Source organism: Limnohabitans sp. Rim8 (assembly GCF_945901735.1).
Taxonomy (GTDB): domain Bacteria; phylum Pseudomonadota; class Gammaproteobacteria; order Burkholderiales; family Burkholderiaceae_C; genus Limnohabitans_A.
In genome coordinates this window covers 1-56,562 of sequence record NZ_CAMDLM010000011.1, presented here as the reverse complement: position 1 = coordinate 56,562, position 56,562 = coordinate 1, and the positions used below count along the sequence as shown (strand labels likewise).

The following is a 56,562-nucleotide window of genomic DNA, read 5'->3' as shown; positions in this document are numbered from 1 at the left end:
TTGGTCAACCCGCCTCGGGGCGGGTGGACAAGCTGGAACACCTGTTTGAAGACCGCGTGGCCAAGGCCTTGCATCGGCTGGGCATGCCCTCGCTGCTGGACATCCAGATGCTCAACGACCGCGTGACCCAACTCGAAACGCAATGGCTCGCCATGAGCCGCAGCAAAGGGCTGCAAGGCCAGGCTGCCGCGAAAAAGGCCAAGCCCTTGTCGAAATCGGCACGCCAAGTCTCGGCCAAACCCTTGGTCAACTCTGTGGGCAAAACAGCCGTAAAAACTGCCACCAAATCCGCCCCCAATACTTCATCGGCCAGCGCCAAAAAGCAGCGCAGCAAATCGGCCTGATCGGCCTGGCCCACGCCGCTGACTTGCCATGGCCAAAAAAGCCCCCCGCCGCACCGCTGAGCGCATCGCCGAGGTGACGCTGGGCCTGTTCAACCGGTTCGGCGAACCGAATGTGTCAACCACGCTGATCTCGGCCGAACTGAGCATCAGCCCCGGCAACCTTTACTACCACTTTGCCTCCAAGGACGCGCTGGTCAACCACCTATTTGACCAGTACGAGCGCGCCATGTTGGCCCTGTTGGATGCTGCGCCGGATGTGCGCGACATTGAGGACGCCTGGTTTTTTCTGCACTCGCTTTTTGAGCGCGTCTGGAACCACCGATTTTTGTACCGCGACCTGAACAACTTGTTGTCGGGCAACCGGCATCTGGAAATGCATTTTCACGCCGTGCTCACGCGCAAGACCCATGCGTTTCGGCAGATGCTGGAGTCACTTGCGGCATCGGGTCTGATGCGCATCGACCCGGACAGCGTCGAAACCCTGTCGGCCAGCATGACGGTGATGGTGACGTATTGGCTGAGCTACGAGTATGTTCGAGACCCACGACACGCTATGGAGCCCGCCAACGCAGGTTTGGCCCTGACCCGGGGGGCTCAGCACGTGCTGGCCTTGCTCACGCCTTATATGGCCAGCGCTGACTTGCAAAATCACCTGCACGGCCTGAGCACAGCCTACAGCGCGACTCAGCGTTGACCCAGCGCCTGACGCACGCTGCGCTGCGGCCTTCAGGCAAAGCGCGATGCGGCTATGGCCAAGAGACCATCGAAAATCAGGTTGTCCACCAGCTCGAACTGCACCGACATGCTCGGGGCCATTTTCCAGCCTGCACCGCCCGTCATGATGCACACCGGCTCCAAGTGGGTGTGGTCTCGCAGGTGCTGCACCATGCGCTCGCACGCCCCGGCAATGGCGTAAGTTCCACCGCTGGTCAGGGCGTCGCTGGTGTTGGTAGGAAAGTGGGTCACCTCGCCCGTGGGCACATGCAACCCGGCTGTACCCGACTCGAGGGCACGCAACATGATGCCGTGGCCCGGCAGGATCAGGCCGCCTAAAAAGCGCCCTTCGGCGTCGATGGCCTCCACCGTGACGGCTGTGCCCACCATGACCACCACCAGCGGGCGCGCAGGTCCTCCCTGCGCCAGCATGCGCTGGCGCGCACCAATCATGGCCACCCAACGGTCTGCACCCAAGCGCGAGGGATGGTCGTAGCCGTTGACGAGCCCGGCTTCTTGCAAGCTGGGCACCACCCACTGGGGCGGGAAGTCCCACAAATCCATTTGCTCTTGCACGCGGCGCTTGATGGCATCACCCGCCACCACGCAGCCGAGCATATGGTGAGGCACTGGCAACTGGGCCCAAGGGCCTTCCGAAAGCCGGTCGATGTTTTCAAGGAATTCGGCGCCATGGGCCACCAATTCAGCACGGGGACTGGGTTGCTCGTACAACGCCCATTTCAGGCGGGTATTGCCTACGTCGATGGCTAAAAATGTCATTCGCCGATGATAATGATTTTTGCCCGTCGCCCAGTTGGACCGAGCATCACTCCATCTGACCTGCCGTTTTGGCTTTGCGGATGACGGCCTGCGCGTCACGGTCCGAACGATTGGGCGCGTTGACAGATTCAACTTGGAGCATCAAGCCCAACAAGCGCGCGCCATGCTCGACCGCCATGGAGGCATATTTGATATCGCCTTGCACCAGCGCACTGGCCATGAGCTCCACCCGCTCAAAGCCATGCAGGTTGCCCGAGACTTTGCCCGCGACGATGATGCGGCTGGCCACCACGTCACCTTGAATCTCGCCATGGGGGCCGATCACCACCGAAATGGCCGCGTCTTTGGACGCTTCGATGTTGCCCACCACCTTGCCGTCGATCCGCACGCTTTCATTGAGCTTGAGGCAGCCATGGATTTCGGCATTTCGCCCAATCAAGGTGTCAAATTTCTCCTGCCCCATGACCAGTGGGGTGATCTTGGTTTTCTTGGTTCCGAACATGGGTTACTCCTCTTTTAATGTATCGGAGCCGCTTCAGGAGCGGCCCCAGGCGGCCAATGCCTTGACAGGATGCAAGGCTCGACCATTGAAAATGACTTCGTAATGCAGGTGAGGCCCGGAAGAGCGCCCCGTGTTACCCAAGGTGCCCACGGTTTGCTGCGGCGCAATGACTTGCCCCGCTTGCACGTGGATGGCCTGCAGGTGAGCATAGCGGGTCACAAAACCATCAACGTGCTCAATGTCCACCACGTTGCCGTAGGCTCCCGCATGCTCTGCCCGCAGCACCATACCTGGCGCCGTAGACAAAACCGGTGTGCCGACCGGCGCCACGAAGTCGATGCCTTCGTGCCTGCTGGGCAAGCGTGTCATCGGGTCGACCCGAAAACCAAAACCACTGGTCACCGCGAAGTCGCCGGAAATGGGCAACAAGGTGGGCAACAAGTCCATGCGCCCCAGGTCTTTTTGCCACCGGTTTTGCATGTCTCGCATGGCTGCGTCGTATCGCTGCGCTTTTTGCAAAGACTGGTCAATCTGAGCTTTGAGCGTCACATCGCCCACGCTCCACATGGACCACAAGTTCATGGGACCACCACGACCCAGCAAGCCATCGACTGGCACCGAGGGCGAAAAAGACAAAAGCTTTTCAAGGCCAAGGCGACCCAAGGCCTGGTTTTTCAGCCGCTCCAATTGCGTCAGTCGATCGGTCACGCTGCTCAGCTGACGGTCCAGTTCATCGAGCTTGCCCCGGTAATCGGCCTCGATCTTTTGCTGCTCGCTGTGGCTGGTGACACCCCCCATGCGATGGGCCCATTTGGGCGCATACTCCACGGCCACCCGCAAGCCGATCAAATTGAACACAAAACCCAACACCACCAGAAAAGCGGATACGGTCGCCACGGCCATCAACACCGTGCGAGTGGTGATCGAAATGGTGACCACTTTGGCGGCAGGTCCTGCTACCCAAATCAATTGCATTGCTGCCCCCTGAAAACGCCACGACTCCCAAACAATGCTCTGAATGGGTCAGCCGATTATTAGACCAAAAGAATGGGTCAAATCAATTGGGGCGACACCGGGGTGGTCCGTCGGTCGACAAGCGGCAGTTTCAAATGCTCGGGCGCACCACCGGTTGAACCGATTCATAAGCCCGTGCGGCGCGCAACACCAGCGCGTCGCCAAACATCGGCCCCACGATCTGCAAGCCCATGGGCAAGCCACTTTGGGTCAGGCCACAAGGCACAGTGATGGCGGGCTGCTGCGTCAAGTTGAAGGGGTAGCTGAAAGGCGTCCAGCCAAGCATGGATACCGGGTCGATGGTGACCGTTCCGGCTGCACGCGCCTCAAAAGCCGGGATGGACACCGCAGGCGTGACCAGCAAGTCAAAGCGCTGCATGAACTGGCGCATGTGCGAGCCCAACACGCCACGGCGTTGGTTGAGTTGTTGGATTTGCAAGGCGCTCAGTTGCTCACCCAGCTCGGCCTCGGTTTGGAAGTCGGGGTCGGCCACTGCCTGCTGCGCGGTGCTCAAGCCCTTCCAGACGGTGTAGGCGCCCAAAAACCAGAGCCCGGTGGTGATGTCCAGCGGGTCCTCGAAGCCGGGGTCGATCTGCTCCACATGCGCGCCCAGGGCCTGCAGTTGCTGCACGGCGGCATCCACCGCAGCGGCGATTTCGGGGTGCACGTTTTTCGCATAGCCCAGGGTGGGCGAATAGGCGATCCGAAGGCCGCGAACACCATCTTCCAGGCCCAAGGTGTAGTCGCTGGCGTCGGGCGGCAGCGATGTCCAGTCGCGGGCATCGGGTTGCTTGAGCACGTTGGTCATCAAGGCGGCGTCGCGCACGCTCATGGTGTGCGGTCCCAAATGCGCCACCGAGCCAAAAGGTGACAGGGGGTAGGCCGGCACGCGGCCAAAGCTGGGTTTGAGGCCCACGTTGCCGCAAAAGGCCGCCGGAATCCGCACACTTCCCGCGCCGTCGGTGCCCACGCCAATGGGACCTAGGCCTGCAGCAACGGCAGCCGCCGTGCCGCCCGAGGAGCCACCGGGGGTGTGGTTCAGGTTCCAGGGGTTGCGCGTGATGCCGGTGGCGGGCGAGTTGGTCTCGCCCTTGCAACCAAATTCGGGCGTGGTGGTTTTGCCCAGCAACACGGCTCCGGCCTCGCGCAGGCGGGCGGTGGCTGGGGCGTCGACATCCCAGGGCTGGTTCGGGTCAACCGTGCGGCTGCCGCGCAGGGTGGGCCAACCTTGGGTCAGGATCAGGTCTTTGATGGAGGTGGGCACACCGTCCAAAGCGCCCACGGGCGTGCCTTGCTGACGGTGTGCTTGCCAACGCGCTTCGCTGGCGCGGGCGCTGGCCAGAGCCGCTTTTTCGTCCACCCAACAGAAGGCGTTGATTTGCGGGTTGACGCGCTCGATGCGCGAAAGCACCGCTTGCGTGACTTCAACCGGTGAGGCCTGGCCACTGCGGTACAGCGCCAGCAGTTCGTGGGCCGGGGCCTGGGTCAGGTCTAGGGGTGTCGCGCTCATGGGTTGTGCCTCTTCAAAAAATGATCAAAAGCCCGGCCGTCAAGCCACTTCAAGGTCGGGTGCGGGTGTTGGGGCTGAGTTTTTTCCAGGACAAGTCGCCCGGATCGGCGGCCATGGGGCCAGCCGCTTTGGCCACCAGCACGCGGCTGGCCATCGGCGTGAAGTCGGCCCGAAAATGGTTAGAGCTTTTGACCACGAGCAGCTTCATTTGCTCGGGGTGGATGCCCACGGCGCGAAACAGTTCGCGGTCAAGCATCTGGCATTTGCCGCTGGACACGGCGATCAGCACGCCATCGATTTCGAGGCAGGCGCAAGGACCGATGTGGGCTTTCATGCCGGTCATCATCGGGCCTTTGAGTTCGCAGTAATCTGGCCCCAAAGCCCGCACCGTGAAGCGCCCCTGTAAGGGCGGGTCACTCGCCAGGCCCGTGAAGGTGGGCACGGCCTTGCCCAAAGCCAGTTGCAGGCTGGCCCCCACCCCTGCGGCGTGGGCCATGCGGGCGGCTTCAGGGTCGTACAACAAACCCAGCGCCACTTGGCCGGGCCAGCACTGACCCGCGCCTTGTTGCAGCAGGGCATGCAGCATGCCGGTGGTGTTGCTGTCGCCGCCAGCGCCGGGGTTGTCTTGCGTGTCGGCCACGACCACGGGGGCTGCAGACACCTCGGCGGTGGCCAGAGCCTGCGCAACGGCCTCGCGGGCAGGCAGCACATCGGGACGCCATTGGCCGGGTTCGGCCACGCGCTCGAACAAGCGCTGCACGGCCGTTTCAGCCTGCGGGCCGTGGCCCCAAACCACGGGACCGCATTCGGCAAAGTCAGACGCCGGAAAACCCATGCAAAAACTGAGCATGCAGCCGGTTTGCGACTCCAGCGCAATCATCTCGTCATACAGGTCGTTGGCCGGGGCCATCCAGGTACTTTGGGCGTTGAGCGGAATCAAGAACGGCAAGCGACGCGCGTGCATCGGGCGCTTGCCACCCGCGCGAAAATGCTCGCGCAGCAGCAGGGCGGCCCGCTCGCCGGTATCTGCCATGTCGATGTGCGGGTAGGTGCGGTAGGCCACCAGGCCATCGGACAGCTGCAGCATGCGCTCGGTCACGTTGGCGTGCAGGTCCAGGCTGGCCACAATGGGCAGTTTGGGGCCCACCACGGCGCGGATGCGTGCGATCAGTTCGCCTTCGCTGTCGTCGGCGTTTTCGGCCACGGCTGCGCCATGCAAATCCAGGTACACACCGTCAAGGCCCTGCACCAAGGCCGCTCGCACGTCTTCCAGGATGGCGCCGCAAATGCGCTCGAACGCATCTTGCGTCACATAAGAAGACGGCGTGGCACCGGCCCAAGCCGAAGGCACCAACTGCCAGCCTTCGCGCCGCGCTGCATCGATGAAGCCGCCTGCCGGAATGTTCACGCCCGTCATCTGGTCCAGCATGGCTTGCCCACGCACATAGGCCGGAAAAGCCTCGCCGCTTTGGAAGGCGGCCCAATCGGCCAGGCTGGGGGCAAAGGTGTTGGTCTCGTGCTGGTAACCAGCGATCAGGATGCGGGTCATGAAGGGCAATGTCCAGGGTTCAGTCAGACGACCTCAAGCGGCGGCAAAGCGGCCGGTGCAGCCTGCAACAGGCGGCGCGTGTAATCTTGCTGAGGGTTGGCGTAGAGCTCGGCGGTCGGGCCTTCTTCGACGATCAGGCCTTGGTGCATCACGATCACGCGGTCGCACAGCTGCGCGGCCACGCGCAGGTCGTGCGTGATGAAGAGCAAACCCAGGCCCAAGCGGCCCTGGATTTCGCGCAGCAAGTTCAAAATTTGCGCCTGCACACTCACATCCAAGGCACTCACCGCCTCGTCGGCCACCAGCACTTGGGGGCGGCATGCCAGCGCCCGGGCGATGGCCAGGCGCTGCCTTTGTCCACCACTGAATTGGCTGGGATAGCGCAGCAGCGCTTCCACCGGCAAACGCACCTGCGTCATCAGCTCGGCCGCCAAGGCTTCGGCCTCGGCGCGCGACTGGCCAAAGTTCATGGCCCCTTCGACCATGGACTGCCCCACTGTGCGGCGCGGGTTCAGGGAGCGGTTGGGGTCTTGGAACACCACCTGCACACGGTTGCGCAAAGGCCTCAAGCGGCCCTCAGGCAAAGTGGCCACCTCGTCGTCGCCCCACAAGATGTGGCCCTCGGTCGGGTCGATCAGGCGGATCAGGCAGCGCGCAAAAGTGGACTTGCCCGAGCCAGACTCGCCCACAATACCCACGGTCTCGCCAGCGTGCACCGCCACATGGGCGTTTTGCAGCGCGGCGGTGGCGCGGTTGCGGCCCATCCAGTCGCGGCTGGCGTAGGTTTTGCCCACGCCCTGGCCCGACAACAAAGCCGGGCCACTGAAGGCGGGTTTGGCCACTGGCGGTGTCATGCCCGGCACGGCCGCCAACAACTGGCGGGTGTATTCGGCCTTGGGTCGACGCAAAACCTGCTCGCAAGGACCGCCCTCGACCGCTTCGCCCTGGTTCATCACCAGCACCTCGTCAGCGATCTCGGCCACCACGCCCATGTCGTGCGTGATGAACAGCACCGCACTGCCCTGCTCGCGCTGCAAGTCGGCAATGAGCTTCAAAATTTCTTTTTGCGTGGTCACGTCGAGCGCCGTGGTCGGCTCGTCGCAAATGATCAAGGCAGGCTTGAGCACCACCGCCATGGCGATCACGATGCGCTGACGTTGCCCACCGCTGAGTTGGTGCGGGTAGCTGCGCAGCATGCGCTCGGGGTCGGGCAAACGAACACGCTCAAAGATGCGCAAAATTTCGGCGCGGCGTTGGTCGCGGGGCCAATCGGTGTGGGTCGAGAGCAACTCGTCGACCTGGTCACCGCAGGTCATGACCGGGTTGAGCGCGGTCATGGGTTCCTGAAACACCATGCCCATGCTGCGCCCACGCAAGGCGCGCAAACGCGAGGCCGAGGCACCGAGCAAGGACTCGCCTTGCAGCACGATCTCACCGCCGCTGGGGCGCAGCTCCTTGGCCAGCAAGCCCATCACAGTGGTGGCCATGACCGATTTGCCCGAGCCTGACTCGCCCACCACACACAAGGTCTGCCCAGGATAGATCGCCAATGACACCTGGTGCACCGCGTGCGCCCGGTCACTGCCCGCAGGCAGAGCTACTGAGAGTTGGCGAATCGACAGGACCGGTTGAGGGGATGCTGTGCTCATCATGCCCCCCTCTTCGCAAACTTGGGATCAAGCACGTCGCGCAAACCATCCCCCAACAAATTCACGGCCAGCACCGTGGGCACCAAAAACAAAGCGGGGTACAGCACGTTGCCAGGGTACTGGCTAAATTGCACACGCCCCTCGGCCATGATGTTGCCCCATGTGGGGATGTCGGGCGGCAGGCCCAAGCCCAGAAAACTCAGGATCGCCTCGGTCAAAACGGCCGATGCCGCCACAAAGGTGCCCTGCACGATCAAGGGGGCCAAAGCATTGGGCAGGATGTGACGCCATAGGATTACAGATGTGGGTGTGGCCAGCGCTCGGGCGGCCTCCACAAAAGGCTCTTCACGCAGGCTCAGCACCAAAGAGCGTACCAAGCGCGTCACACGCGGCACCTCGGGGATGGCGATGGCCACCACCACCGTCCACACTTGCGCGCCCAATGCCGCCACCAGCGCAATGGCCAACAAAATGGCGGGGATGGCCATCAGACCGTCCATGAATCGCATGAGCACCGCATCGACTTGCCGAAAATAGCCGGCCATCATGCCCAAGAAGCCGCCCAAAGCCAGGGCCAGCGCCGCCGTGAAGCCGCCCACCAACAAAGACACTTGCGCCCCGTAGACCACGCGGCTGTAGAGGTCGCGGCCAAAGCTGTCGGTGCCCAGCCAGAAGGTGTGGGCCACCGTGCTGCCGTCGACCAAGGTGAAGTCACCCTTGAGGCCCGCAGGCTTGTTGATGAAGTTGGAGTCCATGGCAGCCGGGTCCAAGGTGCCCAGCCAAGGTGCCAGCAAGGACACCAAGACCATGAACCCGAGCACCACGGCACCAAACCGGATCGAACCGTTGGCCCATAAACGATGAGAGACTGACATCAGTAACGGATCCTCGGATCAAGAAAGAGATAGCTCAAATCCACCATAAGGTTGATGAACACGTAGGCGCAGGAAAACAGCAGGACCAAGCCCTGAATCACCGGGAAATCGCGGTTGAGCACCGCGTCTACCGTCAACTGGCCCAACCCCGGGATGGCGTAGACCGTCTCGGTCACCACCACACCACCAATCAAAAGGGCCACGCCAATGCCGATCACAGTGACGATGGGCACGGCCGCATTGGCCAGCGCGTGGCGCAACAGCACCACCTGCTCGGTCAGACCTTTGGCCCGTGCGGTGCGGATGTAGTCTTCGGTCAGGGCCTCGGACACGCTGGCCCGGGTGACCCGCGCAATCAGCGCCACATAAATCATGGCCAGCGTCATCCAGGGCAAGATCAACTGCCGCATCCAATCCCACACGCCGACACTGCGCGGCCCGAACAAGGTTTTGTAACCCTGCACCGGCAGCCAGTCCAGGCGAATGGCAAACAAGTAAATGAGCAAGTAGCCGATCACAAACACCGGCACCGAAAACCCAGCGACCGAAAAACCGGACAGGATTTTGTCAAGCCAGCCCCCCATGCGCCAGGCGGCGATGGTGCCCAACGGAATGGCCACAGCAATGGCCAGCACCAAGGTGCCGGCCGCCAGGGACAAAGTGGGCTCGATGCGCTGCCCGATCAGCTCGGTGACGGGTTTGTTCAGGTAATACGAAAACCCCAGATCGCCCTGAAACACCCGCCCGATCCAGATGAAGTATTGGGAAACGATGGAGCGATCCAGGCCCAACTGTTCGCGGATGCGGTTGATGTCGTCGTTGGTGGCGCTGTTGCCGGCAATGACCGCCGCCGGATCACCGGGGGCCAACCTCAAGATGAGGAAGACCACCAGCGAGACGACGAGCAGGACCGGCAGCACCGCCAGCAGGCGGCGCAGGACGAATTGAAACATCGCTCAGAACCTGATCAGTTTTTCTTGAGGTTCCACATGGCTGGGATGCCGGGTGTTTCCAAAAGGCCGCTCACATTGCTGCGAAGCACCGTGGGCGAGCGGTACTGACCCAAAGGGGCGTGGGTGGCCGTTTCAAAGGCCAAGGCCTGAATCTGGCTGGCCAGTTTCTTTTTCTCTTCGGTGGAAGCTGCACGAGCAAAACTGGCCTTCAATGTCTCCAAGCGCGGCTCGTTTTGCCAACCGAACCAACCGGTGTCACCCTTGGCGTTCAGCATGGCCATGGCCAGGGGGTTGGAGATGTCACCGGCCGTCCAAGCGGTCAGGAAGGCATTCCAGCCACCCGCTGCAGGCGCGTCTTTCTTGGCGCGGCGGGCCAACAACGAAGCCCAGTCCATTTGCTGGAAGTCCACCTTAAAACCTGCGGCTTCGAGTTGCTGCTTGGCCACCAAGGGGATCTTGGCGATCGAGGCCAAGTCGGTCGGGCGCATCAAGAGCACAGGGGTGTTGTCGTAACCCGCTTCTTTCAGCATTTCGCGGGCTTTGGCCGGGTTGGCGATGCCGGTGAAATAACCGGTGTTTTCATCCGCATAAACCGTACCGCACGGGAAGATGCTGCGGCACAGCTTGCCCAACTCGGGCACGCCGATCTGGGTGTTGATGTAGGCCTGCTGACCCATCGCCACCATGGCGGCTTGGCGGATCTTGGGGTTGTCAAAAGGCTTGTGCAAGTGGTTGAAGCGCATGATGAACTGCAGACCCGCTGGCGAGAAGTCATCGATCTTCAGACCTTCGGTCTTCTTCAGGGTTTCGTACTGCTCAAAGCTGGGCTGCTCGACCATGTCCACTTCACCCGCCTTGATGGCGTTGAACTGGGTTTGCGGATCGCGGATGATAACCCACTCCACACGGTCAAAGTTGACCGGACGCCCACCGGCCATGCCGCTGGGCGCTTCGGCGCGCGACTTGTATTTGGTGTTGCGTGTGTACACCGCCAACGCGCCGGGCTTGAATTCATCGGCCTTGAAGATGAAGGGGCCCGAACCAATGTGCTCCTTGATTTGCTCAGCACCTGGCGTGGCCGCAATGCGCGCGGGCATGATGAACGGCACGTTGGACGAGGCCTTACCCAAGGCGTCGATCACGATGCCGCTGGGCTCCTTGAGGACCATTCGGAAGGTGTTGGCATCTGGCGCTTCGTAGCGGTCGATGAAGGTGTTCAGGATGCCGCCCATGGCGTCGCGGCTGGCCCAACGCTTGAGCGAGGCCACCACGTCTTCGCTGGTGACGGGCTTGCCGTCATGGAACTCCAAGCCAGCGCGAAGTTTGAAAGTCCAGGTCTTGCGGTCGGTCGAGGTGGTGTAGGTGTCCACCATCTGGGGCTTGATGTTGCCCTGCGCGTCTTCAGAGAACAGCGTGTCGTAAATCATGTACGCATGGTTGCGCGTCACGTAGGCGGTGGTCCAGATCGGGTCGAGCACCGCCAGGTTGGCGTGGGGCACAAAACGGAACACCTTGTTGTCTTGCGCTTGGGCTTGCGCCACAACGGGGGCCAGCAAGCTCAAACCCAACAAGCTGGTGGCGGCAAACAGTACACGTCTCTTCATGATCAGATCTCCAAAATAGGAACAGTTGAAAAATCATGATGACAGCTTTCAAAACAAACAAGCGTCACCTTTGCGCAAATCGGAGTCGGGGTTTTCACCAGTGGCTGATCGCCCTTCGACCGCTTTCATAATACAAATAAACCTGAGAGCATCACCACATGGTCAACCCTGATACTTCCGCACTGAATTTGTCCCGCGCCATCCACCTCAAGCAGGTGTCGTGCCAGGAAGTCATGCAGTCCACGCTCGAGCGCATCGCGCGCCTGAATCCGCAGTCCAATGCCATCGTCAGCCTGCAAGAACCCGAACTTTTGATGGCACAAGCGCGTGAACGCGATGCGCAACTGGCACGCGGCGAATCGATGGGCTGGATGCACGGCATGCCCCAAGCCATCAAAGATTTGGCCCATGCCCAAGGCCTGCGCACCACGTTGGGCAGCCCGCTGATGAAAGATTTTGTGTCCAGCGAAGATGGCCTCATGGTCCAGCGCATCAAGGCGGCCGGGGCCATCGTGATCGGCAAGACCAACACCCCTGAATTTGGCCTGGGCTCGCACACCTTCAACGAAGTGTTTGGCCCCACCCGCAACGCCTGGGACCCGAGCAAAACGGCCGGTGGCAGCAGCGGCGGCGCGGCCGTGGCACTGGCGCAACGCCTGCTGCCGGTGGCCGATGGCTCGGACTTCATGGGCAGTTTGCGCAACCCCGCGGGCTGGAACCATGTGTTCGGCCTGCGCCCCTCGCAAGGCCGCGTGCCCATGTCGCCCGCACAAGACGTGTTCATCGCCCAGTTGGCGACCGAAGGCCCCATGGCCCGGCATGTGGCTGACTTGGCCCTGCTGCTGTCAACCCAAGCGGGGACTCACCCTTCAAGCCCCTTGAGCCTGACCGGTGACCCGGCCGTGTTTGCGGGATCCTTGGACAGCGACCCTAAGGGCAAGCGCGTCGGCTGGCTGGGCAACCTGCAGGGCTATTTGCCTATGGAAGAAGGCGTTCTGGATGTGTGCGAATCGGCGCTGAACAGCTTTTCGGGCATGGGCTGTGCGGTGGACGAAGCCGTGTTGGGCATGCCACCTGAGCAAATTTGGCAAGCCTGGCTGGTGTGGCGGCAGGCTTTGGTGGGGCCGCGCATCGCGCCTTTCCTGATCAACCCGGCCAACCGCGCCCACATCAAGGCCGAAGCCCTGTGGGAGCACGACCAGTCACTCCACCTGACAGGGGCCCAACTCATGGCCGCCAGTGCCAGCCGCACACGTTTTTACCTGAGCATGCTGGCGATGTTCGAAAAATTCGACGTGTTGGCCATTCCGGTGGCCCAGGTCTGGCCCTTTGATGCGTCGCTGCGCTGGCCACAAAGCATTGCAGGCCAAAGCATGGACACCTACCACCGCTGGATGGAGGTGGTGATTTACGCCACCTTTGCGGGGCTGCCCTCGATCAGCGTGCCCGCAGGCTTCGGGGCGAACGGCTTGCCCATGGGGCTGGCGCTGATCGGCAAACCCCAAGGGGATCTGGCTCTGCTGAAACTGGCCCACGCCTACGAAATGGCAAGCCAAGAGATGATCGCCCGGCGTCCGCCAGGCATTTGAACCGTGCGGTTCAGTTTTGCTGCCAGGGCAGGCCGCGATAGCGCCACCCACCCTTGAGGCCCCTGTGCGCCTGCGCATCCGGGTCGCCTTCAAAGCCTTCGAGGATGTTGAAAGCCTGCACCCCCAGTTCGGTCGCTCGTTGGGCAGCGGCAATCGAGCGCACACCGCTGCGGCACAGCAGCAGCAGCTTTTTGCCCCCAGCGCCCAAGGCTTGCACACCCGCGTCAAAGTCGGGATTCATGGCCATGCCGGGCCACTGCTTCCAGGCCAGCGCATGCGCGCCAGGCACAAAACCCACCCAGTCGCGTTCGGCGTCGCTGCGCACGTCGACCAACTCGGCCTCTCCCGCCTGCACCCAGGCCCAAGCCTGCTCGGGTAACACATCGCCGGCATAACCATTGGCAGCGACGGGATGGGGGGTGGCGGATGAGGTCATGGCATGTGGTCCTGTTTGGGGGCATCAATCGGGCCTGAATCATAGCTTTTTGTACCCCAGCCGTGCACCGCACGGCTGTCAGTGACAAGGCGGGCCGCAGCGGCTAAGATGCGGGTTTTGGTTGACGTTTACGTCAACGTCAAAGCTCGAATCAAAAACCGCTTGTTACCGGAGACGCCCCATGACCGATCTGTCCGCTGAATTCAAAGCCCTGGCCGAATACCGCCCCACGAACAAGGTGCGTTTTGTCACCGCCGCCTCCCTTTTTGATGGCCACGACGCGGCCATCAACATCATGCGCCGCATCTTGCAAAGCATGGGCGCCGAAGTCATCCACCTGGGCCACAACCGCTCGGTGGACGAGGTGGTGACCGCCGCCCTGCAAGAAGACGCCCAGGGCATCGCCATCAGCTCGTATCAGGGCGGGCACAACGAATACTTCACCTACATGACCGAGCTGCTCAAGGCGCGTGGCGGCGAGCACATCCAGGTGTTTGGCGGTGGTGGCGGCGTGATCGTGCCGTCCGAGATCCGCATGCTGGCCGAGCATGGCGTGCGCATTTTCAGCCCCGAAGACGGCCAGAAGATGGGCCTGGCCGGGATGATTGGCGAGATGGTCATGCGCTGCGACAAGGACGTGAGCCCGCTGGCACCCAAAAATGTGGCCGCGATTCAGGGCCACAGCGAGATGAACTGGCGGGCTTTGGCTCAGCTGATCACGGCGCTGGAGAACGACAAAGCCGATGCCGGCGTGGTCAAAGCCGTGCGTGAGCAATCCGCGCAAAAGAAAGTGCCCGTGCTGGGCATCACCGGCACCGGCGGTGCGGGCAAGTCGTCACTCACCGACGAATTGATCCGCCGCCTGCGCCTGGACCAAGGTGACGCGCTGCGTGTGGCCGTGATCTCGATCGACCCCTCCCGCCGCAAGAGCGGTGGCGCTTTGCTGGGCGACCGCATCCGCATGAATGCGATTTCGCCCTGGTCACAAGGCCCGCGCGTGTTCATGCGTTCGCTGGCCACGCGTGACTTTGGCAGTGAAATTTCGGCCGCCCTGCCCGACGTGGTGGCAGCTTGCAAGGTGGCAGGCTTTGACTTGATCGTGGTCGAGACCTCGGGCATTGGCCAGGGCGACGCCGCCATCGTGCCGCATGTGGACGTGCCCATGTATGTGATGACGCCCGAGTTCGGTGCGGCCAGCCAGCTTGAAAAGATTGACATGCTCGACTTTGCCGAGTTTGTGGCCATCAACAAGTTCGACCGCAAGGGTGCCAGCGACGCCCTGCGGGATGTGGCCAAGCAGGTGCAACGCAACCAAGAAGCCTGGACCGTGCCGGCCGAGCAGATGCCGGTGTTTGGCACCATGGCGGCGCGCTTCAACGACGACGGCGTGACAGCCCTGTACCAAGCCCTCAAGGCCCGACTGGCCGAGCTGGGCATGCCCGCCACCGAAGGCTGTTTGCCTGTGGTCAAGGTGCGTTACAGCACCCACCAGAACCCTGTGGTGCCGTCTTCCCGCACCCGTTATCTGGCCGAAATCAGCGACACGGTTCGCGGCTACAAAAAACGCGCCATCGACCAGTCGCGCCTGGCCCGCGAGATTCAGCAACTGCGCGCCGCCGCCCGCATGCTCGAAGTGGGTAAATCCGGTCGCGCCAAGGCCGCCGAAGCCGCCATTGACTTGGCGATTTCGAGAGAAGAATCTCAAGACCCATACGCCAAGAAACTGCTGACCCAGTGGCCCGACATGCAAAAAGCCTATGCGGGTGATGAGTACGTGGTGAAAATCCGCGACAAAGAAATCCGCACCGCGCTGACGACCCAATCGCTGTCCGGCACCACCATCCGCAAAGTCGCGCTGCCCCAATACGAAGACGACGGCGAAGTGCTCAAGTGGCTGATGCTGGACAACGTGCCCGGCAGCTACCCCTTTACCGCAGGCACATTCGCTTTCAAGCGCGAAGGCGAAGACCCGACCCGCATGTTTGCCGGAGAAGGCGACCCCTTTCGCACCAACCGCCGCTTCAAACTGGTGAGCGAAGGCCTGCCCGCCAAGCGCCTGTCCACCGCGTTTGACTCGGTCACGCTGTACGGCAACGACCCCGCCCTGCGCCCAGACATCTACGGAAAGATCGGCAACTCGGGCGTGAACGTGGCCACGCTCGACGACATGAAGGTGTTGTATTCGGGCTTTGACCTGTGCAACCCGACCACCAGCGTATCGATGACCATCAACGGCCCTGCGCCGTCGATCCTGGCCATGTTCATGAACACGGCCATCGACCAAAACCTCGACAAATTCAAGCTGGAGAACTGCCGCGAACCGACCGAGACCGAAGCCGCCAAAATCCGCGAATGGGTGCTGGCCAATGTGCGCGGCACAGTGCAGGCCGACATCCTGAAAGAAGACCAGGGCCAAAACACCTGCATTTTCAGCACCGAGTTTTCGCTCAAGGTCATGGGTGACGTTGCGCAATACTTTGTGCACCACGACGTGCGCAATTTTTACTCGGTGTCCATCTCGGGTTACCACATCGCCGAAGCCGGGGCCAACCCGATCAGTCAGCTGGCCTTCACGCTGTCCAACGGCTTCACGTTTGTGGAAGCTTACTTGGCACGCGGCATGCACATTGACGACTTCGCGCCCAACTTGTCTTTCTTCTTCAGCAACGGCATGGACCCCGAGTACACCGTCATGGGCCGTGTGGCGCGCCGCATCTGGGCTGTGGCGATGAAAGAGAAATACGGCGCGAATGAGCGTTCACAAAAACTGAAATACCACATCCAGACTTCGGGCCGTTCGCTGCACGCGCAAGAGATCCAGTTCAACGACATCCGCACCACGCTGCAAGCGCTGATCGCGATCTATGACAACTGCAACAGCCTGCACACCAACGCGTTTGACGAAGCCATCACCACGCCCACCGCAGACTCGGTGCGCCGCGCCATGGCGATCCAGCTGATCATCAACCGCGAGTGGGGCCTGGCCAAAAACGAGAACCCCAGCCAAGGCGCCTTCATCATAGAAGAATTGACCGAGTTGCTGGAAGAAGCCGTGCTGGCCGAGTTTGAAAAGATCGCCGAGCGCGGCGGTGTGCTGGGCGCGATGGAAACCGGCTACCAGCGCGGCAAGATCCAAGACGAATCCATGCATTACGAGATGCTCAAGCACACCGGCGAGCTGCCCATCATCGGCGTCAACACCTTCCGTAACCCCAAGGGCGACGAAGTCATGGAAACGCTGGAACTGGCCCGTTCGACCGAGGAAGAAAAGCAGAGCCAACTCCAACGCCTGAACGACTTCCATGCTCTGCACGCAGCCGAATCACCTGCCATGCTCAAGCGCTTGCAACAAGCCGTGATCGACAACGGCAACGTGTTCGAGGTGCTGATGGACGCGGTGCGTGTCTGCTCGCTCGGTCAGATCACCAACGCGCTGTTTGAGGTGGGTGGTCAGTACCGACGCAACATGTGAACGCCACAAGAACGCTGTCCCGTTAGATTTATCCTTGTATTTTTAATATGACATGTTTAAAATGCAAGGATGTTTCAAAGAAAATCTGCGCTTGAAATACGCCAACAACTGGGCTTGAACCCCGCTGTGGCCATTTTGGGCGCACGTCAAATCGGCAAGACCACGCTGGCCAAGCAAATCGCTGCTGAATTTCCAGACTCGATTTACCTTGACTTAGAAAACGCACAAGCACGCGCTAAGCTGGATCAAGCCGATGTATTTTTCAAAGCCAACCGCCATCGATTGGTGGTTTTGGATGAAATTCAAAATGCCCCGGAGCTGTTCAGCACCATGAGATGGGAGATTGATGCAGACCGGCGTCCTGGCCGATTTCTGATTCTGGGTTCAGCCTCGTTCAAATTGCTCCAGCAATCGCAATCCCTTGCAGGGCGTTTGACCTTTGTAGACATGGCCCCCCTGCTGTTGAGCGAAGTGCTTCAAAGCTTTGAAGACATTCAAACCCTGTGGGTGCGCGGTGGATTTCCGGGCAGCTACACCGCGCCCCAAGGCGACGCATCTTGGCTCTGGCGCGATGCTTTTGTCAGGCACTTCCTCCAAACCGATTTGCCCGCCTTGGGCATCAATGTCGAGCCCGAATTGATGCGACGCTTTTGGCGTATGGTGGCGCACCTGCACGGCCAACTGTTCAACGCGTCCAGCATCGCGGCATCGCTGGGTGTCTCATCGCCCACAGTCACCCGGTATTTGGACCATTTGGTGCAATCGCTCATGCTGCGCCGATTGGAGCCGTTTCATGCCAACCTGGGCAAGCGGCTTGTGAAATCACCCAAAATTTATGTGCGCGACAGCGGTTTGCTGCACTACCTGCTGGGCATGCGCAACGTCCATGATTTGATGGGCCACCCCAACACGGGCGCATCGTGGGAAGGCTTTTGTATCGAGCAAATTTGCAACCACTTGCCAACAGGTGCCAGTGTCTCTTTTTACCGAACCGCTGCGGGCGCTGAGTTGGATGTGGTGGTAGAGACAGGCCGTGAGACCACCGGGTTTGAAATTAAATTTTCGTCTGCCCCCAAAGTGTCCAAAGGCTTTTGGCAGGCCTGCGAGGACATCGGGGTCCACAAGGCCTATGTCATGGCTCCCGTACAAGAGGGATGGGCCATGGCCAAGGATGTCCAAGTCGTCTCGCCTTTGGACATTCCCATGCTACTGAGCAACCCTTGAGTTCATTTTGAGCGTTTCATGGCATGTGACCATTGAGAGGTCCGCAGCATGCGCATCGAAAGCCGGGTCAACGCGCACTGAACCTCAAAAATTTACCCGATCCCCGCCCTTGAGCGCCAGCATGCTGCGCGCCTCATCGGGGGTGGCAATTTCCAGGTTCAGGGCTTCGAGCACGGTGCGGATGCGCTGCACCTGCTGAGCGCTGGACTCGGCCAATTTTCCAGGGCCAATCCAGAGCGAGTCCTCCAGACCCACCCGCACGTTCGAGCCCATGGCCGCGCCGATACTGGCCAGCGCAATCTGGCCCTTGCCCGCGCCCAAAATCGACCACTGGTAATCGTTGCCAAACAAGCGGTCAGCGGTGCGGCGCATGTGCATCAGGTCTTCGGGGTGCGGACCGATGCCCCCCAAAATGCCAAACACCGACTGCACGAACAACGGTCCCGTGACCAGCCCCCGATCCCGAAAGTGCGCCAGGTTGTACAGGTGGCTGATGTCGTAGCACTCGAACTCGAAGCGGGTGCCGTTTTCGGTGCCCAGGCGCAAGATGGTCTCGATGTCGTTGTAGGTGTTTTTGAACACCAGATCGCGGCTTTTTTCCAGGTGCTCGCGCTCCCATTCGTGCTCAAAAGTTTTGAATCGGTCGAGCATGGGGAACAGGCCAAAGTTCATCGAACCCATGTTGAGCGATGCCACCTCGGGCTTGAAGGTCAGCGCGGGTTGCATGCGCTCGTGCACCGTCATGTGCGGGCTGCCCCCTGTGGTCAGGTTGATGACGGCGTTGGTCTTGGCCTTGATCTTTTGCAAAAACGGCACAAAAAACGCCGGGTCTTGCGTTGGACGGCCATCCACCGGGTCGCGGGCGTGCAAGTGCAAGATGGCGGCGCCCGCCTCGGCTGCGGCAATCGCCGCATCGGCAATTTCGTCGGCCGTCACCGGCAAATGCGGTGACATGCTGGGGGTGTGGATGGCCCCGGTGGGGGCGCAGGTGATGATGACTTTACGGGCTTGGCGCATCTACGGACTCCTGAAAGGGCTGCCCCGACAGAGCAGGGCTATGTCGCACAGCTTGCCCGACCCGAGCCCCTGGCGTGGTCACCTAGGCAACACCCCAACCTGAGCTTGAACGCAGGTCAGGCAAACGACACGGACATGCCGCAAAATGCCCAGACTTGAGCCCCTCAGATCGCCCGTCCAGGAATCTCCATGCAGCACCTGCCGCCTTTCATTGCCCCTTCCGAGCACCACGATGCCGACAGCGCCTTGGCGCAAATCCAGCACATTTACCAGCACAGCGTGAACCACCTGCGCCAAGCCATGCGCGAGTTTGTGGCGGGCTCGGACATGACAGGCACCCGTGTTCGGGCGTTTTACCCTTTTGTGCGGGTGCAGGTCACCAGTACCAGCCGCAAAAATGCGGGGCTGGACAGCCGCTTGAGCTACGGTTTTGTGTCCGATCCAGGCCGCTTTGAAACCACCCTGACCCGGCCGGACTTGTTTGCGTATTACATCCATCAGCAGTTGACACTGCTGCTGCAAAACCACGGCGTCAGCCTGCAGGTGGGCACCAGCAACCAGCCGATTCCAATCCACTTTTCATTTGCCGACGACGAGCACATGGAAGGCAGCCTGAGCCGAGAGCGCCAGGCCCTGATGCGCGAAGTGTTTGACCTGCCCGACTTGGCCGCCATGGACGACGGCATTGCCAATGGCACGCACGAACCTGCAGCCTCCGAGGCCAAGCCGCTGTCCCTGTTCATCGCGCCGCGCATCGACTATTCACTGCAGCGCCTGCGCCACTACACCGGCACATCACCGCGCTGGTTTCAGAACTACGTGCTGTTCACCAATTACCAGTTTTACATCGACGAATTCATCGCCCTGGGCCGCGCCGAAATGCAAAACCCGGACAGCGAATACATCGCTTTTGTCGAGCCTGGCAACATGGTCACGCGCCGCGTGGGCCTGCCCGCTGAAGAGGTGGACGCCTTGGGCCAAACACCGCCGCGCCTGCCGCAAATGCCGGGCTACCACTTGGTGCGCAAGGGTCACAGCGGCATCACCATGGTCAACATCGGCGTGGGGCCCGCCAACGCCAAGACCATCACCGACCACATCGCCGTGCTGCGCCCGCACGCCTGGCTGATGCTGGGCCACTGCGCGGGCCTGCGCACCACACAGCAGCTGGGCGACTACGTGCTGGCCCACGCCTATGTGCGCGAAGACCATGTGCTCGACGAGGAGCTGCCGCTGTGGGTGCCGATTCCGGCACTGGCCGAGGTACAGGTGGCGCTCGAGCGGGCTGTGTCCGAGGTCACGGGTTGTCATGGTGCAGACCTCAAACGCCTGATGCGCACCGGCACCGTGGCCAGCACCGACAACCGCAATTGGGAGCTGCTGCCGGACAACAAACCGCAGCGGCGCTTCAGCCAAAGCCGCGCCGTGGCCCTGGACATGGAAAGCGCCACGATTGCCGCCAATGGTTTTCGCTTTCGGGTGCCCTATGGCACGCTGCTGTGCGTCAGCGACAAACCTCTGCACGGCGAGATCAAGCTGCCGGGAATGGCCAACCACTTTTACCGCGAACGCGTCAACCAGCACCTGCAAATCGGCATTCGCGCGGTCACCTTGTTGCGCGACGCGGGCCCTGAACAGCTGCACAGCCGCAAGCTGCGCAGCTTCGCCGAAGTGGCTTTTCAATAAACAACCCGTTCCACCCGCAGGTCAGCGGCTTGAGCCCCGACAAGCGGCTTGGTCTCATCCCTGCAACGCGAGTGCCTGTAACCCCCATGTCGGGGCTAAAGCCACCGACCTACAATAAAGTCCATGTACATTCTTTTCATTGCCGACCCCCTCGAGTCCTTCAAGATTTACAAGGACACCACGTTTTCGATGATGCGCGAAGCGCAAAAACGCGGCCACCAGGTTGTAGCCTGCCAGATGACCGATGTGCGCTGGCAGCAAGGCGAGGTCGTCTCTGCCCAGGTGCGCGACATCACGCTCACAGGACAAGCCGACACCTGGTTCACCCAAATCGCCGCGCGCCGGGCGTCTCTGAAAGACTTTGACGCCGTCATCATGCGCACCGACCCGCCCTTTGACAGCGAATACTTTTACGCCACCCACCTGCTGAGCCAAGCCGAGCGCGAAGGGGCCAAGGTCTTCAACAGCCCTGCCGCATTGCGCAACCACCCGGAAAAACTCGCGATTTTGGAGTTTCCGCAGTTCATTGCGCCCACCCTCGTCACGCGCAGCCAAGCCGACATCCGCGCCTTCCATGCGCAGCATGGCGACATCATCTTGAAGCCCCTGGACGGCATGGGTGGCACGGGCATTTTCAAGGTGGGCGCGGACGGCTTGAATTTGGGTGTGATCATCGAAACCCTCAACCGGGGCGGCGCACAAACCGTGATGGTCCAAAAGTTCTTGCCTGGCATCGCGCAAGGCGACAAGCGCGTGCTGCTGATTGGCGGCAAACCCGTGCCGTTTTGCCTGGCTCGCATTCCGCAAGGCGGCGAAGTGCGCGGCAACTTGGCGGCGGGTGGCAAGGGTGTGGCGCAACCCATCTCGGCGCGCGACCGTGAAATCGCCCAAGCGCTGGGCCCGATTTTGTTTGCACGCGGCCTGATGCTGGTGGGCCTGGACATCATTGGCGACAGCCTGACCGAAATCAATGTGACCAGCCCGACCTGCTTCCAGGAAATCACCGACCAGATGGGCTGCGACGTGGCGGCACTGTTCATGGACGCGGTGGAAGCGGCGCTGTAAAAACACCCTGTGGGAGCCCAACCCTGTGGGCGATTGGGCGTGGCACACGCCCAAAAACCATCACGCACGGGGTGCGCTCCTATAAAGGAGCTCAGCGCAGCATCAACGGTTCGCGCTCAAACCACCGCCCTCAAAGGTGTAAACCCGACCCGGCTCAAACGCCACCCAGCTTTCATCGGTGGTGAGCGGCTGCGTGACCACCACGGCCACCCGATCGGTCTCGCGGGTGTGCTCGGCAAAGTTCATGCTCAGGTCTTCGTCGCTCAAGGTGGCCCGGCTGAACGGGTGCTTGCGCAAGACATAGTGCAGGTTCGTGCTGGCATGTGCCCACAGCGCCTGGCCGTTGGACAGCAAAAAGTTGAACGTGCCGTGCTTGGCGATCTGCGGCACCAGCTCGCGCAAGGTGCAGCTGAGCTCCTGCACACTGGGCACGCTAGCGTGTGACTTGGCCAGCTCTTGCATGAGCCAGCAAAACGCCAGTTCGCTGTCGGTCTGCCCCACGGGTTTGAAGTTGCCGTGCAGGCGCGGCGCATAGTCCACCAGGTTGCCGTTGTGGGCAAACACCCAGTAACGGCCCCACAGCTCGCGCACAAAGGGGTGGCAGTTTTCCAGGCTCACTTCGCCTTGTGTGGCTTTGCGGATGTGGGCAATCACGTTCTGGCTTTTGATCGGGTAGCGGCGGATCAGCTCGGCAATCGGCGAGCTGCTGGCGCTTTGGTGGTCCACAAAATGGCGCACGCCCTGCCCTTCAAAAAAGGCAATGCCCCAGCCGTCCCCGTGGTGGTCGGTGTGGCCGCCGCGCTGGGCAAAGCCGCTGAAGCTGAAGGTCACATCGGTCGGGGTGTTGGCGTTCATGCCGAGCAGTTGGCACATGGGTCAGTCCTTGGCACTGGTCAGGTTGGGGTCGGCCATTTTCCAAGCCGCCAGCAAAGCCAGCGCGGTCATGGTGGCTAAAAACACAAAGGTCTCGTTGAAGGCCCGCAAATCAGCGCTGCCCGGGCTGCTTGCGACAAGGGCGTACACCGCCAGCCGCCACTCCAGCACGATGGCGCAAATGCTCACGCCTGCAGCGCCGCCCAGCATGCGCACAAAGCCAATCACGCTCGACGCCTGCGGGATCAGGTCCTTGGGCAGACCGCGCAAAGCCCCCAAGTTGAGCGAAGGCAGGATAAAGCCCAGACCGATGCGCCCGAGGATGACCAAAATCCAGAGCAAGGCCAAACCCGCCGCCGGGTGGACCAAGGGCATGAGGGCAAACGACAGCGCCAGCAAGGCCAAGCCCCAACTCACCCAATGGGCGGGCGGCATGCGGTGCGACAACCGCCCCACCGCCGCGATGGTCACGGCCAGCAAGATGCCGGCTGGCAACAAGGCGGCGCCGATGTAGGACGGCGACAGCCCCAAGCCCATCTGCATGTAGACCGGCAACAAATACGTGGAACCAAACAACGCGATGCCGTAGGTGAACGACACCAACGCCCCCATGGCGAAATGGCGGTGGCCAAACACCTGCAGGTTCATGAGCGGACCACGCCGGGCCGGGCGCACGGACTTGGTTTTCCGTGCTGAAGATGCAGCGCGCACGCGTCGGCCAGGCCGCAGCAAATGCCGCTGCCAAGCCACAAACACCACCATGCCCAAGCCTGCCATCGCCAGCAGCACCAAGGCCACCGTGGCGTCATCGCTGCGCAGTTGCACCAGACCGTTGAGCAGCATCAAGGTGGAGGCGCTGGCCAGCGCCAGCCCGATCCAGTCGAGCCCCGGGCTGTCGGCATCGGCCTGCACACCACCCGGGGCCGAGGTGGGCACGTAGCGGCGCGACAGCCACAGCGCCACCATGGCCAGCGGCACCACCATGAAAAAGATCGAACGCCAGCCAAACACATCGACCAGCACGCCGCCAATGCTGGGGCCAATGGCCGGGGCCAGCACCACCCCCACGCCGAACAAGCCACTGGCGCGGCCCTGCTCTTCGGACGCAAAAGCACGCAAGATGATGATGGCCGGTATGGGCTGCACCACACCCGCAGCCAAGCCTTCGGCCACGCGTGCGGCCATGACCAGCGGAAAATCATTGGCCAAGCCGCCCACCACCCCACCCGCCAGCAGCAACCACATGCACACCTCGTACACCCGGCGGTAGCCGTAGCGTGACAGCAGCCAGGGCGTGGTGAGCATGGACACGGTCATGGCCACCATGAAGCCCGAGGTGACCCACTGCACCCGGCTTTGCCCCAAGGTGAAATGCGTGCTCATGTCGGGGATGGCCACATTCAGGATGGTCGACGACATCACCGCCGCCATGGAACCCAGCATGACCGAAAGCAACAGCAACCATCGGTGCCGCTCGCCATAACGCGCTTGCAGTGCCTGCAGGCTGTGCGGGCCTTGGGCCAGGTCCATTCGCGTCAGGCCTGGCGGCGGCGCTGCGCGTCACGCCACAGGCGAATGGCGAGCACCACCAAAGGGGTGGTGTGCAAGAAAAAATCAAAGATGTCGATGGGCTTGCTCAAACCGCCCTCCAACAGCATGCGCCACTTCTCAACCCAATGCGGCTCGGGGAAAAAAGGGGCGCCTGCCAGGTAAACGGCAATGCCCACCAGCCACAACATCGGAATCCGGTCAATCCAGCGCATCGCGCCCTCCTCAAAACCCCATTCTCGGGCATGCCCGGTACAAGAGCGCATGACCCACAGCAAAACGGCTCCCGAAGGAGCCGCTTCTTCAAATGTCAGAGCGCGTCCGACGCCAGTGCGCTCAGGCCGCCTTGACCTTCAAACGCCAGGCGTGCAGCAGGGGCTCGGTGTAACCGGACGGTTGTGCCTTGCCCTTGAAGACCAGATCGCAAGCCGCTTTGTAAGCCGCCGACATGGCGAAGTTGCCGGCCATGGGTTGGTAAGCCGCGTCGCCTGCGTTTTGGGCATCGACCACAGCGGCCATGCGCTCCATGGTTTGCTTGACCTGCTTTTCGGTCACCACACCGTGCTGCATCCAGTTGGCCATGTGCTGGCTGCTGATGCGCAGCGTGGCGCGGTCTTCCATCAGGCCCACGCCGTTGATGTCGGGCACCTTGGAGCAGCCCACGCCTTGGTCCACCCAGCGCACCACATAACCCAAGATGCCTTGGGCGTTGTTGTCGAGTTCCTTTTGCTTGTCTTCAGCCGACCAGTTGGCGGCATCTTTGGCCACCACAGGGAACTGCAGCAACTGGTTCAGGGTTTCGTCGCGCAGTGTTTTGGCGTCTTGCTTGGCCACGGCTTTTTCCATCTGCTTTTGCAGAGCAGGCACGTCCACTTGGTGGTAGTGCATGGCGTGCAGCGTGGCGGCGGTGGGGCTGGGCACCCAGGCGGTGTTGGCACCGGCCATGGGGTGGCCAATCTTGGCCTTGAGCATGTCGGCCATCAGGTCGGGCATGGCCCACATGCCTTTGCCGATCTGGGCGCGACCGCGCAAGCCGCAAGCCAGGCCCACGTTGACGTTGTTCTTCTCGTACGCACCCAGCCAAGTGCTGTTCTTGATGTCGCCCTTGCGCATGACGGGTCCTGCCAGCATGCAGGTGTGCATTTCGTCGCCGGTGCGGTCCAAGAAGCCAGTGTTGATGAAGGCCACGCGGCTCTTGGCGGCGGCAATACAGGCTTTGAGGTTGGCGCTGGTGCGGCGCTCTTCGTCCATGATGCCCAGCTTGACGGTGGAAGGCTTCATGCCGATGACTTTTTCGACGCGGCCAAACAGCTCGTCGGCAAACGCGACTTCGGCGGGGCCGTGCATCTTGGGCTTGACGATGTAGACGCTGCCGGTGCGGCTGTTGCGCAGGGGGTGCGAAGACTTTTTCTGCAAATCAACCAAGGCGCAGGTCACGGTGATCATCGCGTCCAGAATGCCTTCTGGAATCTCGTGGTTTTTGCCGTCAGCGCCTTTGTAAAGAATAGCGGGGTTGGTCATCAGGTGACCGACGTTGCGCACGAACATGAGCGAGCGACCATGCAATTTGAAGGTGCCTTTGCCCCCCGCAGCTTGACTGCCGGTTTTCGCGTTCGGTTTGGTGTATTCGCGGTCCGGGTTCATGGTGCGGGTGAAAGTCTTGCCGCCTTTTTGCACTTCTTCGCTCAGGCTGCCTTGCAAGATGCCCAACCAGTTGGCATAGGCCAGCACTTTGTCGTCGGCGTCCACAGCGGCCACCGAGTCTTCCAAGTCGAGGATGGTGGACAGCGCGCTTTCAGCGATCAGGTCGGACACGCCAGCGGGGTCAGTTTGGCCAATGGGGGTGGACTGGTTGATTTGCAGGTCAAGGTGGATGCCGTTGTGCACGAACAGCACGGATGCAGGGGCTGATGCGGAGCCGGTGTAGCCCACGAATTGCTTGGCATGCTGCAGCGAAGTGCTCTTGCCATTGGCCAAGGTCACCACCAGCTTGCCGGCCTTGACGCTGTAGCCCTTGCTGCCCACATGCGAGCCCATCTTGAGCGGTGCGCAGCGGTCGAGCACGTTGCGGCAGTAGTCGATGACTTTGGCACCGCGCTGGGGGTTGTAGCCCGCACCTTTTTCACAGCCGTCGACCTCGCTGATCGCGTCGGTGCCATACAGCGCGTCGTACAAAGACCCCCAACGGGCGTTGGCGGCGTTCAGGGCGTAGCGGGCGTTCAAGATCGGCACCACCAGTTGTGGGCCCGCGAGCTTGGCCAGCTCGGCGTCCACGTTGGCGGTGGTGGCCTGGACTTTCTTGGGCTCGGGCACCAGATAACCGATTTGGCTCAGGTATTTCCGGTAGGCCTTCATGGCCTTGCCTGCACCGACTGGGCCGGGATTGGCGGTGTGCCACTGGTCCATGGCGGTCTGGATGCGGTCACGCTCGGCCAGCAAGGCGATGTTTTTCGGGGCCAGGTCGGCCACGATGTCGTTGAAGCCTTGCCAGAACTTGACCGAGTCCACGCCGGTAGCTGGCAGCATTTGGTCGTTGATGAAACTCAGCAAGGAATTGGCCACTTGCAGGTTGTGGATCGCGGTGCGTGCAGTCATGAAAACCTCTGGGGTCAAGTCAAAATAATGGGGGTGGCCTGTGCCCAACGCCAACAAGCAGCGATGTAGCCCATCAGACCCAACACTTTATTCTAAATTTAGACGCTGATAAACCCGCCGGATCTTCATAGACCCATGACTTTTAAGCACGAATGCAAGCGCGCTGGTTATGGCCATGGGCCATCGTTGGCGGCTGAAAACAAGCCACGCCCTCACTGGCCCAGTGGACTCAACGAGCTCCAAGCCCCAGATGTAGGTCGGTGGCTTTACCCTCGACACGCAGCCTACGCCGAAGCCCGCCATGTCGGGGCTAAAGCCACCGACCTACGAGATGAAGCTGCCAAACTTTCAAACCTCTGCGTGCCGGATCAATAATTCAGACATGACACCTCTCCCCAGCCCAGAAGTCCTGATCAGCGAAGTCGGCCCGCGCGATGGCCTGCAGTCGGTCAAGGCCACCATGCCCACCGCCGACAAACTGCGCTGGATCGACGCGCTGGCCGCAGCCGGTCTGCGCGAGATCGAAGTGGCCTCGTTTGTGCCCGCCCAACTGTTGCCACAAATGGCCGATGCCGCGCAGGTGGTGCAGCACGCGCTGCGCCACACCGGCGTGCGCATCATGGCGCTGGTGCCCAACTTGCGTGGTGCGCAGGCCGCTCTGGCTGCTGGAGCCCAAAAGCTCACCTTGCCCGTATCGGCCAGCTCCGCGCATTCCATGGCCAATGTGCGAAAAACCCCCGAAGCCATGGTCGACGAAGTGCGGGCCGTCTTGCGCCTGCGCGACGAGATCGCGCCCGGCGTGCCGGTTGAGGTGGGCTTGTCCACCGCCTTTGGCTGCACTTTGCAAGGCACAGTGCCCGAGGACGATGTGCTGCGTCTGGCCCATTTTCTGGCAGAGGCTGGCGTGGACGAAATCGGCCTGTCGGACACCACCGGCATGGGCAACCCGGCACAGGTCAAGCGCTTGTTCAAGGCGCTTTTCAGCGAAATTGGCGCATTGACAGGCGCGGCCCACTTGCACAACACCCGGGGCCTGGGCCTGGCCAATGCCTTGGCCGCTTACGAGGCGGGCGTGCGCACCTTTGACAGCTCGCTCGGCGGCCTGGGCGGCTGCCCTTATGCGCCGGGTGCTTCGGGCAATGTGGTGACCGAAGACCTGGTTTTCATGTTCGAGGCCATGGGCATCCACACCGGCATTGACCTGGACCTGCTCATGGCCGCACGCGCGCCTTTGAGAGCAGGGCTGCCTGGTGAGCCCCTGTATGGCATGACGCCCGAAGTGGGTCTGCCCAAGGACTGGCCTAGCCGTTGAGACCCTGTCTGCGCGCATGAATCACGGGCAAGGACGGCAGCATTACAACCTTGAGCCCCCATAATTGGGCCCCATGGACAAGCTCAAAGCTTTCGAAACCTTCGCCGCGGTGGCCACCAAAGGCAGCCTGACCGCCGCCGCGCGCACCGAGGGCGTGGCCCCGGCCATCATCGGCCGCAGGCTCGATGCGCTGGAAGAAAACCTGGGTGTAAAGCTGCTGGTGCGCACCACGCGGCGCATCACCTTGACGCACGAAGGCAGCGCTTTTTTGGAAGATTGTCAGCGCTTGATTTCGGATGTGGCCAACGCCGAAGCCAGCGTCTCTGCAGGCGGCGTCAAAGCCAGCGGGCATTTGCGCATCACGGCCCCGGCCGGTTTCGGGCGTCGCCATGTGGCCCCTTTGGTGCCGCGCTTTCGCGAACAGCACCCCGAGGTGTCGATTTCCCTCAACCTGAGCGACCGCGTGGTGGACCTGGCTGCCGAAGGTTTTGATTGCGCGGTGCGCGTGGGCGACCTGCCCGACAGTTCGCTGGTGAGCGTGCGCATGGCCGACAACCGCCGCCTGTGCGTGGCCACCCCCGCCTATTTGGCCCGGCGCGGCACACCCTCGCAGCCCTCAGACTTGCTGCAACACGACTGCCTGACCCTGTCGAGCGACGCATCGCAAACCCGGGGCTGGGCCTTTCGCAACCCAACAGGCGGCGGGCGCGATGTGGTGCACCTGCGCCCGGGTGGGCCTCTGGATTGCTCGGACGGGCAAGTGCTGCACGACTGGTGCTTGGCCGGTTATGGCATCGCTTGGCGCAGCACCTGGGAAGTGGAAAGCGACATTCGTTCAGGCCAACTGGTGGCCGTGCTGGAAGACTTTGCCGCCCCGCCCAATGGCATTTACGTGGTTTTTCCGCAGCGCAAGCACTTACCGCTGCGCATGCGGCTGTGGATCGATGACCTCAAACACCACTACGCACAGCCCGGTTACTGGCAAGTGGCCAAGGACTGAGGGCGCAGAGACCACCAAGAACCATGACGCAGAGGGCTTGTGGCCCACCCCATCGCCCACAGCCCATCGATATCGTTCTCCCCAAAATGGATGCGCCCGCGAGAGCGGGCGCATTCTGATCACACTTGGCGAGAAACTGGCGACTTGGTTTTACTTCTTCAAGCACTCCGACATGAAGGCCTTGCGCTCATCGCCTTTTTTACCAGTGGCCTCGGCATTGCAGGTCTTCATTTTGTTTTGCTGCTTTTCCTGTTTGTCGGCACTCAGGCAGTCTTTCATAAAGGCTTTGCGCTCGTCGCCCTTTTTGCCTTCGGCCTGTTTGTTGCAGGTGGCCATTTTGCTTTGCTGAGCTGTTTTATCGGCTGCAGGAGCAGATGCCGATGCGGCCGGCACAGCGACGGTCGCGGCCACTGCTGGCTTGACGGGGTCGGCAGCGAACGCCATGCCGGAAACCAAGGCAAAACCCAAAGCGGCGATAGAAAAAGTATGACGCATGCGTGGACTCCCAAAAATGATCGAAGAACAAAAAACACCACACAGGTTTGTGCAGTTCACAGATTAACGTGTCAAAGTGAACACTGGGCGACAGCATTTGTGACCAGCTGTAATTGCGGCACATAAAACCGCTCATGACGCCTGCCTGGCAGCGCTGACGCGTCCCTGCCCCGTAAAATCGCTCCCTATGCTTTCTGCCAAACAACATTTGCTCACGGCCCTGGCTGCCGAGCTTGAAAAACTCCAAACCGGTGCGGCTGCGCGCGCGGCCTTTGAATCGCCCAAAGTGGCCGCCCATGGCGACCTGGCCTGCACCGCCGCCATGCAACTGGCCAAGGCCCTCAAGCAAAACCCCCGGCAGCTGTCCGAAACCCTGCGCAGTGCCTTGCTGGCCACCCCCGCGTTCGAGCGCTGGGTGGACGCCATCGAGATCGCCGGGCCTGGCTTCATCAACATCCGACTCAAAGACACGGCCAAGCAGGCCGTGGTGCATGAAGTGTTGCAAGCGGCCGAGTGTTTTGGCGACCAAGCCGCCCAAGCCAACAAAGTGCTGGTCGAGTTCGTCTCGGCCAATCCGACAGGCCCCTTGCATGTGGGCCATGGCCGCCAAGCCGCCTTGGGCGACGCGATTTGCAATCTGCTGGCCACGCAAGGTCAGCAGGTGTACCGCGAGTTCTATTACAACGACGCGGGTGTGCAGATCGGCACTTTGGCCAACTCCACCCAGCTGCGTGTCAAGGGCTTCAAGCCAGGCGATGCCGAGTGGCCCGAGGCCGCCTACAACGGCGACTACATCCAGGACATCGCCAACGACTTTCTGGCGAAAAAAACCGTCAAGTCGGACGACCGCGAGTTCACCGGCAGCGGCGATGTGAATGACCTGGACGGCATGCGCCAGTTTGCCGTGGCCTATTTGCGCCGCGAGCAGGACCTGGACTTGAAGGCCTTTGACGTTAAGTTTGACAACTACTACCTGGAGTCGAGCCTGTACACCAGCGGCAAGGTCGATGCGGCCGTGCAAAAACTGCGCGAGGCGGGCAAGACCTACGAACAAGACGGCGCCCTGTGGCTCAAGTCGACCGACTACGGCGACGACAAAGACCGCGTCATGCGCAAGGGCGACGGCACTTACACCTACTTTGTGCCCGATGTGGCCTACCACATCGCCAAGTGGGAACGCGGCTTCACCCGCGTGGTCAACATCCAGGGCACCGACCACCACGGCACCATTGCCCGCGTGCGCGCCGGTTTGCAAGCGGCCCATGTCGGCATTCCCAAAGGCTATCCCGACTACGTACTGCACACCATGGTGCGCGTGATGCGCGGCGGCGAGGAGGTCAAGATCTCCAAGCGCGCGGGCAGCTACGTCACGCTGCGCGACCTGATCGAGTGGACCAGCACGGATGCGGTGCGTTTCTTCTTGCTGTCGCGCAAGCCCGATACCGAATACATCTTCGACATCGATTTGGCGCTGGCGCAAAACAACGACAACCCGGTTTACTACGTGCAGTATGCGCACGCACGCATCTGCTCGGTGCTGGCGGCTTGGAAAGAAAAAGACGGTGGCAACACCGCCTCTCTGGCCCAAGCCGACTTGTCGCCGCTGCAAAGCCCGCAGGCCTGCGCGCTCATGCTGGCCCTGGCCAAATACCCCGAGATGCTGACATCGGCTGCCACCGACTTTGCGCCGCACGATGTGACCTTCTATTTGCGCGACCTGGCCTCGCAGTACCACAGCTACTACGACGCCGAGCGCATTTTGGTGGACGACGAAGCGGTCAAACAAGCGCGGCTGGCCTTGGTCGCTGCCACCGCGCAGGTGCTGCGCAACGGCCTCAAAGTGCTGGGCGTGTCGGCCCCACAAAAAATGTAAAGGGACGGGTCATGCAACTTCACAGCCAACGCGGTGGTACTTTTTTGGGCTTCATCATCGGCCTGGTGCTGGGCCTGGGCGTGGCCTTGGCTGTGGCCATTTACGTGACCAAGGTGCCCACGCCTTTTTCCAACAAAAACCAGCCCCGCTCCAACGCCCAAGACGTGCAGGAAAGCGAAAAAAACAAGGACTGGAACCCCAACAATGTTTTGCAACCCAAAGCGCCAGCCGAACCGCCCGCGCCACCCGATGCCAGCGCTACAGCAACAACGCCCCAAACTGCCGACAAAACCACCGACAAAGCCCCTGCCACCCCCCGACCCGCCGTGACGGCCGACCCATTGGGCGATTTGGCCAAAGCCAAATCGGGACTGAACACGCCCGCAGCGCCCGCCGATGCCAGCGACCCGTTTGACTACGTGGTGCAGGTCGGCGCGTACCGCACGGGCGCTGACGCCGATGCCCAAAAAGCCAAGCTCGCGCTATTGGGGCTGGACGCCAAGGTTTCTGAGCGGGATCAAGCCGGACGTGTGGTTTACCGCGTACGCTTGGGGCCTTACAGTGACAAAAACCTCGCTGAACGCGTGCGCGCCCAGCTCGAAAGTAATGGCATCGACAACACCTTGGTTCGCATGCAACGCTGAACCACCCAATTTGCACCCCGGGGTGCACCGACTTCAGGAGTTCAAATGAAACGACGCCTTTTTTCAACCGCCATGCTGTCCGTCACCGCGTGGCTGGGCCACACCTCGGCCCGGGCCCAGCAAGCTTTTCGCTCGGGCAAGGACTACATCACCCTCGAGCGCCCCGTGGCGACCGAGGCGGGCAACGGCAAAATTGAAGTGCTGGAGTTCTTTTGGTACAGCTGCCCCCACTGCAATCAGTTTGAACCTGCTTTCGAGCAATGGGCCAAAAACGCCCCCAAAGACGTGGTGGTGCGCCGCGTGCCCGTGGCCTTCCGGGATGACTTTGTGCCACAGCAGCGTCTGTACTTCACGCTCGAAGCCATGAACCTGGTCGACAAAATGCACCTGCGCGTGTTCACCGCCATCCATGGTGAAAAGTTGATGCTCAATTCCGATGCGGCTGTGCTGGCCTGGGCTGACAAGCAAGGCATCGACAAAGCCAAGTTCGAGCAGACCTACAAGTCCTTTGGCGTGGCCACCAAGGCCAAGCGGGCCGTACAGCTGCAAAACGACTTCAAGATCGAAGGCGTGCCTTCGCTGGGCGTAGCGGGCCGCTTCTACATCGACGGGACCCTGGCAGGCAGCATGCCGCGTGCCCTGCAAGTGGCCGACGCGCTGATTGCACAGAGCCGCCAGAACCGCTGAGCCTCCAGGCTTCCCGCCCGGATGCCCACCGCGTCAAACACAGCCAAAGCCCGTCGCAGACACGCGCGGGCTTTTTTTGTGCCCGCCCTTTGATTTTTTGCCTGGTTGCGGGCGTGAGGCGGGGCGCTTGCACCTACAATGGACCGGATTACCAGCAAGATTCATGCCCCTCAAAACACCGTCATCACTTCGCTTGATCTTTTGGCACCTGTTGGCCCTGTGCGCCAGCTTGCTGGCCCTGCCCAGCCATGCTGAAAAAGCCGATCGCGATCAGCCCATGCAAATCGAAGCCGACAGCATGCGCCATGACCAGGCGCGTCAGTTGACCCAGTTCACCGGCAAGGTGCTGGCGACCAAGGGCACACTGGTCTTGCGCGCCGCCCGCATGGAGGTGCAGCAAGACGCCCAAGGCCAGCAGGTGGCACGTTTGTGGGCCGCCCCCTCCGAGCGGGTGTTTTTCAGGCAAAAGCGCGAAGGCGTGAACGAATTCACCGAGGGCGAGGCCGAACAGGTCACTTACGACAACCAGGCCGATGTCGTCACTCTGAACCAACGAGCCGAGGTGCGCATATTGCGTGGCAACCAGGTGGCCGACCAGCTCAATGGCCACACCATTGTGTTCAACAACACCACGGAAGTCATGACCGTCGACGGCCAGGCCACCAGCGGCCCCGGGCAACGCGTGCGCGCCATCCTGACGCCCCGAAACACCCCGCCTGCCCCCGCCTCTGCTGCACCCAACGCACCCGCCTTGCGCGTCAGCCCCGGCCCCGGCCCCTCGCAAAAACCATGAGCACTGCCGTTGCCTCCGACAGTCGCCTGCAAGCGCGCCACCTCAAAAAAGCTTACGGCAGCCGCAAGGTGGTGCACGACGTGTCGGTGCAGGTGGACAAAGGCGAGGTCGTAGGCTTGCTGGGCCCCAACGGCGCGGGCAAAACCACTTCTTTTTACATGATCGTGGGCCTGGTACGGGCCGATGGCGGACAGATCCTGATCGATGGCGAAGACGTCACCCGCATGCCCATCCACAAGCGCTCGCGCATGGGCTTGTCGTATTTGCCGCAAGAAGCGTCCATCTTCCGCAAGCTCTCGGTCGCCGACAACGTGCGCGCCATTTTGGAACTGCAGACCGACGCACAAGGCCGCGCCCTGAGCAGTGCCGACGTGGAAAAACGCCTGGGCGAACTGTTGGCTGATTTGCGCGTAGACCACCTGCGCGAATCCCCCGCCGTGGCCCTTTCTGGCGGTGAACGCCGCCGCGTGGAAATTGCAAGGGCGCTGGCCACCGATCCGCGATTCATCTTGCTGGACGAGCCCTTTGCCGGCATTGACCCGATCGCCGTGATCGAGATCCAACGCATCATCGCCTTCCTCAAGCAACGCGGCATTGGCGTGCTGATCACCGACCACAACGTGCGCGAAACACTGGGCATTTGCGACCACGCTTACATCATCAGCGAAGGCCGCGTGCTGGCCCAAGGCACGCCCGACGAGATCGTGGCCAATGCCGATGTGCGCCGGGTGTACCTGGGCGAACACTTCCGAATGTGATGAAGGCAACACGCATCCACACCATGAAAGTGCTGCCATGAGACCCGGTCTGTCGCTGCGCATGTCCCAGCACCTGGCGCTCACGCCCCAGTTGCAACAATCGATCCGCCTGCTGCAACTGTCCACGCTGGAGCTGTCGCAAGAGGTCGACCAGATGCTGGACGACAACCCCTTTTTGGAACGCGCTGAAGAAGAAGCGCCCGCCGAGGCCTTTGGCCTTGACCAGGCCGACACCCATGTCAGCCTGGGCGACCGGGTGAGCGAAAGCGCCAGCACCTCCAGCAGCAGCGACGACAGCCCCAGCGAAACCCGCGACGAAGCCGTGGCTGACGTGGCCGAAAGTTGGGACGGCGACGGGAGCGTGGACATGCGCCCCGACGACAGCGAGTGGGGCGGCGACGCCACACCGCGCCAAAATAACGGCGAAGAAACCGCCGACGCCATCGATCTGGCCCGCAGCAGTGGTTCGCTCACCGACTTTTTGCACCGACAAGCTTTGTCGCTGCGCCTGTCCGAGATCGACCGCGCGGCGCTGCGCTTTCTGATCGAATCACTCAACGACGATGGCTACCTGACCGACACCCTGCCCGAGCTGGCTGCTGGTCTTGCTGGCAGCGATGACTTTGAACAACTCGACGAACTGGTGCACCGCTTCACCGTGGCGCTGGGCTTGTTGCAATCGCTCGAACCCGTGGGTGTGGGCGCACGCGACCTGGCCGAGTGCCTGCGCATCCAGGTCAAGGCCTGGCTGCAGGACGACGCGGATGACGACGTTGCCCAAGCGGCGCTGGCCATTTGCACCCAACCCCTGGAAATGCTGGCCAAACGTGACTTCAAACGCCTGTCGGTGTCGTGCGGCTTGAGCGAAGCCGTGGTCAAAGCCGCCATGGCGTTCATTGCGCGGCTCGAACCCAAACCCGGCCGCCCCTTTGTTCAGGCCGAGCAAAACATCGTCATCCCCGATGTGCTGGTGGTGAACACCAGCAAGACGGCGACACCCAAGTTCCGCATCCAGCTCAACCCCGATGTGATGCCGAAGCTGCGCGTGCACGACATCTATGCCAACGCCCTGCGCGGTGGCAAGGGCGACAACCACGCGGGTTTGCAACAACGCCTGCAAGAAGCGCGCTGGTTCATCAAGAACATACAGCAGCGCTTTGACACCATCTTGCGCGTGTCCACCGCCATCGTGGAGCGGCAGAAAAACTTTCTGACGCACGGCGCGCTGGCCATGCGCCCTTTGGTGCTGCGCGAGATTGCCGACGAGCTGGGCATGCACGAGTCCACCATCAGCCGCGTGACCACGGCCAAATACATGTCCACACCGCAAGGCACCTTTGAGCTGAAGTATTTCTTTGGTTCGGGCCTGGGCACCGACAGTGGCAGCGCCGCATCCAGCACGGCGGTGCGCGCGCTGATCAAGCAATTTGTGGCCGCTGAAAAGCCCGCCAAACCGCTGTCTGACAACCAGATTTCCGAGATGCTGAAAGAGCAAGGCATCGACTGCGCCCGCCGCACGGTGGCCAAGTACCGCGAAGCCCTGAAGATCGCGCCTGCAAACCTGCGCAAAACCCTTTGAGAGTAGTTGAGTGAATTCATTGAACCTGTTCATGCCCTGCGCCGCAGGCGTTGAAGGCTTTTTGGCCGACGAGGTGCACGCCATCACGGGGCTCACAGGCCAAGACCTGATGACGGGTCGCGGTGGCGTGATGGCCCGCGCCTCGTGGCGCGATGCGATGCGCATCAACCTGCACAGCCGCCTGACCCAGCGCGTGCTGGTGCAGCTGTCGGTCACCGACTACCGCAACGAAAACGACCTGTACAACGCCGCCAGCGAGGTGGCCTGGGAAATCTGGTTCACCTCCAAGCAGACCTTCAAGATCGACATCACCGCCCAGCACAGCCCGCTGACCAGCCTGAACTTTGCGGCCCTCAAAATCAAAGACGCGGTGGCCGACCGTTTCCGCGCCAAACGCGGTGAGCGCCCGAGCGTGGACACCACCTGGCCCGACGTGCGCATCTACGCCCACGTCACGCCCGAAACCCTCACGCTGTACATTGACACCTCGGGCGAGCCCCTGTTCAAACGCGGCTGGCGCACCGACAAGGGCGATGCACCACTCAAAGAAACATTGGCTGCAGCCATGATCGCGGCCAGCGGCTGGGATGACACGATGCCCCTGTATGACCCTTGCTGCGGCAGCGGCACCCTCCCGATTGAAGCGGCGCAAATCGCCTGCGGCATCGCGCCTGGTTTGCAGCGGCGCTTTGGTTTTGAAAAATTGCTGCCCTTTCAGAACCACGTCTGGCAAGGCCTGGTCGAAGAAGCCCGTGACCTGGAGCACGAACCCACTGCGCCCGTATTTGGCAGCGATGTGGCGTTTCGAATGGTGGACTTTTCAGAGCGCAACGCCGAACGCGCGGGAGTGTCCGGTGTGATCGAGTTCCGGGGTGGCGACGCTCTGCAGCGCATGCCGCCCAGCGAGACACCCGGCGTGATGCTGCTCAACCCGCCTTATGGCGAGCGCATTGCAGCAGCAGGTGTGGCGGGCCGTGGGCGTGACAGCTTCCAGCCCGGGGCGCTGGCCGACGCACGTTCAAGCGCACGCGCAGCCGATCAAAGCCACCACCGCGAAACTGCGCAGACCGACGACGGTGGTGACTTCTTTGCCCAGCTGGCCAGCCACTGGAAGAAAAACTACAGCGGCTGGAGCGCCTGGATGCTCACGCCCGACCTGAAGCTGCCCAGCAAAATGCGCCTGAAAGAATCGCGCCGCGTGCCCATGTGGAACGGCCCCATCGAATGCCGCTTGTTCCGTTTTGACATGGTCAAGGGCAGCTTGAAGCGCAATGCCACCCCCAGCGCCGACACACCGGGGGCTGCCGAAACGCCTGGGCCATGAGTACAGCCGCAGATGCGCAAGACCCGGTGCGGCGCGTGCTGGACACCAACATCGTGCTCGACCTGTGGGTGTTTGACGAACCCAAGGCAACGGCCCTGCGCCTGAGCCTAGAGACCGGGAGCACGCTGTGGCTCGCCACCGCCGCCATGCGCGAAGAGCTGGCCCGCGTGCTGGCCTACCCGCAAATCGTCAAGCGCTTGACCACTCGCGCCCTGCCCGCCGATACCGTACTGGCGCACTTTGACCAACACGCACAACTGCACCCGGATGCCCCCAAAGCACAATACGCCTGCAAAGACGCCGACGACCAGAAATTCATCGACCTGGCCGTTGCCCACAGCGTCGCCCTGCACAGCAAAGACGCCCAAGTGCTGTGCATGAAAAAGCGCCTGGAGCGCTGCGGCGTGGCGCTGAACCCAGTCACTACCCCCGCCTGACCACAGGAACACCCCATGAACACGACTGCTGGCTTGGAAGCCGAAGACTTTGACACCCTGGACAACATCCTGGACGACCTGCGCGAGCGCTTTGAAGAAACGCCGCAGTGGGAATTTTGTGAAGGCTTCATGGCCGCGCTGGTGTGCTGCCGCCGCGCCATTCCCGGCAGCGAATGGCTGCCCATGCTGCTTGGCGTGGACGACGGCGACACCCCCGATCAAGAAAGCGGAAGCTTTGCGGACGACGCCCAGCGCCAGCAATTCATGGCCTTGTGGCAGCGCCGCTTTAACGAAATCAAACTGGCCCTGGACACCCCGGTGGAAGCGCTGGACGACGACAAGGCTTACGCACCCGAAGTGATGGACGTGCGCGGGGCCATCGCCTCGCTGCCCCCCGAGGAGCGCGAAGAAATCGAAGACAGCGAAATCCCCTCGTTTGCCCAAGTGTGGGCGCTGGGCTTCATGTTCGCAGTCGAAAACTGGCCCGAAGAATGGGCCACGCCCAAGGACAAGGAAGCCGCCAAGTGGCAGGACCTGTCGCTCGAAGCCATCGTGGCCCTGACCGAAGACGACGACGCGGTGCCCACCTTGTCAGCCCTGTCCGAAGACGGCCCACCCAGCGTGAGCGAAGAGCGTCTGAACGCCTATGGCGAAGCGCTGTGGGCGGTGTACGACCTGCGCGAAATTTGGCGCAACATCGGACCGCGTGTGGCGCAGGTCATCAAAGAAGCCACGCCCGGGCGCAACGATGTGTGCTCATGCGGCAGCGGGAAAAAGTACAAGAAGTGTTGCGGGGCTTGAGGCCGCCGCCGATCACCGCCCATCTCGCACGGGGTGCGCTCCTTCAAAGAGATCAGGCAACGCTGAACCACCTGCGTTGTCGGTTTTTGTAGGTCGGTGCTTTCAGGTCCGACATGGCGCGTGGTGCACCGACGCCGTTTGCAATGTCGCTTCGCGAATGGATGACCGTCGGACCGTAAAGGCCCGACCTGCGAAAATATCCTCCTCACACCATCCACTTAGCCAACGCGTCGCTGGTCTCTTGGGGCAATTCTTCGGGGATGAAGTGGCCTGAAGGCATGACCTGGCCGCTGACTTGCCCCGCGCATTGCGCCTGCCACAACTCAACAGGTTTGAACATGCGGTTGACTACGCCGCGATCGCCCCACAAGACCATCGTGTCACAGCTGATTTTTGCGCCTCGCTCGCGGCTTTCGCGGTCGTGTTGCAGGTCGATGCCTGCGCTAGCGCGATAGTCTTCGGCCGCGCTGTGGATGGCAGCGGACCAGCCCTTGTCGTTGAGCGCCGGGTTGCAAAAGGCGCGCTCGTACTCGGCCAAAGCTTCGGCTTCAATGTAGGCCAAACCCTGACTGCCCCAGCCGCCGAGCTTGGCGTGCAAATAGGCTTTCGGGTTGCCGCCGATCATGAACTCGGGCAGTGGCGCGGGTTGCGTCAGGTGGAACCAGTGGTAGTAGGCCTGCGCAAACGCAAAGTACGGATCAGCCACTGGGCCTGACACATCGGGTGTTTTGCCCCAAAGACCGCCGTACATGTCGAAGGTCGGCGCGATGTCGATGACGCACAACTTCTTAACGCGCCGGGCATGGTCCAGAGCCAAACGGTGCGCCACGCGCCCGCCCCGGTCGTGACCACACAAAAAGAAGTCGCCCACGCCCAAGGCATCGAGCAAGCCCACCACCTCTTGCGCCATGGCGCGTTTGCTGTAGTGCAGGTGCTGCGCGTCGCCCACAGCATGCGACGAATCACCGTAACCCCGCAGGTCGGGCATCACAAGCCGATAACGGCCGCGCAAGCTTTGCGCGACACGGTGCCACATGACATGGGTTTGCGGAAAGCCGTGCAGCAACACCAGCACCGGCAGGTGAGCTTGCGCCGCCCAATTGGCCGAGCGGCTGAAGCAAACGGGCAAGCCCGCTACGGTGAGCGTTTGCCGCTCAAAGCCCTCAAACCAGGCCATCAGTCCACCTTGGCGCCCGATGCTTTGACGACATCGGCCCACTTCTTGTGCTCGCGATCAATGTGCTCGGCAAATTGCGCGGGCGTGTTGCCGCTGGGGATCGCACCCAGCGTCGCCAAGCGCTCTTTCATGGCGGGGCTCGCCAACGATTTGGCAACCTCTTGCTGGATACGGCTGACCACATCGGCAGGCGTCCCGGCAGGGGCCAACAAACCAAACCAACTGCTGGCCTCAAACCCTTTGAGCCCGGCAGCCTCTTCCACCGTCGGCAGTTCGGGCATGGCCGCAGAGCGCTGGCTACTGGTCACGGCCAGGGCTTTGAGCTTGCCCCCTTTGATCAAAGGAATGGCAGAGGGCAGGTTGTCAAACATCACGTCCATGTTGCCGCCCGACAGATCCAGCAGCGCTGGGGCAGAACCCCGGTAAGGAATGTGCGCCATGAAAGTACCGGTCTGGGACTTGAACAACTCACCGGCCAAATGGATGGAGGTGCCATTGCCGCTGGAGGCCATGTTCAGCTTGCCCGGGTTGGCTTTGGCGTACTTGATGAAGTCGTTCACGGTGTTGATCTTGTTGGCCGCCGCTTTTTCGGCGTTGACCACCATGACGTTGGGCACGCCTGCAACCAAGGTGATGGGCGCGAAGTCTTTGAAGGGGTCATAGGGCAGCTTGGCGTACAGCGCGCGGTTGATGCCGTGTGTGCCCACGGTGCCCATGAGCAGGGTGTAGCCGTCACCGGCTGACTTGGCCACTTGTTCAGCCCCCAGATTGCCACCTGCACCGCCTTTGTTTTCGATGACGAAGGATTGGCCAAAGGCTTTGCTCAAGTCTGGGGCGATGGCACGGGCTAGGATGTCGGTGGTGCCGCCGGGCGCGAAGGGGACGACGATCTTGACGGGCTTGGTGGGCCAGGCGGTTTGCGCCCAGGCGGCAGACGTGGTCGACAAAAGAACAGCGGCAGCCAACCCTAAGACAGGGCGGCGGGTGAGTGAACGTGAAAGTTTGCGGGTGATTTGACTCATGCGTATCTCCTTGTTTTGATGAATCAAATGATGATGCCACGCAGGCCCGCAAACCCTGTCGCACAAGCGAAGAAAGAAGGCGTTTTTAAGGGTTTGTCCCGGTCAAAAGGGCCTGCAAGACGGGCTTTTGCACCTTGCCCAAAGCGCTTTTGGGCAAGGTGCCCATGAACACCACGCGGCGCGGCAACTTGAAGCGGGCAATGCGCGACTGCAGGTGCGCCAGCACGGCTTCGACGCTCAATGCTTGACCTGTGGCGTCGGGGCTGCGCACCAGCACCACCACCGGCACTTCGCCCCAGCGGGCATCGGCCACACCGACCACCGCGCTTTCAGCCACGCCGGACAAGGTGACCAGCTGGTTTTCGATTTCGGCCGGGTAAATGTTTTCACCGCCCGAGATGATCATGTCTTTGCTGCGGCCCACGATGGTGATGCAGCCGTCTTCGGCGCGCTGCCCCAAGTCGCCGGAATGGAACCAGCCGTCTTGCAGGCCCGCGTTGAGTTCACCGTCGGAACGCCAGTAGCCTTGCATCAGGTTGGCGGCGCGGATGCAGACTTCGCCCGTTTCACCGGGACCGACCTCCTTCCCTTGGCCGTCGATGAGTTTGACCTGCGCTTGCGGGTGCGGCCAACCCGATGCGCCCACGCGGGCCATGGCCTCGGGCAGACGCAGCACGATGGACACAGGGCCGGTTTCGGTGGTGCCATAGACCTGGCCGACTGGCACGCCACGTTCGTGCAGCGTTTCGAGGTAAGCCACAGGCACGGTGGACGAGCCGGTCATGATGCCGCGCAGACAGGCCAGCGACGTACCCGCCCAACGCGGGTGTTCAAACAGGGCGCGCATGGTGGCGGGCACCAGCAGCGACAGCGAGGGCCGGCTGGTGGTCATCTCGTCCAGCCACGCGTTCGGATCAAAGCGCGGGTGCAGCACCACCTGAACCCCGGCCAACAGCGCGGGCAAGGTCTGAATGCACAGGCCACCCACATGGAACATGGGCAGCGTGGACAGCACCTTGTCGCCTTCTACAAAGTCGTGCGCCCATGCGCTGGCACGGGCATTGGCCAGCAGCGCCGCTTGCGTGTGCACCGCACCCTTGGGCACACCCGTGGTGCCCGAGGTGTAGACCAGCAGCAGCGGCATGTCACTGTGAACGTCAGGCAATGGCAGGTCGCGTGGCGAGGCAGTGGCGATTAACGTGTCGTGGTGGGTGTGTTGCAGACGCATGGCGTGCAGCGCCTGCGCCGTGTCGGCATGGTGGCTGTCGTGCACCAGCAGACGCGGCTGCGCGTCCAGCATGACCTGCTGCAACTCGGGCACTGCCAATCGGAAATTCAGCGGCAAAAACACCGCACCCAAACGTGCACAAGCCACCAGCGTGACCAGCTGCAGCTCGTGGTTAAAGCCCAGCCAGGCCACGCGGTCACCGGGTTGTACGCCCCAGTTGGATTGCAGGTGCGCGGTGACGCGTGCCACGCGACGCCAAAACTTGGCGAAGTCGTATTCAAAGCTCTGATCAGGCTTGCGCTCGTCGCCCCTGAAGGTCATGGCGGGCTGCGTGCCGCGCTCGTGCGCGAGCTGCGCAAAGCGCGCCGCGATCTGGCTGGTTTCTTCTGCCCCCATCACTCGTCTTTTTCGCCGGGTTCGTACAGGGCTTCGCGGCCAATGCGGTCCATGCACAGCTCGGCGGTCCAGGGCAGCATGAGCGAGCCGCAGCGCGCATCGCGGTACAGGCGCTCGAGCGACAGGCTTTTGAGCATGGACTGGCCACCACAGGTGCGGATGGCCAAACGGGCGATGTCTTGTGCGTTTTCCATGATGGTGTATTGCGCGGCGTAGGCCCGCAGACGGGTGGACTTGGCCGGGTCGACCTTGGCGTCTTCAATCGCGCGCAAGAACAGGTTGCGGGTTTGCTCGAGCTTGATGAACATCTCGGCCAAGGCGATCTGCTTGGTCGCGAACTGGCGGCGCTTGACGGGGCCGGTACCCGGAATCTCGCCACGCAGATAAGCCACAGTGAAGTCGTACGCTGCTTGCGCGATGCCCATGTAGGTGGGCGAGAGCGTCATGAACATGTGCGGCCAGCGGCTGGCCGCCTGAAAGTACAGGCCCTGCGGCATGAGCGCCGCGTCGTCGGGCACGAACACGTCTTTGAAAATCAGATTGCGTGACACGGTGGCGCGCATGCCCAGCGGGTCCCAATCGCCTTCGATGGTCAAACCCGGCGAGGTGCGCGGGATGGCCAAGTACAAGGTGTCGCGACGCGACAGGTCAGCGCCTTCTTTCTTCTCGGTGCACAACACGCCAAAGTAATCGGCAGCATCTGACAGGGATGCGAAGATCTTTTTGCCGTTGATCTTCCAGCCGCCATCGACCTTGACCGCAAGGGTGCCAAAGGGTTGTGCCCCTGATGCCGCAGCACCGCCTTCCGAAAAAGGCTGCGCGTAAATCGCGCCGTCTTTCACCACGCGGGCAAAGTGCGTGGCCTGGTGCTGGCGGTGGGTGGCGCGTTGCTCGGGCGTCATCTCCAGGTCTTCCGACAGCAAGCCGCTCCAGAGCGTGGTGCAGACATGCATGTTGAAAGTGAGCGCCGTGGCACCGCAGTAGCGCCCGATTTCGGCCGACACCATGGCATAGGTGGCGTAGTCGGCACCTTGGCCGCCGTGTGCCTCGGGCACGCACAGCGCCAGCAAGCCGGAGTCGCGCATGTCGTCGTAGTTGGCAAACGGGAACTGCGCGTCGCGGTCGAGTTGCGCGGCGCGGGGCGCGAACTTCTCGCGGCCCAGTTGCCGGGCCAGCGCCATCAGCTTTTGCTGTTTTTCGGTCAGGGGGTAATCGTCGCCACAAATCGGCATGGTGTTCGGCATGACGGGTTGCTGGGAGTTGGCTTGCACGTCGCTCATGGTTGCAGGTCCTTCAAAAATTTTTCAAGTTCGGCGTTGAAAGCCTCGGCCTGTTCGTACTGCAGCAAATGGCCCGCGCCCGCCAGACAGGCGTAGCGCGCACCAGGGATCTTTTGCGCCATAAGTGCCATCACGGTGGGCGGCGCAGTGCGGTCGTACTCTGCGGCCAGGCACAGCACCGGCACGGTGATGGTGGGCAAGGCGGCGCGTTGCTCGAACTGCACCAGCGCATGCAAGGCGGCGCGGTAGGTGTCGGGCGGGACGGCAGACATGCTTTGGTGCGCCAGCACCAGCGCAGGCTTCATGGCAGGGTCAGTGCTGCCGGGAGCGACCATCGACGGAATCAAACGGTCGGCGATGTCGCCCATGGTTTTTCCTGCTTCCAGCGGGGCCAGGCGCTGTGCCAAAAACTGCTTTTGAAAATCCCCGTCGGTGTGGCCAAAAGCCGGGCTGCTGGCGGCCAGCAGCATGGCGCGTATCCGCTCGGGCGCTTGCGTCCAGGCCTGAAGCGCGACCATCGCGCCCATGCTGTGGCCCACCAACACCGCTTGGTGAATGTGCTCAGCGTCCAGCATTTGCCAGAGGGCTTGCACCAAATGCGCGAAGTCATAGGGGGTGACCCTGGCGCTGTCACCGTAGCCGGGCATGTCCCAGGCCAGGCTGCGCCAACCCATTTGGGCCACATGCGCTTGCTGCGGCGCCCATCCGTGTCGGCCACCGCCCACGCCATGCAAAAACACCACGGCAGGCTGTGTGGGCAAGCCCACGTCGGTGAATGCAGGCTCGCTCATGCCAGCGCCGCGCTCACGACCTGACCGGCATCGACCACCACGGTGTCGTCCAGCCGAATGGTGCAGCCGCGCAGGGGCAAGTCGAAATGCCCCAGCGTGTGGCGGCCTGCCACCTCGTTGGCCCCGGTCGAATACAAAAAGTTCCCCGCAAAGGCCCGCAGCTCGGTGCCGTTGCAGTCGCGCTTGTCGTAGAAAGCCATCGCGTCCCAGCGTGCGGCCGGGTTCAGGCCAAAGCCCACATGCGAGACGGCGTAGCAAGCGCGGTGACCCTCAAAGTCTTCCCACGCCTTGTAATAGCCGCGCATCATGTCCACATCCACGCCCTGCCCGTCGATGGCGACCACGCTGTCGTTTTCGATGGTCAAGCGGATCGTGTCGCGCAGGTATTGCTTGAAGGTCAGGTTCACATCACCGGGGGCCATGACCAGCGTGCCGTTGACGCTGCCCGCAACCGGGAACGCCAGCGCCAAGCCCGCAGGCCAGTGGGACACCATGCCGGGCTTAGGGCAAAAGCCCCACACACCGCCGACCACGGCTTGTTTGTCGCCATGTTTCAGGTGCACGCGCAGGTCGGTGCCTGCCGCAGACGTCACATGCATCTGCTGCGCAGCGCGGAGCTTTTTCATGGCCGAGCGCACCACGCCTTCGAGCGCCGGATCGGGCACGGTGCGTTCCAAAATTTCGGGGTGCTCGTTGGACACCATGAGCAGGCGCGGCATGTGCCCGTCCACGCCCTTCATGATGGTGGGCAGCTCGGGGGCGTGCAGCAGGCCCTCGACGGTGCAGTCCACCACCATGTCGGCGCGGGCCAGCGCGGCCACCACCGGGCCCAGCTGACCAATGGCGTCGCTGGCGCCGGTGGAGCGCACCGGCGCGGGTGCGGTCAGCGGGGGCGTGGTCAAAGTGACCTCGAACACACGGGCCCCCATGGCCTCCAGCGCCAGGCGGGCCAAGTCCACGTTCACCCGGCGTGATTGGGTTTCGGCCAAAATCGCGACCACTTCGCCTGGCTGCACCTTGCACAGCGTGAAGGTGCGGTTAAACGCCGCGAGCCACTTGTTTTCGATTCGTTCCACCAGCATGCTTGTCTCCTTAGCCTGCAGCGCTGAACGGCTCACCTGCAGGCATGAGTGATCAGTTTATATGAAAATTCATGCAATTCAACTATGATCAACCCATGCACCCAACCCTTCCATCCCACATCCAAGCGCTGAGCCCAGACTTTGAAACGCCGCATTTCAAGCAAGCCCTGTCGCGCTTTGCCACGGGAGTGACCGTCATCACCACCTTCTCAAAGGGTGCACACAAGGGCGATTCAGCCAGCCACAACTTTGTGGGCATCACCGCCAGTTCATTCAACTCGGTGTCGCTCACGCCGCCGTTGGTGCTGTGGAGCCTGGGGCAAGGCGCCAGCAGCGCACCACTGTTCCATGCGGGCACGCATTACGTGGTGAACGTGCTGGCCGCGGATCAGCTGGATGTGTGCAACCGTTTTGCCTTCGGCAAGGGCGACCGCTTTGCCGATACCGCTTTCACGCTGGGCGAGTCGGGCTTGCCCATTTTGGATGGGGCACTGGCCTGGTTCGAATGCCACAACCGCAGCCGACACGAAGAAGGCGACCATGTGATTTTTGTGGGCGAGGTGGAGCGCTGCGGTTTCAGCGATGGCACGGCACCGCTGGTCTACCAAGGCGGGCAGTTCAGTTCAACGGCATCTCTGCACAAACCGCTGCCATGACCCCCGAGCCTGGCTTTGTCGACGACTACCTCGCCTACCTGCTGGCGCGCGCCAGCCATTTGATTTCGAGCGAATTCCACGCCGTGGTGGAAGCCAGCGGCCTGAGTCTTTTGGAATGGCGCGTCATGGCCAGCTTGTCGGGCAAAGACAGCTTGAGCATCAATGAACTCGCCAGCATCGTGCTGGCCAAACAACCCACCGTGACCAAACTGGTGGGTCGCATGCAAGACGCCGGGTGGGTCAAGCGTTGCGACGCCGCACACGACAAACGGCAAAGCCTGGTCAGCCTCACGGCCACAGGTCGGCGCAAAGTACAGCCCCTGCTGAAGCAAGCCAAAGCGCACGAGGCGCAGGTGGTGTCTGCTTTGGGTTCGGACCCGGCGCATCAACTCAAACTGATGTTGGAGAGCTTGATTGCGGCGCATAGCAGTGCTGGCGAAAATGTGGTTTGAATCGTAAAAGGGTACACACATGACCAATGCATTCATGAGCATCCAACAAGGCCTGACGGAAGCCATTGCGCATGCCAAGACCAAAGACACAAAAACCACTAGCGTCAAGCTGTACCAGCCTCATGCCGTCAATGTGCTGGACCTGCGACAGCGACTGAGCCTGACACAAGAACAGTTTGCTGCTCACTTTGGTTTTTCAGTCGCCACACTGCGGCATTGGGAGCGTGGCGACCGCTCCCCCAGCGGTGCATCGCTGGTATTGCTCAACGTGATTGATCGCAATCCAACAGCGGTGTTGCAAGCGTTGCAATGAAAATCCGCCCCATTCTTCAGCAAATCGACGGTGCAAAACCAAGCACCTTCCCGCCCCAAGTTGGCGGGCCGTATTCAAGACTTTTCAGCTTTAGGTTTAATGAACCATCGATTAACGATCTCTGTGGTGAGTGATTAGGGTTAAGACTCAAAGGCTGTTTTGCATCGAAAGCGGACAGTCAGAAATCAGGCTGCTAAGGGCACCGTGGAACACGGGGAGTGTTCCTGTAGGATTGATTGAACACAACACCCAGTAAGGATGTCCACAGTGCTATCTGGCTTGAACCACCTAACCCTTGCAGTGCAGTCGTTAGAACTGAGCATTCCTTTTTACCGAGAGTTGCTAGGGTTTCGCCTAAGAGCAACATGGAACAAAGGGGCATACCTTGAGCTTGGCGACTTATGGCTGTGCCTGTCGCTAGACGACAAAAGACTGACGGAACCTTCGGCTGACTACACCCATTACGCTTTCTCCGCCTCAGCTGAGAAGTTCGCTACCTTCGTTGCCAAGCTTATCCAAGCAGGCGTTGTCGAATGGAAGAGCAACAGCAGCGAAGGAGATTCCTTTTACTTTCTCGACCCTGATGGTCACAAGCTTGAAATACACGTTGGTAGTTTGGCATCTCGCTTAAAGCAATGCCGCGAGCATCCATATGCAGGAATGGAATTTCTCGACTGACAGTATTGGGCCAGTTTGATGATTCCAGCCACTTTAGTTCAACGTCTGTTACAACCTAAATGCCGATTAATCTAGGCTTTCTGCAGCTTCTCACCATGGCTTTTTTTGTTCACTCCGGCACCACCGCCGTGACTTCGATCTCAACTAGCGCCCGGTCTTCCACCAGATCGGCCACTTGCACCAGCGTCATAGCGGGGTAGTTTTTGCCGATGACTTCCTGGTAGACCTTGCCCAGCTCTCTGCCGCGTGCCAGGTATTCCTTCTTGTCTTTGACGTACCAGGTCATGCGGGCCATGTGCTGTGGGCCTGCGCCTGCGCACGCAAGTGTGTCGACGATGTTTTGCAGGGCCTGGCGGCACTGGGCCACAAAGTCGTCGGTCTCGAATTGGGACTGGCCGTTCCAGCCGATCATGCCCGCGATGAACACCATGCGGCCACGCGCTTCGATGCCGTTGGCATAGCCTTTGGCGGGTGCCCAGCCTTCGGGTTGCAAGACGTTGAACATGTTGATTCCTTTATGGATTTTGGTGTGGATGGAGAACAACTGGCCATCTAATATGGATTGCCGCGCTTCGCTCGCAATGACGGATTGGGTGACAGGTTGCCGCGCTTGGCTCGCCATGCTCTCTGAAATCCTCAGGCCATGACGTTCACACAGGTCTGCCATGACGGTCAGCGTATTTGACGCAGCTTGAAGCGCTGCAGTTTGCCGGTTTCGGTGCGCGGCAGCACGTCCATGAACACCACTTTGCGCGGGTACTTGAACGGGGCGATGGTTTTTTTGACGTGCTCTTGCAAGGCTTTTTCCATGGCCGCATCGCCTGTGTGGCCGGGCTTGAGCACAACATAGGCCTGCACGATGTGGCCACGTTCTTCGTCGGGCATGCCGACCACGCCGCACTCGGCCACGGCCGGGTGTTGCAGCAAAGCGCCTTCGACCTCGGGGCCGGCGATGTTGTAGCCGGCCGAGATGATCATGTCGTCGTTGCGGGCCTGGTAGCTGAAGTAGCCGTCGGCGTCCATGACAAAGGTGTCGCCGGGCAGGTTCCAGCCGTTTTTCACATAGTCCTGTTGGCGCGGGTCGGCCAGGTATTTGCAGCCCGTGGGGCCACGCACCGCCAAACGCCCCACCACACCGGGCGGCACGGGCTGCATGTCGTCGTCCACGATTTGCGCCACATAGCCGGGCACTACCTGGCCGATGCTGCCCGCACGCACCTGCTGGCCCGCGCTGGAGATGTAGATGTGGATCACCTCGGTGCCGCCAATGCCGTCGGTCATCTCGATGCCGGTGGCCTGCTTCCACAACTGGCGGGTGGCGTCGGGCAAGGCCTCGCCTGCTGACACCGGGTGCTTGAGGCTGCTCAGGTCGTACTGGCCCGCCATCGTCGCCATTTGGCGGTACAGGGTGGGCGCGGTGTAGCACTGCGTGGCGCGGTACTTGGCCACGGTCTGCAGCAAGGTCTCTGGCGTGTGCTTTTCGAGCAGCACGGTGCTGGCGCCATAGCGCAGCGGAAACGCCAGCAAACCGCCCAGACCAAAGGTGAAGGCAATCGGCGGCGTACCGCAGACCACGTCGTTTTCGGTCATGCGCAGGATGTGGCGCGGAAACAGGTCGCACATGGCCAGCACATCGCGGTGAAAGTGCATGGTGCCCTTGGGCTTGCCCGTGGTGCCACTGGTGAAGGCAATCAGACACACGTCGTCGCGGTTGGTGGCGTGTGGCGTGTAAGCATCGCTGTGCCGCTGCATGCGCTGCTCCAGGCCATCGGCAGCTTCGCTGCGGAACATCACACTCTGTTTCAGGCAAGGCACATGGCTGGCGTGGCCGGGTGTCATGCAGTGCTGCAGTTCATCGGCCAACAAGCTGTCGCACAGCGCGGCGCTGACCTGCGCTTTATCGATGATTTGCGCCAACTCGCCCGCACGCAGCAGCGGCATGGTCGGCACCGCCACCAAACCGGCCTTGAGCGCGCCGAGCAAGCAAGCGGCCATCATGGGGCTGTTGCCGCCGCGCAGCAAAATTCTGTTACCGGGCACGAGGCCCATGTCTTGCGTCAACACCTGCGCGATGCGCTTGCTTTTGTCTTGCAGCTGGGCATAGGTCCAGCTGAAGTCACCCCCGCCCGCATTGAAGTCGCTCACGCCGTGCAGCGCGATGCGGTCGCCACGGCCACCCTGCACATGCCGGTCCACCAGTTCCACCGCGCAGTTGATTTGGTCGGGGTAGTTGAGCTCAGGCAGGTCGGCCATGAACACGGGCAGCTGGTCTTTGGGCGGCAGCCGGTCACGCGAAAAGGTATCGGTGTGGCTGCTGGGCAGCAGTTCGTTCCAGTCCTTCATGTTCTTGTCTCCTTTTTTTGTTGCTTCTGTGCAGCGCTTGCCGCACCACGCTGTCGAGGGGCCCCGGGGGCGGGGGCCGATTTCTGCGTACCCCCGCAGCATGAGGCTCCCGCCCCCGGGGCTCTTCGGCAGCTCACCCGAGCAGACGCAACGAAGCATCAGCCTTTCAACAAATCCTTGCCAATGATCAGCTGCTGCACTTCGGTCGCGCCCTCGTAAATGCGCAGCGCCCGGATCTCGCGGTACAGCGACTCCACCATCACGCCTTTTTTGACGCCCATGCCGCCGTGCATCTGCACCGCCATGTCGATGATCTGTTGCGCGTTTTCGGTGGCGGTCATCTTGGCCATGGCGGCTTCGCGGGTGATGCGTGCGCCTTGGTCGCGCAGCCATGCGGCACGGTAGGTCAAGAGCGTGGCGGCATCCAGCATGGTGGCCATCTGCGCGATCTTGACCTGCGTGATTTGAAAGTCGCCCAAGCTTTGGCCAAACATCTTGCGAGAACGCGCCCAGGCGATGGACTCGTGCAGCGCACGCCGCCCAAAACCCAAAGCGGCAGCCGCCACCGACGTGCGGAACACGTCGAGCGTGGCCATGGCCACCTTGAAGCCTTGGCCTGCCTCGCCAATGCGCTGGCTGGCGGCTATCTTGCAGTGGTCAAACTTGAGCGTGGCCAGCGGGTGCGGCGCGATGACGTCGATGCGTTCATCAATCGTCAAGCCGGGCGTGTCGGCGTCCACGATGAAAGCGGTGATGCCACGCGCCCCGGGCGCTTCGCCCGTGCGGGCGAACACCACATAAAAGTCGGCAATGCCGCCGTTGCTGATCCAGGTCTTGCGGCCATTGAGCACATAGCCTTCTGCCGTGGCGGTGGCGCTGCACTGCATGGCGGCCACGTCAGAACCGGCCTCGGGCTCACTGAGCGCAAAGGCCGACAAGGCCTGGCCTGAAGCCACGCGGGGCAGATAGCATTGCTTTTGGTCAGGCGAGCCCATGAGGCTGATGGCCCCAGTGCCCAGACCCTGCATGGCAAAAGCAAAGTCCGACAAACCGTTGTGATAAGCCAGCGTCTCGCGCAGCAGGCACAGCTGACGCGTGTCGATGACGTCGGATGCTGCGCCATAGGCCGTGCCGGAGACTGCATGCTTGAGCCAACCGCCTGCGCCCAGAAGGCGCACCAGGCGGATGCATTCAGCGTCGACCGCGTCACGGCTTTCGTCATGGTTAGCGTGAGCCAGGTGCTCGTTGCACCAAGCGTCCAGCCTCACTTTGAAGTCGCGGTGGCTGTCGTCAAAGAAAGGCCAGTCGAGTTCGGCGGGGTGCTGTGTTGGCTGTTGTGATGGGTTGTTGGTCATGGCTCAGTCGCCTTCGAATATGGGCGTTTGCTTGGCCACAAAGGCGTGGTACGCACGGTGGAAGTCGTTGGTGGCCATGCAGATGGCCTGCGCTTGGGCTTCGGCCTCGATGGCTTCGTCCACGCCCATGTTCCATTCTTGTTGCAGCATTTTTTTGGTGATGCCGTTGGCAAAGGTGGGGCCCGCCACCAGCTGGGCGGCGATGGCCTGCGCATCGGCCAGCACGCTGTCGGCCTCGCACACCCGGTTGTAAAAACCCCAGCGCTCGGCTTCCAGCGCGCCCAAACCGCGCCCGGTGAACAGCAGTTCGCTCGCACGGCCCTGGCCGATGATGCGCGGCAACAAGGCGCACGCGCCCATGTCGCAACCGGCCAGGCCCACCTTGTTGAACAGGAAATAAGTTTTGCTGCGCTCGGTGCCGTAGCGCAGGTCAGACGCCATGGCCAAAATCGCCCCGGCCCCGGCGCACACGCCGTCAATGGCGGCAATGATGGGTTGCGGGCAGGCGCGCATGGCCTTGACCAAATCGCCCGTCATGCGGGTGAAGGCCAGCAGGCCCGGCATGTCGAGCTTTGTGAGCGGGCCGATGATTTCGTGCACATCGCCACCGGAGCAAAAGTTGCCCCCCGCCCCGGTGATGACCACCGCGTGGATGTCGGGTGCGTAGGGCAATGCGCGGAAGAAGTCGCGCAGTTCGGCATACGAGTCGAAGGACAGCGGGTTCTTGCGTTCGGGGCGGTTCAGGCTGACTGTGGCCACACCGTCTTTGACGGACAACAAGAAGTGCTCGGGCTGGTAACCCGCCATGGGCTGGTTGTGACGGGGCAGCTGGTGGGGCTGGCCGGGCAGGTAGCGTGGGCTCATTTGTTCTCCTAAGGTCTTGCCGGGTGGTGTGATGGATCTATTGGGCAGAGTTGGCTGGGTTGGCTTGGCCGGTTTTCAGTGTGGCCAGCAATTGGAACAATTGCTCTTGCTGTGGCGTTGCCAAGGGTGACAGCAAACCGACGACCCAGCTTTCGTGAGCGATGGCCATCGCTGAGAAAGCCTCACGACCTGCTGGCGTCAGGTGCACGGCATACGCACGTCGGTCCCCTGGCTGGGGTTGTCGCTGCACGAGCTGTTCCTTTTCCAACTGATCGACGATGCTGGTGACATTGCCACCGGTGACCATCATGCGTCGCGACAGCTCCCCCATCGACAGGCCTTTGGGCTCACGTTCGAGTTGGGCCATGAGGTCAAAGCGTGGCAGCGTGATGCCAAACTGCTCGCGCAGTCGATGCCGGATCGTGTCTTCGATGCGGGTGGTGGCCGAGAGTAAGCGCAACCACAGGCGCAACGAGGCATGGTGATCGGCGTGGGCTCGCACCTCCATGTCCGTGTCAGGTCTTGCACTCATCCCGCCAACTCCCCACCGTCAATGGCAATGGCCTGACCGTTGATCGCGTCGCTGCCCGCCGCACACAACCACAACACGCTTTGGGCGACTTCATTCGGCTGCACCAGGCGTTGCTGCGGGTTGCCTGCGGCCAGGGCCTGGCGCGCTTGCGCTTCGGTCTTGCCTGTTTTAGTCACGATGTTTAGTACGGCTTCATGCACGATGTCGGTCTCGGTGTAGCCTGGGCAAATGGCGTTCACGGTCACGCCCTTGCGCGCCAACTCCAGCGCCAGGGCCTTGGTGAGGCCCACCACGCCGTGCTTGGCCGCCACATAGGCGCTCACATAGGCGTAGCCTTTGAGGCCCGCGGTGCTGGCGATGTTGACGATGCGCCCGGGTGTCCCCAATTGGGCGGCTTCGAGCATGCCCGGCAACACCGCCTGGATGCAGTGGTAAGCGCCCGTAAGGTTGACATTCAGCATCTGCTGCCACATCGCAGCATCGGTCTTGGCAAAGGGCTGGCTGCTCGCCTGGCCTGCGTTGTTGACCAGGATGTTCACAGGGCCAAAGCGAGCGTGGGCTAGTTGAACTGCGGCTTGCACGGCGTGTGCATCGGCCACATCCATGGGCGCAATCAACACGGTCACATCGGGCACTTGTTCGCGCAGCGCTTCGACCTGGGCTTGCAAGGTGCCCTGCGAGCGACCGCAGAGCGTGAGTCGGCAGCCCGCCTGGGCCAACTGCAGCGCGATGGCTGCGCCGATGCCTGCGCCTGCACCGGTGATGAGGGCGTGACGGTCATCCAGTTTTTGGGCCACCTCAGTCCCCTTTGGTCGCTGTCTGAAGGGCGCGCTCGCGGGCAAAGCCCGCTTCGAGCTGGGGCTTGCCCGACTCGTAGGCGCGGGGCCAGGCGATGTCTTTGTAACCAATGCGCGCCGCTTCGGTCAAAGTCCATGCCGGGTTGGCCAAGTGCGGACGGGCCACGGCGCAAAGGTCGGCGCGGCCTGCGGCCAGGATGCTGTTGACATGGTCGGCTTCAGAGATCGCGCCGACTGCCATGGTGGCGATTCCAGCTTCTTGTCGGATTCGGTCGGCGAAGGGGGTTTGGTACATACGCCCGTAGGTGGGCCTTTGCTGGGCACTCACTTGGCCGGAAGAGCAGTCGATCATGTCGACGCCTGCAGCCTTGAAGGCGCGCGCGATCTCGACTGCATCGGCGGGCGTGATGCCGCCCTCGACCCAGTCGTGCGCCGAGATGCGCACCGACATGGGCAAGTGTGCAGGCCAAGCGGCGCGCACGGCGGTGAACACCTCCAGTGGATAACGCAGACGGTTTTCAAGCGTTCCGCCGTAATCGTCGGTGCGCTTGTTGGTAAGCGGGCTGATGAAGCTCGACAACAAATAACCGTGTGCGCAGTGCAGTTCGAGCCAGTCAAAACCGGCTTGGTTTGCACGCTGGGTGCTGCCCACGAACTCGGCAGTAACGCGGTCCATGTCTGCACGGTTCATGGCGCGGGGGACGTCGCCGTCAGGCAAATAGGCTTGGGCGGACGCCGCCAGCAAAGGCCAGCTCCCTTCGGGGTCATCGGCAGGCACAGGCTGGTCCATGCCTCGGCCTTGCCATGGACGGCAGCTCGAACCCTTGGGGCCGGCGTGGCCGATTTGCAGACCAATTTTGGCGTCTGATTTGGTATGCACCCAGTGGGTGATGCGTTTGAAATCTTCTGTCTGTGCATCGTTCCACAGGCCTGGACAGCCGTGGGTGATGCGGCCATCGGCGCTGGGCGCGGTCATCTCGACCATGACCAAGCCCGCGCCGCCCATGGCGCGTGCGCCCAGGTGAACCAGGTGATCATCTCCCGCTCGGCCGTCCACTGCCATGTATTGGGCCATGGGCGAAACCACGACTCTGTTTTTAAGCGTGACCGAACGCTGGGTATAGGGCGTGAACATCGGCGGCCTGATGCCTGGCGTGGCGGTGCGCCCCGCAAACCAGGCCTCGTAGCCCTCCAGCCATTCTTTGTCACGCAGGCGCAAATTCTCGTGGCTGATGCGTTGGCTGCGGGTCAACATCGAGTACATGAACTGTTCGGGTTCGAGCTGGTCACAATAACGCTCGCCACAGACCTCAAACCACTCCATGGCATTCCATGCGGCGTTTTGCAGGCGAATCACATCGATCTCGCGCACGGCTTGGTAGTGCTGCAGCACCTCGGGGATACGGTCGGGTGTGTCGCCCAAGGCTTTGAACTGTCGCACCAACTCGATGGCATCTTCGAGCGCAAGTTTGGTGCCCGAGCCGATGGCAAAGTGTGCGGTGTGCACAGCATCGCCCATCAGAACCACATGGCTGTTGCCGTTGAACGTGGACCAGTTGGTGCACTTGACGCGCTGGAAGTTCAGCCAAGCTGAGCCGCGCAGGTGACGGGCGTTGGTCATCAACCTTTCGCCCTGCAAGTTCTTGGCAAAGAGCTTTTCGCAGAAAGCGATCGACGCTTCTTGGTCTGCTTTGTCCAGGCCGTGCGCCAGCCAGACGTGCTCGGGGCACTCAACGATGAAGGTCGATGTTTGATTGTCAAATTTGTAGACGTGCGCTTGGAACCAGCCGTGCACAGTCTTCTCGAATAAAAAGGTGAAAGCGTCGTATTGGCGATTGGTACCCAACCAAATGAAACGGTTGGGACGGGTCACGATATCGGGCTTGAAAATCTCGGGTAACCTGCTGCGAACCCGAGAGTTGACGCCGTCACTGGCGATGATCAGGTCTGCATCAGGGAAGTCCAGGTCCGACTCCACATCCTGCTCAAACTGGAGCTTGACGCCCAATTCCTCACAACGTTCTTGCAGGATGTTGAGCAGTTTCTTGCGGCCGATGCCCACAAAGCCGTGGCCTCCCGAGCGAATCACGCGGTCCTTGAAATGCAGCTCGATGTCGTCCCAATGGTTGAAAGCTTGCTGCACCTCATTGGCGGTCTCGATGTCCCACTGACGCATGTTTTCCAGCGTCTGATCTGAAAACACCACGCCCCAGCCAAAGGTGTCGTAGGGTTTGTTGCGCTCGACCACTGTGATGTCATGGTGAGCGCCGAGTTTTTTCATCAGCAACGCAAAATAAAGCCCCGATGGCCCGCCGCCAATTGATACGATTTTCATGTCCACTCACTTTGCTTGAAGAGCACAGGACTTAAATTTAGACCCATACATTTGAAGTCTCAAGTATTTAAGCAAAATGACATCAAGTCAATCGGGTAATCACCCTCGCAAGAAAAAATGTTTTTTAATTACGCCGATGCAAAGGCTGGCGAACAAAGCAAAACGCCCCACCAGTCGGTGGGGCGTTTCGGGCTTTTAGAAGCCTGACGATGTCCTACTTTCACACGGGAATCCGCACTATCATCGGCGCTGAAGCGTTTCACTGTCCTGTTCGGGATGGGAAGGAGTGGGACCACTTCGCTATGGTCATCAGGCATAACTTTTTGTTTACACACAAAAAATGTGCAAACGAATCTATAGAGCGAATCAGCTTATTTTGAATGCGCCTTGGCATAAACACCTTGACACTTTGTATCAAAGTTATAGGGTCAAGCCGCACGAGCAATTAGTATCAGTTAGCTTAACGCATTACTGCGCTTCCACACCTGACCTATCAACGTCCTGGTCTTGAACGACTCTTTAGGGGGCTCAAGGCCCCGGCAGATCTCATCTTGAAACG

General features: G+C 61.6%; 51 protein-coding genes and 2 rRNA genes (1 of these 53 only partly in view). 22 read left to right on the top strand and 31 right to left on the bottom strand.

The annotated features are described in order from the left end of the window. Together Q0O99_RS07535 and Q0O99_RS07530 are read left to right on the top strand one after the other, a co-directional pair. Positions 1-344: the 3' portion of a phasin family protein gene (locus tag Q0O99_RS07535; RefSeq protein WP_293750055.1), read on the top strand. Its footprint begins 247 nt before the window's first position; the window shows 344 of its 591 coding nt (coding positions 248-591); the start codon falls outside the window, past its left edge; the stop codon is at positions 342-344. 28 nt (positions 345-372) lie between these two features. Beyond that, positions 373-1,038 carry a TetR/AcrR family transcriptional regulator gene (locus tag Q0O99_RS07530; RefSeq protein ID WP_293750053.1) on the top strand — a complete coding sequence of 222 codons (666 nt, stop codon included), beginning with the start codon at positions 373-375 and terminating at the stop codon, positions 1,036-1,038. A 32-nt stretch (positions 1,039-1,070) separates the two neighbouring features. On the opposite strand, the gene Q0O99_RS07525 is transcribed toward Q0O99_RS07530, so the two are convergent. The 9 genes from Q0O99_RS07525 to Q0O99_RS07485 form a co-directional block, all read right to left on the bottom strand. Then, a complete protein-coding gene (locus Q0O99_RS07525; RefSeq protein WP_293750051.1) occupies positions 1,071-1,838 on the bottom strand; it encodes a type III pantothenate kinase in 768 nt (255 codons plus the stop codon). A 46-nt stretch (positions 1,839-1,884) separates the two neighbouring features. Continuing rightward, positions 1,885-2,340: a polymer-forming cytoskeletal protein gene (locus Q0O99_RS07520; RefSeq protein WP_293750050.1), complete on the bottom strand. Its 456-nt coding sequence runs from the start codon at positions 2,338-2,340 to the stop codon at positions 1,885-1,887. A gap of 33 nt (positions 2,341-2,373) precedes the next feature. Next, a complete protein-coding gene (locus tag Q0O99_RS07515; RefSeq protein ID WP_293750048.1) occupies positions 2,374-3,315 on the bottom strand; it encodes a M23 family metallopeptidase in 942 nt (313 codons plus the stop codon). A gap of 130 nt (positions 3,316-3,445) precedes the next feature. Then, complete coding sequence (locus tag Q0O99_RS07510) at positions 3,446-4,864, bottom strand: amidase (RefSeq protein WP_293750046.1); 1,419 nt, start codon at positions 4,862-4,864, stop codon at positions 3,446-3,448. A gap of 49 nt (positions 4,865-4,913) precedes the next feature. Continuing rightward, the gene (locus Q0O99_RS07505) at positions 4,914-6,413 is read right to left on the bottom strand and encodes a M81 family metallopeptidase (protein WP_293750044.1); all 1,500 of its coding nucleotides are present in this window, start codon (positions 6,411-6,413) and stop codon (positions 4,914-4,916) included. Positions 6,414-6,436: 23 nt separating this feature from the next. After that, positions 6,437-8,062: an ABC transporter ATP-binding protein gene (locus Q0O99_RS07500; protein WP_293750042.1), complete on the bottom strand. Its 1,626-nt coding sequence runs from the start codon at positions 8,060-8,062 to the stop codon at positions 6,437-6,439. Next, on the bottom strand, positions 8,062-8,937 hold the full coding sequence (locus Q0O99_RS07495; RefSeq protein ID WP_293750041.1) for an ABC transporter permease: 876 nt from the start codon (positions 8,935-8,937) through the stop codon (positions 8,062-8,064). Before Q0O99_RS07495 ends, Q0O99_RS07500 begins: the two co-directional genes overlap by 1 nt. Continuing rightward, positions 8,937-9,890: an ABC transporter permease gene (locus Q0O99_RS07490; protein WP_293750039.1), complete on the bottom strand. Its 954-nt coding sequence runs from the start codon at positions 9,888-9,890 to the stop codon at positions 8,937-8,939. Before Q0O99_RS07490 ends, Q0O99_RS07495 begins: the two co-directional genes overlap by 1 nt. Before the next feature lie 14 nt (positions 9,891-9,904). After that, positions 9,905-11,494: an ABC transporter substrate-binding protein gene (locus tag Q0O99_RS07485; protein ID WP_293750037.1), complete on the bottom strand. Its 1,590-nt coding sequence runs from the start codon at positions 11,492-11,494 to the stop codon at positions 9,905-9,907. 158 nt (positions 11,495-11,652) lie between these two features. On the opposite strand from Q0O99_RS07485, the gene Q0O99_RS07480 reads away from it, so the two are divergent. Next, the gene (locus Q0O99_RS07480) at positions 11,653-13,083 is read left to right on the top strand and encodes an amidase (RefSeq protein ID WP_293750035.1); all 1,431 of its coding nucleotides are present in this window, start codon (positions 11,653-11,655) and stop codon (positions 13,081-13,083) included. Positions 13,084-13,093: 10 nt separating this feature from the next. Here the strand turns inward: Q0O99_RS07480 and Q0O99_RS07475 are convergent, their stop codons facing one another. Then, the gene (locus Q0O99_RS07475; RefSeq protein ID WP_293750033.1) at positions 13,094-13,519 is read right to left on the bottom strand and encodes a rhodanese-like domain-containing protein; all 426 of its coding nucleotides are present in this window, start codon (positions 13,517-13,519) and stop codon (positions 13,094-13,096) included. A gap of 181 nt (positions 13,520-13,700) precedes the next feature. Between Q0O99_RS07475 and icmF the strand changes: the two genes are divergently transcribed. Both icmF and Q0O99_RS07465 read left to right on the top strand, forming a co-directional pair. Continuing rightward, on the top strand, positions 13,701-16,991 hold the full coding sequence (gene icmF / locus Q0O99_RS07470) for a fused isobutyryl-CoA mutase/GTPase IcmF (RefSeq protein WP_293750032.1): 3,291 nt from the start codon (positions 13,701-13,703) through the stop codon (positions 16,989-16,991). Between the two features lie 69 nt (positions 16,992-17,060). After that, entirely contained in the window at positions 17,061-18,215 is a 1,155-nt protein-coding gene (locus tag Q0O99_RS07465; RefSeq protein WP_293750030.1) for an ATP-binding protein, read from the top strand. An 84-nt stretch (positions 18,216-18,299) separates the two neighbouring features. Here the strand turns inward: Q0O99_RS07465 and Q0O99_RS07460 are convergent, their stop codons facing one another. Next, positions 18,300-19,232, bottom strand: a complete 933-nt coding sequence (locus Q0O99_RS07460; protein WP_293750028.1) for a 3-keto-5-aminohexanoate cleavage protein — start codon at positions 19,230-19,232, stop codon at positions 18,300-18,302. Positions 19,233-19,421: 189 nt separating this feature from the next. Between Q0O99_RS07460 and Q0O99_RS07455 the strand changes: the two genes are divergently transcribed. Both Q0O99_RS07455 and gshB read left to right on the top strand, forming a co-directional pair. Then, on the top strand, positions 19,422-20,918 hold the full coding sequence (locus Q0O99_RS07455) for an AMP nucleosidase (protein ID WP_293750026.1): 1,497 nt from the start codon (positions 19,422-19,424) through the stop codon (positions 20,916-20,918). A gap of 123 nt (positions 20,919-21,041) precedes the next feature. After that, positions 21,042-21,983 (top strand): glutathione synthase, encoded by a 942-nt coding sequence (gene gshB, locus Q0O99_RS07450; protein WP_293750024.1) that lies wholly within the window; start codon positions 21,042-21,044, stop codon positions 21,981-21,983. Between the two features lie 102 nt (positions 21,984-22,085). Here gshB and Q0O99_RS07445 read toward each other — a convergent pair whose 3' ends face one another. The 4 genes from Q0O99_RS07445 to Q0O99_RS07430 form a co-directional block, all read right to left on the bottom strand. After that, positions 22,086-22,856 (bottom strand): class II glutamine amidotransferase, encoded by a 771-nt coding sequence (locus Q0O99_RS07445; RefSeq protein ID WP_293750023.1) that lies wholly within the window; start codon positions 22,854-22,856, stop codon positions 22,086-22,088. Positions 22,857-22,859: 3 nt separating this feature from the next. Further along, the gene (locus Q0O99_RS07440; RefSeq protein ID WP_293750021.1) at positions 22,860-24,386 is read right to left on the bottom strand and encodes an MFS transporter; all 1,527 of its coding nucleotides are present in this window, start codon (positions 24,384-24,386) and stop codon (positions 22,860-22,862) included. Between the two features lie 5 nt (positions 24,387-24,391). Next, on the bottom strand, positions 24,392-24,619 hold the full coding sequence (locus Q0O99_RS07435) for a hypothetical protein (RefSeq protein ID WP_293750019.1): 228 nt from the start codon (positions 24,617-24,619) through the stop codon (positions 24,392-24,394). A 121-nt stretch (positions 24,620-24,740) separates the two neighbouring features. Next, positions 24,741-26,999 carry a malate synthase G gene (locus Q0O99_RS07430; protein ID WP_293750017.1) on the bottom strand — a complete coding sequence of 753 codons (2,259 nt, stop codon included), beginning with the start codon at positions 26,997-26,999 and terminating at the stop codon, positions 24,741-24,743. Between the two features lie 382 nt (positions 27,000-27,381). Between Q0O99_RS07430 and Q0O99_RS07425 the strand changes: the two genes are divergently transcribed. Both Q0O99_RS07425 and Q0O99_RS07420 read left to right on the top strand, forming a co-directional pair. Further along, positions 27,382-28,311, top strand: coding sequence for a hydroxymethylglutaryl-CoA lyase (locus Q0O99_RS07425; protein ID WP_293750015.1), 930 nt, complete (start codon positions 27,382-27,384; stop codon positions 28,309-28,311). A 73-nt stretch (positions 28,312-28,384) separates the two neighbouring features. Then, complete coding sequence (locus tag Q0O99_RS07420) at positions 28,385-29,311, top strand: LysR family transcriptional regulator (RefSeq protein ID WP_293750013.1); 927 nt, start codon at positions 28,385-28,387, stop codon at positions 29,309-29,311. Between the two features lie 150 nt (positions 29,312-29,461). Here Q0O99_RS07420 and Q0O99_RS07415 read toward each other — a convergent pair whose 3' ends face one another. Beyond that, entirely contained in the window at positions 29,462-29,806 is a 345-nt protein-coding gene (locus tag Q0O99_RS07415; protein ID WP_293750011.1) for a PsiF family protein, read from the bottom strand. Between the two features lie 187 nt (positions 29,807-29,993). Between Q0O99_RS07415 and argS the strand changes: the two genes are divergently transcribed. The 9 genes from argS to Q0O99_RS07370 all read left to right on the top strand — a co-directional run bounded on the left by argS (position 29,994) and on the right by Q0O99_RS07370 (position 38,702). Continuing rightward, the gene (gene argS, locus Q0O99_RS07410) at positions 29,994-31,679 is read left to right on the top strand and encodes an arginine--tRNA ligase (RefSeq protein WP_293750009.1); all 1,686 of its coding nucleotides are present in this window, start codon (positions 29,994-29,996) and stop codon (positions 31,677-31,679) included. 11 nt (positions 31,680-31,690) lie between these two features. Then, positions 31,691-32,323 carry an SPOR domain-containing protein gene (locus Q0O99_RS07405; RefSeq protein WP_293750007.1) on the top strand — a complete coding sequence of 211 codons (633 nt, stop codon included), beginning with the start codon at positions 31,691-31,693 and terminating at the stop codon, positions 32,321-32,323. 45 nt (positions 32,324-32,368) lie between these two features. Further along, entirely contained in the window at positions 32,369-33,010 is a 642-nt protein-coding gene (locus Q0O99_RS07400) for a thiol:disulfide interchange protein DsbA/DsbL (protein WP_293750005.1), read from the top strand. 193 nt (positions 33,011-33,203) lie between these two features. After that, positions 33,204-33,803 carry a lipopolysaccharide transport periplasmic protein LptA gene (gene lptA / locus Q0O99_RS07395; RefSeq protein WP_367185221.1) on the top strand — a complete coding sequence of 200 codons (600 nt, stop codon included), beginning with the start codon at positions 33,204-33,206 and terminating at the stop codon, positions 33,801-33,803. Further along, positions 33,800-34,561: an LPS export ABC transporter ATP-binding protein gene (lptB, locus tag Q0O99_RS07390; RefSeq protein ID WP_293750001.1), complete on the top strand. Its 762-nt coding sequence runs from the start codon at positions 33,800-33,802 to the stop codon at positions 34,559-34,561. The genes lptA and lptB overlap by 4 nt, the downstream gene beginning before the upstream one ends. A 37-nt stretch (positions 34,562-34,598) precedes the next feature. Further along, positions 34,599-36,140: an RNA polymerase factor sigma-54 gene (locus Q0O99_RS07385; RefSeq protein WP_293749999.1), complete on the top strand. Its 1,542-nt coding sequence runs from the start codon at positions 34,599-34,601 to the stop codon at positions 36,138-36,140. Between the two features lie 10 nt (positions 36,141-36,150). Then, the gene (locus tag Q0O99_RS07380) at positions 36,151-37,464 is read left to right on the top strand and encodes a THUMP domain-containing protein (RefSeq protein WP_293749997.1); all 1,314 of its coding nucleotides are present in this window, start codon (positions 36,151-36,153) and stop codon (positions 37,462-37,464) included. After that, positions 37,461-37,901, top strand: coding sequence for a putative toxin-antitoxin system toxin component, PIN family (locus tag Q0O99_RS07375; protein WP_293749995.1), 441 nt, complete (start codon positions 37,461-37,463; stop codon positions 37,899-37,901). The genes Q0O99_RS07380 and Q0O99_RS07375 overlap by 4 nt, the downstream gene beginning before the upstream one ends. A gap of 15 nt (positions 37,902-37,916) precedes the next feature. Next, complete coding sequence (locus Q0O99_RS07370; protein WP_293749993.1) at positions 37,917-38,702, top strand: UPF0149 family protein; 786 nt, start codon at positions 37,917-37,919, stop codon at positions 38,700-38,702. A gap of 205 nt (positions 38,703-38,907) precedes the next feature. Here the strand turns inward: Q0O99_RS07370 and Q0O99_RS07365 are convergent, their stop codons facing one another. The 6 genes from Q0O99_RS07365 to Q0O99_RS07340 all read right to left on the bottom strand — a co-directional run bounded on the left by Q0O99_RS07365 (position 38,908) and on the right by Q0O99_RS07340 (position 45,678). Then, positions 38,908-39,879, bottom strand: a complete 972-nt coding sequence (locus Q0O99_RS07365; protein ID WP_293749991.1) for an alpha/beta hydrolase — start codon at positions 39,877-39,879, stop codon at positions 38,908-38,910. Then, positions 39,879-40,901 carry a tripartite tricarboxylate transporter substrate binding protein gene (locus tag Q0O99_RS07360; protein ID WP_293749990.1) on the bottom strand — a complete coding sequence of 341 codons (1,023 nt, stop codon included), beginning with the start codon at positions 40,899-40,901 and terminating at the stop codon, positions 39,879-39,881. The genes Q0O99_RS07365 and Q0O99_RS07360 overlap by 1 nt, the downstream gene beginning before the upstream one ends. An 85-nt stretch (positions 40,902-40,986) precedes the next feature. Further along, positions 40,987-42,525, bottom strand: coding sequence for a class I adenylate-forming enzyme family protein (locus Q0O99_RS07355; RefSeq protein WP_293749988.1), 1,539 nt, complete (start codon positions 42,523-42,525; stop codon positions 40,987-40,989). Further along, positions 42,525-43,769 carry an acyl-CoA dehydrogenase family protein gene (locus Q0O99_RS07350; protein WP_293750135.1) on the bottom strand — a complete coding sequence of 415 codons (1,245 nt, stop codon included), beginning with the start codon at positions 43,767-43,769 and terminating at the stop codon, positions 42,525-42,527. Before Q0O99_RS07350 ends, Q0O99_RS07355 begins: the two co-directional genes overlap by 1 nt. Before the next feature lie 32 nt (positions 43,770-43,801). Continuing rightward, a complete protein-coding gene (locus tag Q0O99_RS07345) occupies positions 43,802-44,596 on the bottom strand; it encodes an alpha/beta fold hydrolase (RefSeq protein WP_293749986.1) in 795 nt (264 codons plus the stop codon). Beyond that, entirely contained in the window at positions 44,593-45,678 is a 1,086-nt protein-coding gene (locus tag Q0O99_RS07340; protein ID WP_293749984.1) for a peptidase M29, read from the bottom strand. Before Q0O99_RS07340 ends, Q0O99_RS07345 begins: the two co-directional genes overlap by 4 nt. A 95-nt stretch (positions 45,679-45,773) precedes the next feature. Here Q0O99_RS07340 and Q0O99_RS07335 point away from each other — a divergent pair, with 95 nt between their 5' ends. The 4 genes from Q0O99_RS07335 to fos all read left to right on the top strand — a co-directional run bounded on the left by Q0O99_RS07335 (position 45,774) and on the right by fos (position 47,777). Further along, complete coding sequence (locus tag Q0O99_RS07335) at positions 45,774-46,334, top strand: flavin reductase family protein (protein WP_293749982.1); 561 nt, start codon at positions 45,774-45,776, stop codon at positions 46,332-46,334. Next, positions 46,331-46,786 (top strand): MarR family winged helix-turn-helix transcriptional regulator, encoded by a 456-nt coding sequence (locus Q0O99_RS07330; RefSeq protein WP_293749980.1) that lies wholly within the window; start codon positions 46,331-46,333, stop codon positions 46,784-46,786. The genes Q0O99_RS07335 and Q0O99_RS07330 overlap by 4 nt, the downstream gene beginning before the upstream one ends. 19 nt (positions 46,787-46,805) lie before the next feature. Continuing rightward, the gene (locus tag Q0O99_RS07325) at positions 46,806-47,099 is read left to right on the top strand and encodes a helix-turn-helix domain-containing protein (RefSeq protein WP_293749978.1); all 294 of its coding nucleotides are present in this window, start codon (positions 46,806-46,808) and stop codon (positions 47,097-47,099) included. 267 nt (positions 47,100-47,366) lie between these two features. After that, positions 47,367-47,777 (top strand): fosfomycin resistance glutathione transferase, encoded by a 411-nt coding sequence (gene fos / locus Q0O99_RS07320; protein ID WP_293750133.1) that lies wholly within the window; start codon positions 47,367-47,369, stop codon positions 47,775-47,777. A gap of 109 nt (positions 47,778-47,886) precedes the next feature. Here fos and Q0O99_RS07315 read toward each other — a convergent pair whose 3' ends face one another. From Q0O99_RS07315 to Q0O99_RS07275, 9 genes are all read right to left on the bottom strand, one after another. Beyond that, the gene (locus Q0O99_RS07315; protein ID WP_293749977.1) at positions 47,887-48,282 is read right to left on the bottom strand and encodes a RidA family protein; all 396 of its coding nucleotides are present in this window, start codon (positions 48,280-48,282) and stop codon (positions 47,887-47,889) included. Positions 48,283-48,449: 167 nt separating this feature from the next. Next, positions 48,450-50,102, bottom strand: a complete 1,653-nt coding sequence (locus tag Q0O99_RS07310; RefSeq protein ID WP_293750132.1) for an AMP-binding protein — start codon at positions 50,100-50,102, stop codon at positions 48,450-48,452. A gap of 176 nt (positions 50,103-50,278) precedes the next feature. Next, positions 50,279-51,475: an acyl-CoA dehydrogenase family protein gene (locus Q0O99_RS07305; RefSeq protein WP_293749976.1), complete on the bottom strand. Its 1,197-nt coding sequence runs from the start codon at positions 51,473-51,475 to the stop codon at positions 50,279-50,281. A 3-nt stretch (positions 51,476-51,478) separates the two neighbouring features. After that, entirely contained in the window at positions 51,479-52,339 is an 861-nt protein-coding gene (locus Q0O99_RS07300) for an enoyl-CoA hydratase family protein (protein WP_293749974.1), read from the bottom strand. A gap of 37 nt (positions 52,340-52,376) precedes the next feature. Further along, complete coding sequence (locus Q0O99_RS07295; RefSeq protein WP_293749972.1) at positions 52,377-52,871, bottom strand: MarR family winged helix-turn-helix transcriptional regulator; 495 nt, start codon at positions 52,869-52,871, stop codon at positions 52,377-52,379. Continuing rightward, positions 52,868-53,668, bottom strand: coding sequence for an SDR family NAD(P)-dependent oxidoreductase (locus Q0O99_RS07290; RefSeq protein ID WP_293749970.1), 801 nt, complete (start codon positions 53,666-53,668; stop codon positions 52,868-52,870). The genes Q0O99_RS07295 and Q0O99_RS07290 overlap by 4 nt, the downstream gene beginning before the upstream one ends. Position 53,669: 1 nt before the next feature. After that, positions 53,670-56,003 (bottom strand): bifunctional salicylyl-CoA 5-hydroxylase/oxidoreductase, encoded by a 2,334-nt coding sequence (locus Q0O99_RS07285; protein ID WP_293749968.1) that lies wholly within the window; start codon positions 56,001-56,003, stop codon positions 53,670-53,672. A gap of 201 nt (positions 56,004-56,204) precedes the next feature. Then, positions 56,205-56,317: ribosomal RNA gene (rrf, locus tag Q0O99_RS07280) — 5S ribosomal RNA — on the bottom strand. 110 nt (positions 56,318-56,427) lie between these two features. Further along, positions 56,428-56,562: ribosomal RNA gene (locus Q0O99_RS07275) — 23S ribosomal RNA — on the bottom strand; the annotation flags it as partial.

What these genes read in the sequence shown, in the direction of transcription:
- Q0O99_RS07530 (WP_293750053.1), top strand. Translation starts at nt 373, where the DNA reads ATGGCCAAAAAAGCCCCCCGCCGCACCGCTGAGCGCATCGCCGAGGTG.
- Q0O99_RS07525 (WP_293750051.1), bottom strand. Translation starts at nt 1,838, where the DNA reads ATGACATTTTTAGCCATCGACGTAGGCAATACCCGCCTGAAATGGGCG.
- Q0O99_RS07520 (WP_293750050.1), bottom strand. Translation starts at nt 2,340, where the DNA reads ATGTTCGGAACCAAGAAAACCAAGATCACCCCACTGGTCATGGGGCAG.
- Q0O99_RS07515 (WP_293750048.1), bottom strand. Translation starts at nt 3,315, where the DNA reads ATGCAATTGATTTGGGTAGCAGGACCTGCCGCCAAAGTGGTCACCATT.
- Q0O99_RS07510 (WP_293750046.1), bottom strand. Translation starts at nt 4,864, where the DNA reads ATGAGCGCGACACCCCTAGACCTGACCCAGGCCCCGGCCCACGAACTG.
- Q0O99_RS07505 (WP_293750044.1), bottom strand. Translation starts at nt 6,413, where the DNA reads ATGACCCGCATCCTGATCGCTGGTTACCAGCACGAGACCAACACCTTT.
- Q0O99_RS07500 (WP_293750042.1), bottom strand. Translation starts at nt 8,062, where the DNA reads ATGAGCACAGCATCCCCTCAACCGGTCCTGTCGATTCGCCAACTCTCA.
- Q0O99_RS07495 (WP_293750041.1), bottom strand. Translation starts at nt 8,937, where the DNA reads ATGTCAGTCTCTCATCGTTTATGGGCCAACGGTTCGATCCGGTTTGGT.
- Q0O99_RS07490 (WP_293750039.1), bottom strand. Translation starts at nt 9,890, where the DNA reads ATGTTTCAATTCGTCCTGCGCCGCCTGCTGGCGGTGCTGCCGGTCCTG.
- Q0O99_RS07485 (WP_293750037.1), bottom strand. Translation starts at nt 11,494, where the DNA reads ATGAAGAGACGTGTACTGTTTGCCGCCACCAGCTTGTTGGGTTTGAGC.
- Q0O99_RS07480 (WP_293750035.1), top strand. Translation starts at nt 11,653, where the DNA reads ATGGTCAACCCTGATACTTCCGCACTGAATTTGTCCCGCGCCATCCAC.
- Q0O99_RS07475 (WP_293750033.1), bottom strand. Translation starts at nt 13,519, where the DNA reads ATGACCTCATCCGCCACCCCCCATCCCGTCGCTGCCAATGGTTATGCC.
- icmF (WP_293750032.1), top strand. Translation starts at nt 13,701, where the DNA reads ATGACCGATCTGTCCGCTGAATTCAAAGCCCTGGCCGAATACCGCCCC.
- Q0O99_RS07465 (WP_293750030.1), top strand. Translation starts at nt 17,061, where the DNA reads ATGTTTCAAAGAAAATCTGCGCTTGAAATACGCCAACAACTGGGCTTG.
- Q0O99_RS07460 (WP_293750028.1), bottom strand. Translation starts at nt 19,232, where the DNA reads ATGCGCCAAGCCCGTAAAGTCATCATCACCTGCGCCCCCACCGGGGCC.
- Q0O99_RS07455 (WP_293750026.1), top strand. Translation starts at nt 19,422, where the DNA reads ATGCAGCACCTGCCGCCTTTCATTGCCCCTTCCGAGCACCACGATGCC.
- gshB (WP_293750024.1), top strand. Translation starts at nt 21,042, where the DNA reads ATGTACATTCTTTTCATTGCCGACCCCCTCGAGTCCTTCAAGATTTAC.
- Q0O99_RS07445 (WP_293750023.1), bottom strand. Translation starts at nt 22,856, where the DNA reads ATGTGCCAACTGCTCGGCATGAACGCCAACACCCCGACCGATGTGACC.
- Q0O99_RS07440 (WP_293750021.1), bottom strand. Translation starts at nt 24,386, where the DNA reads ATGGACCTGGCCCAAGGCCCGCACAGCCTGCAGGCACTGCAAGCGCGT.
- Q0O99_RS07435 (WP_293750019.1), bottom strand. Translation starts at nt 24,619, where the DNA reads ATGCGCTGGATTGACCGGATTCCGATGTTGTGGCTGGTGGGCATTGCC.
- Q0O99_RS07430 (WP_293750017.1), bottom strand. Translation starts at nt 26,999, where the DNA reads ATGACTGCACGCACCGCGATCCACAACCTGCAAGTGGCCAATTCCTTG.
- Q0O99_RS07425 (WP_293750015.1), top strand. Translation starts at nt 27,382, where the DNA reads ATGACACCTCTCCCCAGCCCAGAAGTCCTGATCAGCGAAGTCGGCCCG.
- Q0O99_RS07420 (WP_293750013.1), top strand. Translation starts at nt 28,385, where the DNA reads ATGGACAAGCTCAAAGCTTTCGAAACCTTCGCCGCGGTGGCCACCAAA.
- Q0O99_RS07415 (WP_293750011.1), bottom strand. Translation starts at nt 29,806, where the DNA reads ATGCGTCATACTTTTTCTATCGCCGCTTTGGGTTTTGCCTTGGTTTCC.
- argS (WP_293750009.1), top strand. Translation starts at nt 29,994, where the DNA reads ATGCTTTCTGCCAAACAACATTTGCTCACGGCCCTGGCTGCCGAGCTT.
- Q0O99_RS07405 (WP_293750007.1), top strand. Translation starts at nt 31,691, where the DNA reads ATGCAACTTCACAGCCAACGCGGTGGTACTTTTTTGGGCTTCATCATC.
- Q0O99_RS07400 (WP_293750005.1), top strand. Translation starts at nt 32,369, where the DNA reads ATGAAACGACGCCTTTTTTCAACCGCCATGCTGTCCGTCACCGCGTGG.
- lptB (WP_293750001.1), top strand. Translation starts at nt 33,800, where the DNA reads ATGAGCACTGCCGTTGCCTCCGACAGTCGCCTGCAAGCGCGCCACCTC.
- Q0O99_RS07385 (WP_293749999.1), top strand. Translation starts at nt 34,599, where the DNA reads ATGAGACCCGGTCTGTCGCTGCGCATGTCCCAGCACCTGGCGCTCACG.
- Q0O99_RS07375 (WP_293749995.1), top strand. Translation starts at nt 37,461, where the DNA reads ATGAGTACAGCCGCAGATGCGCAAGACCCGGTGCGGCGCGTGCTGGAC.
- Q0O99_RS07370 (WP_293749993.1), top strand. Translation starts at nt 37,917, where the DNA reads ATGAACACGACTGCTGGCTTGGAAGCCGAAGACTTTGACACCCTGGAC.
- Q0O99_RS07365 (WP_293749991.1), bottom strand. Translation starts at nt 39,879, where the DNA reads ATGGCCTGGTTTGAGGGCTTTGAGCGGCAAACGCTCACCGTAGCGGGC.
- Q0O99_RS07360 (WP_293749990.1), bottom strand. Translation starts at nt 40,901, where the DNA reads ATGAGTCAAATCACCCGCAAACTTTCACGTTCACTCACCCGCCGCCCT.
- Q0O99_RS07355 (WP_293749988.1), bottom strand. Translation starts at nt 42,525, where the DNA reads ATGGGGGCAGAAGAAACCAGCCAGATCGCGGCGCGCTTTGCGCAGCTC.
- Q0O99_RS07350 (WP_293750135.1), bottom strand. Translation starts at nt 43,769, where the DNA reads ATGCCGAACACCATGCCGATTTGTGGCGACGATTACCCCCTGACCGAA.
- Q0O99_RS07345 (WP_293749986.1), bottom strand. Translation starts at nt 44,596, where the DNA reads ATGAGCGAGCCTGCATTCACCGACGTGGGCTTGCCCACACAGCCTGCC.
- Q0O99_RS07340 (WP_293749984.1), bottom strand. Translation starts at nt 45,678, where the DNA reads ATGCTGGTGGAACGAATCGAAAACAAGTGGCTCGCGGCGTTTAACCGC.
- Q0O99_RS07335 (WP_293749982.1), top strand. Translation starts at nt 45,774, where the DNA reads ATGCACCCAACCCTTCCATCCCACATCCAAGCGCTGAGCCCAGACTTT.
- Q0O99_RS07330 (WP_293749980.1), top strand. Translation starts at nt 46,331, where the DNA reads ATGACCCCCGAGCCTGGCTTTGTCGACGACTACCTCGCCTACCTGCTG.
- Q0O99_RS07325 (WP_293749978.1), top strand. Translation starts at nt 46,806, where the DNA reads ATGACCAATGCATTCATGAGCATCCAACAAGGCCTGACGGAAGCCATT.
- Q0O99_RS07315 (WP_293749977.1), bottom strand. Translation starts at nt 48,282, where the DNA reads ATGTTCAACGTCTTGCAACCCGAAGGCTGGGCACCCGCCAAAGGCTAT.
- Q0O99_RS07305 (WP_293749976.1), bottom strand. Translation starts at nt 51,475, where the DNA reads ATGACCAACAACCCATCACAACAGCCAACACAGCACCCCGCCGAACTC.
- Q0O99_RS07300 (WP_293749974.1), bottom strand. Translation starts at nt 52,339, where the DNA reads ATGAGCCCACGCTACCTGCCCGGCCAGCCCCACCAGCTGCCCCGTCAC.
- Q0O99_RS07295 (WP_293749972.1), bottom strand. Translation starts at nt 52,871, where the DNA reads ATGAGTGCAAGACCTGACACGGACATGGAGGTGCGAGCCCACGCCGAT.
- Q0O99_RS07285 (WP_293749968.1), bottom strand. Translation starts at nt 56,003, where the DNA reads ATGAAAATCGTATCAATTGGCGGCGGGCCATCGGGGCTTTATTTTGCG.